Source organism: Vagococcus sp. AM17-17 (genome assembly GCF_003471765.1).
GTDB lineage: Bacteria > Bacillota > Bacilli > Lactobacillales > Vagococcaceae > Vagococcus > Vagococcus teuberi.
In genome coordinates this window covers 1-57,671 of the sequence record NZ_QRJY01000004.1, presented here as the reverse complement: position 1 = coordinate 57,671, position 57,671 = coordinate 1, and the positions used below count along the sequence as shown (strand labels likewise).

Genomic DNA, 57,671 nt, shown 5'->3' with positions numbered 1-57,671 from the left:
AATTTTTGTTTTCTATTTCGTCTTCTTGTTTAATAGTTGATTGTTCTGCTAATAATTGACGAATATCTTTTAGAACATCTTCAGTTGTTTCAGCTGTTTCTTCCTCTTCTTCTTCAACCTTATCTTTTGTCATTAAGTTTTCTGCTTTATTAACAGATTTTACGATAATGAATAAAACAAATGCTGTAATTAAGAATGTGATAATTGCTGAAATCAATTTACCATAATCAAACGTGACACCATTTAATGCAAACGTCATGCCTTTTGTTGCATCTTCCACTGTTTCAGCTCCAGGAAATAGTAAACTGATAATCACTCCTATAATTGGTGTAATCAAACCATCTACCATAGCACTCACAACGCTCGTAAATGCACCACCTATAATAATACCAACAGCCATATCTATTACACTACCACGTGCAATAAACTCCTTAAATTCCTTTATCATTTTCATATCCCCCAATCATTTCCATATTATAGCAAATTTTTTTATAAAAATCATTTATAATAAATTGACATGTAACACTGTTGTAATATATGATAATATATCGTAATGATGTATATTTATTGTGAGCATTACAATTTTGTTAAGTTTTAATCAAAAAAATAAAATCCAATGTGTTTTCCTATCTTACCACCCTTTTTTTTGGTAACCTAGAGAGTGTATCGTCATACTTAAAGAACCACTTGATGACGATAATAAAGGAGTTTTTTTATGACAATTAAATTAAATAACCAAGTGAATTTACATATTATTCCAACAACAAAATATAAAACTGTTCGCATTGTCGTTCGATTTGCAACACCTCTTGATGCGACTTTTAGTAGTAAACGTTCGTTACTTGCAAGTTTAATGGAAACAAATAGTTTAAACTTTCCTGACCAAGTAGCATTAAGTAAAAAACTAGCTGATTTATACGGGGCAGGGTTTTATGTGAGTGTTAATCGGACTGGTAATGAGCATTATCTAAGTATTGGCTTAAATGTCATTAACGATAACATCGCGCCCAATGGTGTTTCTATTTTAGAAGATTCTGTCGAATTTTTAAAAGAAATTATTTTTAATCCTAATATTAAAGATGGAAAATTTGATGAGGAAACATTTAATCGTGAAAAAGAAAATCTAATCATTGATATTGAATCAATTTTTGATGATAAACAAACTTACGCTTCTATGTCTTTACAAAATCTTTTCTTTTCAGATAGTAAAAATCAAAAAACACCAAGTTTTGGTGATATTGAGCAAATCAAATCTGAAACACCAAAATCTATTGCTGACTACTACAATTATATGATTCAACACGATAAAATCGATATCCTAGTTAGTGGTGATGTTGAAGAAGGATATGTGGAAAAATGTTTTAAAAATTTCGGTTTTTCTGATAGAGAAAAATTGGATACTGAACTGTTTTACAAACAACCTTTCAAAAATATTATTCAACAAAAAAGTGAAGTTCTACCTGTTATGCAATCTAAATTAAATATTGGTTATCACTGTGATGTTTATTACCATGATGACATGTATTTTCCATTAATGGTCTTTAATGGACTGTTTGGTGGATTTCCACATTCGAAATTATTTTTAAACGTTCGTGAAAAACATAGTTTAGCTTATTATGCAAGTAGCTCAATTGATCCGTTTAGAGGATTTTTAACTGTACAAACTGGTATTGATAGCTCAAATCGTGAACGTGTCTTACGATTAGTTAATGAGCAATTAAAAGACATGACAACGGGTGAATTTCCTGATGATTTATTAGAACAAACAAAAAAAATGTTAATCAATCAATATTTGTTATCCTCTGATAATCAACGTGCAGTTGTTGAACAACAGTACCTCTTTTCTAACGTTCCTTATGCTGATTTATCTCAAGATGAGTGGATCAAAAAAATGAATGCTGTCACTCGAAAAGACGTTCAAGATGTGGCAACAACTATTAATTTACAAGCAGTTTATTTCATGGAAGGAGGAAAATAACATGAAAAAAAACTATTATCCTTCTATTAATGAAACCCTTTATACAGAAGTGTTGCCTAATGGATTAGAAGTGATGTTACTGCCTAAAGAAGATTTCCATAAAACATATGGTCTTTTTACTACAAATTACGGCTCAATTGATAGTGAATTTGTGCCGATTGGAAAAAAAGATTTTATCACGGTTCCTGATGGTATTGCTCACTTTTTAGAACATAAATTATTTGAAAAAGAAGATGAGGATGTCTTCCAAAAATTTGGTCGTCAAGGTGCCGCATCGAATGCTTTTACAAGTTTTACTCGTACAAGTTATTTATTTTCAAGTACTGATAACGTTATGCAAAATGTCGAAACATTAATTGATTTTGTTCAAAGTCCTTATTTTACAGAAGAATCTGTCCAAAAAGAAAAAGGGATTATTGGCCAAGAAATCCAAATGTATCAAGATGAACCAAACTGGCGTTTATTTTTTGGTATTTTAAATAATATGTACCCAAAACACCCATTACATATTGATATTGCTGGAACAATCGATAGTATTAAACCCATTACAGCAGATGATTTATATACTTGTTACAGTACATTTTATCATCCAAGTAATATGAACTTATTTATCGTTGGAAAAATGAATCCTGAGGAAATGATGGCCTTTATTAAAGACAATCAAGCAGCCAAAGAATTTCCAAAAGCAACTGAAATCAAACGTCATTTCCCGAAAGAAACAGCGGATGATATTGTTAAAGAAGATAGTATCACCCTATCTGTTAATCGACCAAAGGCAGTTGTTGGCTTAAAAGGACTTGATACACCACCTGAAGATGGATTTGAACGCCTTAAATATCAAACAACGATTCAATTATTATTACAATTATTATTTGGTATGAGCTCAAAAAATTATCTTACTATGTATAATAGTGGCTTAATTGATGATAGCTTCTCATTTGAATTTTCATTTGATCGTAGCTTCCACTTTGCCGATTTCAGTTCAGATACTGATGAGCCTGAGCGTTTTGCCAACCAAATAATTAATTACTTATTGAAATCAGATAATAGTCCTGAATTAACCAAACAAAACTTAGATTTGGCGAAGAAAAAAATGATTGGAAAACATTTGAAATCATTGGATTCACTAGAGTATATTGCCAACCAATTTAGCGGAATGAAATTTGGTGACACAACTTTATTTGATTTAGTCACTGTCATTAATAGCATTGAATTAAGTGACATCAAAGCCGTACAAGAATCATTTATCAGACCTGAAGCATTAAGTCGCTTCTTTATCTACCCAGAAGAAAGGTAGTTTGACATGAGATATGTGTTAGTTACAGGAGCTAGTGGAGATATTGGCTCTGCTTGTGTTTTAAAATTAGCTAAGAAAGGATACTCCGTTTATTGCCATTATTATCAACAAGAGAATAAAATCACCTCATTGATTAATGACTTACAACAATTGTATCCAAAACAGGATTTCTTTGCTATCCAAGCTGACTTAAGTCAAGAAAGTGATGTCAATCGACTAGTTGACTCCTTATTTCAACTTCATGCCATTGTATTTGCTCATGGTGGAACAGTTTATAAACTACTAACTGATACGACTGAAGCAGAGATGCAATTTTTATGGGATACTCATTTAAAACAACCCATTCGCTTGTGTCAACTATGTCAATCTTCGCTAACAAAACAATCTTCTAGTCAGATTGTTTTTATCAGTTCGGTCTATGGTCTGATTGGCAGCTCTATGGAAGTTATGTATAGTACAGTTAAGGGCGCACAAATCTCTTTTGTCAAAGCTTACGCGAAAGAAGTCGCCTCCATGAACTTAACAGTAAACAGTATTGCGCCAGGAGCTGTAGAAACACAAATGAATGCTCTATGGACTGAAAATGAAAAATATGAACTTATTTCAGAGATACCACTTAATCGTCTAGCACATCCTGAAGAAATTGCCTCACTTGTTACCTACTTATTAAGTGAAGATGCAACTTATATGACAGGTTCTGTCATTCCTATAACTGGTGGTTGGACGCTTTAATTAAAAATTAGAAAGAAAGGTGCACGCTCCCGTGGATACAATCGGTGAACAATTAAAAAAAGCCCGACTAAAAAAAGGGTTGACCATAGAAGACTTACAAAAAATTACAAAAATTCAACGTCGTTATCTATCTGCCATCGAAGCAAATGACTTCGATGCTATGCCTAGTGATTACTATACTAGAACCTTTATTAGACAATATGCTGAAGCTGTCGGACTGAATTCACGACCATTAATTCGCCGATTTGAAGGAAAACCTGATGAAATCTATGAACAATTGCCATCTGCTACACCAGTCAAAGGGTCTCGTAAAGAAAAACACCAAAAAGAAGCAAAAAAGCAGACCTCTTTTAAATCTTATTTGCCAGTCATTTTACTTTCTCTAGTTGTTATTGCTATAATAGGGACAATTATTTATGCTATGCGATTAGATATTGCCAGTGGTCCACTTGTTCCAAAACCTGAAAAAACGGTTGTCATTGGTAGTAGTAGTGATCAAAGTGAAGAAAGCAGGTCACAATCTAGTACTACTGAAACATCTAAAGAAACCAAAGAGTCTTCGTCTAAAAAAGCTGATAGTGAAAACAAGTTTAGTATCACATCTGATACCACTGAGTTAGTCACTTATGCTGGTAAAAATGTTTCTACTCCAATAAAACTTGATTTTACTGCTTTAGAAGGACCAGTTTGGATTGGTTTACAACAAAGTGGAACAAATGCTATCTACTATCAATATACGTTACAACCAGGTGAAACCATTAGCTCTGTTGTACCTGAAGAAGCCACAGGAATTGATATTATTGTCGGGGCATCAAATAATTTATCAGTAAAAGTCAATAACAAAGAACTCGCTTTTAACAAAGCTAATCCAACTACTGGTAAAAAAATTATTACTATAAATTTTGATACTACTAAGGAAAATGAATAGTAAAAAAAGGAAGGTCGTTTATAAATGAATTTACCAAACAAGTTGACGGTCATTAGAATCTGTATGATTCCACTCTTTATGATTGTTGCTTTAGCTCCACTTAACTGGGGGGAGGTTGATGTTTTTGGTACCCCCTTATTAATCACTCAACTCGTTGCAGCGATTATTTTTGCGGTAGCAAGTATTACAGATTGGTTAGATGGGAAAATTGCTAGAAAACATAATTTAGTCACAAATTTTGGAAAGTTTGCTGATCCATTAGCAGATAAAATGTTAGTTATGACTGCTTTTATTGTTTTAGTTGGACAAGGTAATGCCCCATCGTGGGTTGTTTCCATTATTGTTTGTCGTGAACTAGCCGTAACAGGTTTACGTCTATTACTTGTTGAAGATGGTGAAGTCATGGCAGCTGCATGGCCTGGTAAAGTCAAAACAGCCACTCAAATGGTTGCAATTATTTTATTATTACTTGGCAATGTTCCATTTAACGCGATTAATTTACCGTTAGATCAAATCTTTTTATATATTTGTTTAGCAGCCACAATCTATTCAGGTATAGATTATTTCGTAAAAAACAAACACGTCTTCAAAGGTTCTATGTAATAACTGGCTCTGCTTCTGTTAAAGTAATGACTCGAAGTAGAGCTTTTTATCTTTTTATTGGTTATTTTTTCGTAAGACACGTATAATAACCATGAAAGTATTATAATTAAGGAGTGATGACATGTCTTCTCTATTTCGTTCCATCCAACGCCACGCTTTTGCTCGAGGAATCATCTATTTATTAGTCGGTATCTTGATTTTTCTTAGACCAAATCAGTTATTCAATATGGCTGTCTATTTGATTGCAGGATACAATGCTATCCTTGGTTTAATTAATCTTGTCAGTTATTTAAGAAATCAACAAAATAGTCAAATTTCTGTGAGTATTTTTTATTTTATTGCCGCCCTTATGATTTGGCTCTTTGCTAGACCAATTGCTAGTATCTTACCTATCTTTTTAGGTATTATGATTATTATTGGTGGAGCAACAAAAATTTCAAGTGCGCTTAACTTTAAACAATATGTCAATATTAGTTATGTTCCAATGTTACTTTATGGTATTGCTCTACTACTTGCTGGAATCTTTATTTTATTTAGACCTTTCAGTAGTCTAATCGTTTTATTCAAGTTCTTTGGAGTGGTTCTAGCTCTATCAGGTATTTCTGAACTGGTTACAGCTATTAAAATTCGCAACTATAAAAATCCAGATGTGTTTTAATCGAAAAAACGTTGTCCTCTTAAATAAAAGAGAACAACGTTTTTTATTTTGATGAATTAATTTGCGGGATAACTGGTGTTTTTTTGTGATCCACTTTAACATCAAGTAAATCAAGAAAAAAGACGAAAGCTGGTATCCCTATAACCAGTCCCCAAACGCCGAAGAATTTTTCTGAGAACATCAAGATAACAAAGACATAAAAGATAGGTAAATCTGTTTTACTACTCATTAACTTAGGATTCAATAAGTATGATTCAATCGCATGGATAATAGCAATCATAATTAACACATAAATAACATCTTCAATACCACCTACTGTATAAGCAATCAACGATAGTGGAATACATGATATAATTACCCCTGCCACAGGAATTAAACTTAAAATAAATATCATTAAAGCTAAACTTAATAATTGATCTTGTGGAAATTTCATAAAAATCAACCCAATAATAGTTAATATTGTATTCACAATCGATATAATAAATTGGGCCTCTATCACAACCCCAAAAGTATTAACAAATTTTTTACCTAAATAAGCGACATCTTGGCTAAAGAGTCCTATCTTACTTTTGAAAAAGGCTTGACCAAACTCGGTTACCCAATCTTTTTCTATAATAAAGAAGAAACTTAAAATCAATGACATCACAAACGTAATTCCCATAGAACCAATGCTTGTAATGGTTGTGAACACTACTTTAGCTCCTGTTGTTAATTGTTGTTTGATTTCATTAAACCCGACATTTTGAGCAATCCATTCATATAATTTATTATTGGTATCTGCTTTTTGATAAAAATTAAAGACTTCTTCTATCATCTGTATCGTTTGATTAAACAGTTTTGGAACATATACTGTAATCGAAAAATATAAAAATACGATGATGAGTAGATACATTACTATCGCTATTAATTTTTTAGGGAGTTTGGTTAAATGGTGAATCCCCTCTACTCCTCGAATGATTAAATACGTTAAAATAAATGTTAGTAGAATTAAACTGATAATATTTCGAATTAAATACAGACATAAAAATATAATACATAAAACTATCGTTCGCCGAACACTACTATTTGTTTTCAAACGTTCCCACAAGCCAACCATCTTTTCACCTCACTGAATATTATATAGTTTATTTTACGATAAAAAGACTTGAAAAGATAGTATTTCACTTGTTGACCTTAACGTTACGTCAAGATGTATACTCACATTAATGAAAGGAGGAGTTTTTATTTATTCTATAACTGAATTAGCTAAACTATCAGGTGTTACTACAAGAACATTACGCTACTACGATAGCATAGATTTATTAAAACCCACACATATTAAAGAAAACGGGTATCGTTATTATAGTGAAAAAGAGCTTGATCGACTACAACAGATACTTTTTTATAAACAATTTAATTTTTCCTTAGACGAAATAAAATCTATATTATCAGATGATAGTGATTGCATCATTGAGTCTTTATCTAACCACTTTGATAAATTATTAGAACAGAAAAAACAGTTAGACAGACTTATCCTTTCATTAGATAAAACAATTAAGTACTACAAAGGAGAACTCAACATGACTAATGACGAAAAATTTGAAGCGTTCAAACAACAACAAATAAAAACGAATCAAGAAAAATACGGAGAGGAACTACTTCAAAAATACGATACAAAAGAAATAGAGACGTATGAATCTAATTGGATGAACCTATCACAGAATGATTTCAGCGACTCACAAGAGGCTGAACAACGTTTATTTAACTCATTAAATCAATTAGAACAAGAAGAAATCACAGACGTCTCCCATCCTTTAGCCGAAGAAGCCTTTCTTGCTCATAAAAAATGGTTATCGATTACGAGTCCATTTTATTCATCTGTTTATCATCAACAGATGTTGGATATGTATTTAGCTGATGAGCGTTTTACGTCTTATTATACTAAACATATTTCAAAAAACAGTTTAGTATTCTTGAAAGAAATTGTCTATTACTATACATTAAATAAATGACATTCATTTTAATATATCGTATAATAAACTCTATAAGTTATCATTTCAGTGAAATGGTAATTAGATTATAGGAGGTTTATTATGACAAAACCAACATGGATTAAAGACTTAATTTGGTATGTCGTCTTAATCATTGCATTAGTGTTATTACGAGTATTTGTATTTACGCCAGTCACAGTAAGTGGGGAATCAATGATGCCAACACTTGTTGATGGTGAAAGAAATATCGCATTAAAAATGGGCGATACTAAACGGTTTGATATTGTCTCACTGGTTGCACCAGATGACCCATCTAAAAATTATGTCAAACGTGTAATCGGTATGCCTGGTGACACGGTAGAATACAAAGATGACGTGCTTTATATTAACGGTAAAAAAATGGATGAGCCTTATTTAAATGAGAAAAAAGCTGAACTGAAAAAAACAAACCCTGATGACGTCTTAACTTATGACTTTACTTTAGAGTCATTAACTGGAGAGAAAACTGTTCCTGAAAATAGTTACTTTGTTATGGGGGACAATCGTCAAAACTCAAAAGATAGTCGATTCCCAGAAGTTGGGTTTATTCCTAAAGAAAATATTATCGGAAAATCCAAAATTGCTTTTTGGCCACCAAGTAAATGGGGTATGGTTAAATAAAGACTCGACGTGTTGATAGGTTACTATCGACACGTTTTTTTGTTGTATGATTGAATATTTTTTATGCTACACTAAAACTAAATATCAAAGGAGTTTACTCACATGGTCGAATTATTTATCCTAATGATGGAGCGTGTTGGATTAATTATCCTCTTAGCTTTCTTATTAGTAAATGTCCCCTACTTTAAAAAATTATTACTAAGCCGGAACTCCTATCAATCAAAGTTACAACTTGCTATTATTTTTAGTTTATTTGCTATTATCTCAAATTTCACCGGAATCGAAATTAAAGATAATCAAATCGTTCCAAGTAGTATCCTAACCAACCTACATGACAATGTATCCATTGCAAATACTAGAACTTTGGCTATCGGTGTTTCTGGTATTGTCGCTGGACCCTTTGTTGGTGGGATGGTCGGGATAATTGCTGGAACTCATCGTTTCATTCAAGGAAGTAATTATAGCTGGTTCTACATCCCTTCTTCTATCTTAGTTGGTATATTATCTGGCTGGCTAGGTAAAAAAATGACGAAAAAAGGAAAATTCCCTTCGCCTACTCAAGCTGCTTTGATTGGAGCATTGATGGAAAGTGTCCAGATGCTTTTTATCATGTTATTTAGTGGTGGTAGTATTCAACAAGGCCTTAACTTAGTTAGTTTCATTGCGCTACCTATGATTATTCTAAATAGTACGGGAACCTTTATATTCTTATCTATCTTAACTACTACTTTGCAACAAGAGGAACAAGCCAAAGCTGTTCAAACACATGATGTTCTAGAACTAGCTGCTGCCACTCTTCCCTATTTTAGAGAAGGTTTAAACGAGCATTCAGCTCAAAAAGTCGCAACTATTATTCAGCACTATACAAAAGTGAGTGCTATTAGTTTGACAGATAGTCACCGAATACTCGCTCATTATGGTGCGGGAAGTGATCATCATATCCCCGAATTAGAAGTTATTACAGAGTTATCTCGTGATGTTTTAAAAAATGGAAAGCTCTCCATCGTGCATCATAAAGAACATATTGGTTGCTCGAATCCAAGCTGCCCTTTAGAAGCAGCTATCGTGATTCCTTTGTTTGTTCATAAAAAAATTGTCGGCACACTTAAAATGTATTTCACTGACGCCAATCAACTCACACATGTTGAAGAACAATTAGCACAAGGTTTAGGAACTATTTTTTCTTCGCAAATTGAACTAGGTGAAGCAGAAGTTCAATCTAAGTTGCTAAAAGAAGCTGAAATCAAATCATTACAAGCACAAGTTAACCCACACTTTTTCTTTAATGCCATTAATACCATTTCAGCTCTAATGAGAAAAGACAGTGACAAAGCCAGAACATTATTATTACAACTCAGTACTTATTTTAGAGGGAACTTACAAGGTGCCAGACAAACCTTGATTCCTTTAAAACAAGAATTAGCTCAAGTTGATGCTTATCTTTCTTTGGAACAAGCACGATTTCCAAATAGATATTCTGTCACGTTTGACATCGAAGACGACATCACACATTTTGTCGTGCCACCTTACGCCGTACAGATACTAATAGAAAATACCATTAAGCATGCTTTTGGAGCTAGAAAAGAAAATAATCATGCCTATGTTTCTATTTATAAAGAACAAGAACAATTAATTATTTCTGTGGCAGATAATGGGCTAGGCATTCCTGAAGACAGGTTGCTACAATTAGGAAAAGAACCTGTTTCGTCTAAAAAAGGAACCGGTACGGCTCTAGAAAACTTATCAAAACGAATGATTAACTTGTTTGGTGGTCAAGCTAGTTTTGATGTTAAAAATAATTCAGGAGATGGCGCAACCTTCACCTTAACCATACCACTGATTGAAGCAAATGGTGTAAATACTTTAATATAAAGGAATGATTCCCTATGATACATGTTTTACTTGTTGACGATGAACCTTTAGCTCGTGACGAACTAACCTATTTAGTGACACAACACCCTGGTATCACGTCAACTGCTGAAGCTGATTCTGTCGAAGAAGCCATGGAACAAATCATGGATAAAAAGCCCGACATTATTTTTTTAGATATTCATTTAACTGATGAAAGTGGGTTTGATTTAGCGAATAAACTAAAAAAATTGAAGAAACCACCTTATCTTATTTTTGCAACAGCCTATGATGATTATGCACTAAAAGCCTTTAAGGTAAATGCCATGGACTATATTTTAAAGCCCTTTGATGAAGTGGTCGTCCACGAAGCATTAGATAAAGCAATCTCAATCATCAAACCCACAGAAGGACCTGTAAAAAAAGTGACTGATTCCATAGATGCGATTCCCATTCAGGGAGAGGATCGGATTTTTCTCGTTCACCCTAAAGATATCTATTTAGTCTCTGTCGAAGATAAAGAGTTAAGTGTTCACACTGAAAAAGAAACGTACCAAACAAGTGGGAGTTTAAGTAAAATCGAAAGACGTTTGCCGATGGATTCCTTTGTCAAAACACACCGAAGTTTCATCTTAAACACTACAAAAATCCAAGAAATACAACCTTGGTTTAACAATACACTACAAGTCACACTAGATAATGGATTAAAAGTGCCTGTCAGCAGATCCTACGTTAAACCATTCAAAGAAATGATTGGTTTATCTTAATCAAATCACTGCCATTTTGCTTCATGCATTTTGGGAGTGATTTTTTGTATTATACGCTTACATTTTTGCGTTTCACGGTAAAAGCCACACAAAATGGCTTCTTTCTCCTATACTAGGTTTATCAAATGAATCAGTGAAAAGGAGTTTTACAAATGGAAAAAAAAGTTTATTCATTCTTACACCAAGCATTTATTTTTGCAGCAATTATGCTCATCTCTAAAGGGATTGCCTATGTATTACCTATCCCTATGCCAGCTTCAGTTATTGGGTTGATTCTTTTATTTGCAGCCTTAAGCACAAACATCGTGAAACTAGAGCAAGTTGAGGGTTTAGGAACAAGTTTAACTGGTATTATCTCTTTCCTATTTGTTCCTTCTGGTATCTCTTTATACAACTCATTAGACATTTTAAAAGTTTATGGCGTGCCAATTTTAGCAGTCATTTTTATTGCAACTTTTGTTATCCTAGCAGTTACTGGATGGAGCGCATCTTACCTATTAGGAGTTAAAGAAAAATCTGGTGCTAAAGAAAGAAAACTAGCCTTTCTTAAAAAACAACAATTAGAGGAGGTACAAAGATAATGACCCCATATATTGGTATTGTTATTTCATTCGTCGCATTTGGTGTTGGGACATTTTTATTCAAAAAAACAAATGGTTTTTTCTTATTCACCCCATTATTTGTTGCTATGATTCTAGGTGTCATCATCTTAAAAGCAACTGGTATCAACTACGAACAATATAATCAAGGTGGAACAGTCATCAGTTTCTTCTTAGAGCCTGCAACCATTGCCTTTGCTATTCCTCTATACAAAAAAAGAGATTTACTACAAAAATATTGGTTAGAAATAGTTGCTGCGATTACAATAGGATCAGCAGTATCTGTCACAAGCATTGTCGCTGTTGGAAAACTAATTCGTATGCATCCTCAAATGATGGTTTCTCTATTACCACAAGCGGCAACAACAGCGATTGCAGTTCCTATCTCTGAATCAATGAATGGAATTGTTTCTTTAACTGCCTTTGCTGTCATCTTCAATGCTGTTATCATTTACGCAACTGGAAAAATGGCGTTAAAATTCTTCCACATCAATAACCCTATTGCTAAAGGTTTAGCACTTGGTTCTGCTGGTCATGCTTTAGGTGTATCAGTTGGAATTGAACTAGGTGAAACAGAAGCAGCCATGGCAAGTATTTCTATGATTCTAGTAGGAGTCATTACTGTCATCGTCGTCCCTCTTTCAGCAAGTTTATTACAATTAACTTAATACTAGACAAAAAGACACCATCTAACTTCCACATTTCCCTAAAAGTTAGATGATGTTTTTTTAATTATTTCTATCTAAAAGTACTTCTGTTACATGATACAAAATATCTTTTTCTACAATATCTGGTAATTTTTTTATGCTTGTTAAGGCTTTATTAGTGAATCGCTCTGCAATCATCTCAGCTTTTTCTATGCCTTTATATTTTTCGATTAGTTGCTGTACTTCTTTCATCTCTTGATTAGACAACTCTGTCTTTTTCTCTAGATAAGGTAAAAAAGCCTCACGATTTTCATTCATCGCTAAAATAAGCGGTAATGTATAGTACCCGTTCTTCATATCTTCAAAGACTGGTTTTTGCATGTCTTCTTGTGTCGATTTATAATCAAGGATATCATCCATAATCTGAAACGCCATCCCAATATTATAGCCGATTCGTTTTGCTTGAAGTTGTACTGTCTTTGGTGCATGCGAATAATGCGCTCCCTCATAACAAGAAAATTCAAATAACTGAGCCGTTTTTCCTTTTATATGTTGAAAATATTGTTTGACCGTAATATTTGTATTATACCGTAAATTCATTTGGTCCAGTTCTCCCACTAAAATTCGCTTCATACTTTGGGCATTTAATGAAATTGTTTTTAAATCATTTGTCGCATTTGCCAATAAATGAAAGTACACTGTAAATAAAAAATCTCCCGTATAAACTGCGATATCTTGTCCATATAGAGCTTGCACTGACGGCATTGAGCGACGTACAGGTGAATCATCGATAATATCATCGTGAACAAGCGTTGCAACGTGCAATATTTCAAGCGAGGCTGCCATACGGTAACGTTTCTTATCTGATTCTATCGTACCAAATTTTGAAAATAATAAAAAATATGCTGGACGTAATAATTTTCCACCAGCATCAAAAAATAATTGCAATGTTTCCGTGATTTCTTTATTTCGAATTTTAACTGACTTTTCCATGACACGCTTGGTTTCAATCAATTCTTTTTGGATAGTAGGATACATCTCCCACAGTGGATGAACAGTCATAGCGGCCTCCTATAAAATCATATAATCTACAATAATTAAGCAATGAACAATTTCCAATCATTCATTTTTGAAAAATACCTACTCTAACAGTATAATAAACAGTGGATAAAATGTGAAGGAGTTTACGAATGAATTTTAAAGTATTTGCCGAATTAATCGAACTTAAAGCAAAAGCTGCGAGTGTTTTCCCGTTTATTATGGGATTTTTATATTCATGGTACCATTATCAACAAATCAAACCATTATATATGCTCTTATTTTTCACCTCAATGTTATTATTTAATATGGCTGTCGATATATTAGATAACTACATGGACTATCATAATGCGACTGATGTGCACGACTATAAAGAAGAAACCAATATTATCGGGCGAGAAAATTTATCACTCACTCTTGTAAGAAATATGATGATTGGGTTGATTGTCTCTTCTGCTATTATTGGTGTATATCTTGCGTCTCAAACAAGCTGGGTCATTTTATGGTTAGGAATGTTTAGTTATTTCATTGGGATTACCTATTCAGCTGGACCAAAACCACTTTCTAGCCTTCCGGTTGGTGAAGTGACTTCTGGTGTGACAATGGGGATTGTGATTCCTTTAATCTGTGTTTACTTGAACGTATTTGATATTTTACCATTTGATGGTCAATTTATCATTCAAGTAGCGATTTTATCACTACCAACTGCTCTAGCCATTTCAAATCTTATGTTAGCTAATAATACATGCGATGTGGAAGAAGACGTTTTAAACAACAGACACACACTTGTATACTATATCGGAAAAAAACGAGCTGTGTCGCTATTTAAATTACTCGTGATTTTATCATTTGTATTTGCCACGCTTGGTGTGGTGTTAAATATCGTGCCCATCACGTTACTTGGTATTTGGTTAATTTTTCCGAAGATTTGGAAAAATACTATGATTTATTCGAAAGAACAAATCAAAACAAAAACATTTCCACTAGCCATTAAAAATTTAGGTATGATAGCCATCACACAAGTAGTTTTATTCTTTGTCGGTTTATGGTTTTAAAACTTCTTCGCTAACCAAACAAAAAACACCTACAGAAAAGGGAATAACTGTAGGTGTTTATATAGTCTATACTTCAATTAGGAGGAAGATAGGTTCATAGATAAGCACAAAATTAATAACGGCAACTTTAATTGTGTAACTCTTATCTATGAACCTAGTATAATACGGTGATAAAAAAATAAAATACCACAAATCAGCTATCAATAAACCAATTTTCAACATTTTTTATTTACTTCATTATATGAACGTTATGGTATTTGTTATAACCAAACATCATATGCTTCCCCCTATTTATTGATAATATTTTTTATATTCTACCATAAATAAGAAAATTGAGATTCATTATCAATTAAAAAATAAAAACGCCTTGAATAAATCAAGGCATTTTGACTATTTTCCACGTTTATTTCTTTTGGCTTCTTTAATAATTTTTAGTGCACGTTTTTTTGTTTTAATATTAGGACTACTTAAACGTCTATATGCACTAGATACATCTGTTTTTTCCATTGATTAGTCTCCCTCTGTTGATTTTTCTATCACTAATTGAAATACTTGATTAATGTCATCTTTATCGATATTTTTACCGATGATAACTAATTTATTGTCATTATTTTCGGTTAAACGATTAGTCAAATTAAAATTTAATAACTGATTCACACCTTGAATTTCTGTTTGAAAGTCTTGATCAGACACATTGACAAAACCTTTTATTCTATAAATAGATTCCTGATAGTTCATCATTAACCAAGAAAGCCAATTGTGTAATAAACCTTCTTTAACATAACCTGGTTCAGATATAATCATTGATTCAAATTCATGATGATGGTGATGATGGTGTTCTTCTTCATCATCGATTGATTGATTAAATAAATGATTTCCTAGTACCAAATCAGCTAACTCTGAAGATGATTGAATTAATGAAAACTCGTATATATCTGCTAACGGATTAATTTCTTTTAGTTGCTCTTTTATTTGATTGATACTGTCTTTATTCGTAACACTTTTTTGTGAAATCAATAGTCGGTCTGACATGACAAGTTGTTTTGTCGCTTCATGATGTTGGAGATTTTGTACAATATTCTCAGCATCTATAACCCCAATAACACTATCCAAATAAAAATAGGGCTGTAACTTAGGGGTCCCCACAATCATTTGAATAATTGGTTGTGGATCAGACACGCCACTTGTCTCAATAATAACTTGTTTAATTGGATAACCTTGTGTTACAAACACATCTAACACTGCTGTTAATGCATTTAACAAATCACTACGTAAACTACAACAAATACACCCACCGTTCATCTGTACAATATTTTCTTTTGAATGAATTAATAACTCATGGTCAATTCCTGCTTCACCAAATTCATTTTCTATAATAACAACCTCTTCAGGTGCTAGATCACTCCCTTTAATGACTTGATTGATTAATGTTGTCTTTCCTGAACCTAAAAATCCTGAGATAACTGTAATTGGTATCCACATATCCCTCTACCTTTCTGATAAATATTCAGTAATTTGTAGCCTATCATCATAACTCATATTTTCAGATAAAAGATGATCCTTTAACGATTCTTTAAACGAAAGTGAGATTTCCCAAAAACCATCAATCTTTTGGAAAAGATTGACGTCGTATCGTTTAAAAACAGGATACAGAGTCAAAAAGTCTTCAAAGGACATGTCTTCTTCTTCATAAAAATCTTTTACCCAACCCATATCTAATGCTTTTTCAGTTGGGAGGCCCTGTTCTGTAATAATTCCTACCTCAATCATATGCTGATACATCCTAATTTTATCTTCCATCTCAATATTCTTTTCATCAAAATGATAAGATAAACTATCTTCAACAAGTGGTGGATAAATAATATTCATCTAGATTCACCTCCTACTAAATGACTTTTCTACCTTTATAGTAACCATCACGTGATACATAGTGACTGCGTTTATATACTCCTAATACACTATCATAAGACACTGTTGATGATAGTTTTTTATGTGTTTGTCGCGCATTTTTCTTAGCTTTTGATGTTTTTCTTTTTGGAACTGCCAAATTGTTTCCTCCTCTTTTTTACCAACTTGCTTTTTTAACGCCGGGCAATTGTCCCTTATGTGCAAGTTCTCTAAATGTAATACGAGACACGCCAAACTTACGCATATAAGCTCTTGGTCTGCCATCTGTTTCATCTCTTAGCTTTAATCTATTAGGATTTGACTCTTTAGGTAGTTTACGTAACCCCTCATAGTCCTTATTTTCTTTTAATTCTTTCCTTATTTCTGCATATTCTGCCACTAATTTTTTTTGTTTTTCATATTTGGCTATCTTAGATTTTTTTGCCACTTTATTCAGCTCCTTTATTTTTTTGTCTCTTTAAATACCACATGCTGTCTAAGCTTTGGAGAATATTTTCTTAACTCCAGTCGTTCAGGTGTGTTTCGTTTATTCTTACTTGTTAAATACAATCGCTCTTTTGTTTCAGAACATTCTAATATAATGGGTGTTCTCATACATCTCTTCCTTTCTAATGAGCCATCATTTCTTGTGCGACTTCTTTTCCAGATAAGTCTTTAGGATAATAAGTTGGCCAGTTTTCAAGTTCTTTATACAGTGCTTCTTGACTATCATTGCCAAAGTACAAATGGAAATGAGCTGATTTTGTATCCGTGATTTCATGATCACTAAACTGAACATACTTAAAAGCACCTTGACTAGGATCTGTTGCCTCAAAACAATATCTCACACCACGGTTTCCTTTTTCATAAGTTAAAACTTTTTGACCAATATACTTATATTTTGAGCTCATTTTTTTACCACTATCATCAATAAAAGTCATCGTTGAATCTGTAATATCAATTTCTTTAATTGATGTTTTATACCCAGAATCATAATACTTTTTATATTCTTCAGCTGATTTATCTTTTTTCATTTTAGCTTTGTAATCAAACACTTGATCTAATGTGCCCTCTTTTAAAAGTGGGTAAACTGACTGCCAACTTCCTTTCCAATTTGATAATGGTCTATCCTGTATTTGATTATCTTCAAAGTATCCTGCTTGTACTGTTTTTTCAGGTGTTTTACTTACAATAGATTTTGTCGTTTCTTCGCCAGTAGTTTTACTCAAAGCTGTTAGATTTTCTTCCATAACTGAAACATAGTTTTCACCTTTATCAATTTCTTTTTGACTTAACCCCTCTAGCGGATTTAATACTAATAATTCCACACCAGTTTCTTTTGCCAATGTTTTAGCAATAGCATCTGTTGCATTAGATTCAAAATAAATATATTTAATATCATTCTCTTTCACATACTTATTTAGTTCAGCTAATCTAGCTGGTGATGGTTCTTCGTCTGGAGAAAGACCAGAAATTGGTACTTGTGTTAATCCATATTCCAACGCTAAATAACCAAATGCTGCATGCTGTGTCACAAAACTTTTTTGTTTAGCGTTCTTTAATGTATCTTGATACGACTTATCCAAAGTAGCTAATTTTTTTAAGTACTTATCAGCATTTGTAGTAAATATTTTTTCTTTGTCTGGATATCTTTTTATCAGTTGATTGCGAATTTCTTCGACTTCTTTAATTGCTAAACTAGGTGCTAACCAGACATGTGGATCTAGTTCATGTGAGTGCCCCTCCTTACCTTGTTCATGATGGTCATGTTCTTCTTCGCTTCCAGGTAGTAATACCATATTTTCAGTTGCTTTTATCTTTGTTACGTTCCCCTCCTTTAATACTGATTCAACGGAAGGTACCCACGTTTCCATATTTTCATTATTATAGACAAAGACATCACTATCTTGTATTTTCTTTAAATCCTTAGCTGATGGTTCAAAATCATGTGCTTCAACTCCGGCTGGAACAATCATATCCACTTCTCCAGCGTCACCTACAACTTCTTTCGTAAATTCATACATCGGATAAAATGTGGTGGCTACTTTTATTTTGTCAGTATTTGTCTGCTCAGTTTTAGCAGTTGAGCATGCTGCAAGTGACCCTCCCATCATTATCAAAGACATACCTAATATTATTTTTTTCTTCATCCAAAAACCTACCTAACTCTTTAACTTTTAAACCGTAATTATTACGCTTTATATTTTTGAATATTATCAAATATTTTTTTTATTGTCAACTAGATTCTTATTTTTTTTTAATATTCAGTAGTTGATTACATATCTACAACAAAAAGAAAATAATCTTTATTTATGATGTTAAAAAATGATTTTTTTTAAATGTGATTAACTTGTTTTTAAAAAATAGAATTTTAGCGGATTTTTCAACACCTTATTGACACTTCTTAAAAAAAGGTTATCCTTGAGATATCATCTAAAAAATGACTTTTTATAATACTGAAAGGAATGATATAAATGGCAGAAGTAGAAAGTTTTACATTAGACCATAATAAAGTTATCGCACCTTATGTTCGAGTGATTACAACAGAAAATGGAAAAAAAGGAGATTCAATCACAAATTACGATTTACGATTTGTTCAGCCTAATAAAGGAGAAATGCCTACAGGTGCTATTCATACTTTAGAGCACTTATTAGCTGATTTATTAAGAGATCGATTAGATGGAATCATCGATATTTCACCATTTGGTTGCCGAACTGGTTTTCACTTAATTGTGTGGGATAACTACCCAGCTGATGTTGTAGCAAAAGCGTTAAAAGAAACATTAACTCAAATTGTAGAAGAGATTTCTTGGGAAGATGTCCAAGGAACTGATGCTAAAAGTTGTGGAAACTATAAAGATCATTCATTGTTTTCTGCAAAAGAATGGGCTAAAACTGTATTAGATCAAGGAATCAGTACAGATGCTTTTGAACGAAAACCTATTTAAAATATTCCTCTATTAGATAACCTCTCTCACTTTGGTAAGGTTATCTAATATTTTTTTATGAATACCATAGTAATAGATTATTCATCTACAATCGAATACGATACAAGGGGTAAAATAAACAGAATGGTAATACATGACATTAGCATTGATTTATAAATATCATGTTAGAGGTTTCTATATATTTTTTATGACATAACACCATCCTTAAAGACAAAAAAACTATCACAGTCATTTACTGTGATAGTTTTTTTGTCTTTAACTAAGCAAATTTTGCTGCAAATTCACTAAATTGTTTTCCAGCATTTGCTAAAAATTGTTTTGTATCATCATTTGTTGGTTCTAAGTTTTCATCAAACAACTGATCGGAATGACCAATGTACAATTCAGGTTGTTGCATAGTTGGCATATCTAAAAATACTAATGACTGTCTTAACACATGATGTGCTAAGACACCTGAAATACCTGAAATAGATTGAGAAGCAACAAGTGCTGGTTTTTTAGCCCATACATTTTGTCCCCATGGTCTTGAAGCAACATCTAATGCATTTTTTAAAGCAGCTGGTATACTTCTGTTGTGCTCTGGTGTGACAAAAATAATGGCATCTTGTGCAGCGACTTCTTCTCTAAAACGTGTGTATTCAGCAGGTGAGTCGGCATCTAAATCTTGATTGTACAAAGGTAAATCACTGATGTTGATGAATGTTACCTCTGCGCCATTTGGTAAACCTTTTACTATTGCCTTTGCTACCGCTTCCGAATAAGAATTTTTTCTTGTTGAACCTACAATAACTCCATATTTTTTCATAATGATTATCTCCTTATATATACTTACATTTTGTAAGTTTTATTATATTATTATAGTAACACCGTCTTTTTATTAGTGCAATTTATTTGTCTCGGACTATTTTAAAAATTTATTATATCTTTTTATTTTTTTAGTGTATTATATTATCTAAAGAAATAACTACTAAACATTTTTAAGAAAGGAAATCTTATGACCAAACAAGCACATATCCAACTAGAAAAAATGAAACAAGTTTCAAAAGCAATTATTGTCGGTGATCCAAAACGGGTCGAACGTGTCGCTTCATGTTTAGAAAACGTAGAGAAACTTAGTGATAATCGTGGCTACATTTCTATTAAAGGTGACTACCAAGGCGCTTCTATTTTAGTCATTGCTACCGGCATCGGTGCTCCTTCCACAGCAATTGTTGTAGAAGAATTAGCTAACATTGGGATTGATACTATTATTCGGGTAGGAAGTTGTGGAGCCATGCAACACAATATTCCACTCGGTGCATTAATTATTCCGACAGGGGTTGTTCGCGATGAAGGATTGACAAAAAAATATGTTCCTATTGATTTTCCTGCTGTTGCAAACAATGAGTTACTATCTAGCGCAAAAAAATTTTTACCAAATGGTTATTATGGTATTACGCGTTCGCATGATGGATTTTATATGGAAAATAATGCCGAAACGGAAAAATATTGGTCTCATTTTGGTATTTTAGGTGCCGATATGGAAAGTAGCGCTCTTTATGTTTTAGGTAGCTTAAAGGGTATTCGTGCCCTTTCTATCTTAAATAATGTAGTTCTTTACGAAGCCGACTTAAGCGAAGGTGTCAACAGTTTAGTAAATGAAGAAGATGCTGTTGCAAAAGGTGAAATGGATTCCATAAAACTTGCTTTAACGATTTTAAATGAGTTGGGAAATTAAAATGACTGATACAAAATATTCATGGATTTATAATCAATTATTTGTTGGTTGGAAGCCATTTGAAGTAAAATACGTTTCTGTTTTATTATCTCTTCAACTGATTGTTTTTATGATTTCTCCAGACTCAGTTATCGGAATGATTAGTGGAGTTGCTGGTGTTATCTGTCTGGTTTATGGGATGAAAGGGCGAAAAATCACGTTCTTATTTGGTATTATTCAATGTCTTGCAATGACGTATATTGCTTGGCAGAGTCATGCTTATGGCTCATTTGTCATGAATATTATTTATGTTATCTCACAACCAATTGGCTGGTTTTTATGGGGCAATGATGGAGCTGTGCATGAATTCAAACCTAAAACAAAACAGTTCCTATTTTTAGGAAGTGTGATTGCTTGGGTCATTGGTTGGATTGTCATTGGGAATTTTGGTGGGCAACTACCATATATTGATAGCGCAAACCTTGTCATATCTTTAATTGCACAAACTCTTTATATTTTCAAATACAAAGAAAACTGGTCATTATGGATTTTTGTCAATATCGCCAATCTATTATACTGGTCACTACTTGCCTTTAATTCATGGACAGGAAAATCAGATATTGGCTCGTTAGGGATTTACCTTTCTCAAATTGCTCTACAAGCTGCACTTTTATTTAACAGTATTTATGCTAATAAAGTTTGGAAAGATTATGAAACTAATTAATAACAACGAAAGACTCAATTTAGAGTCTTTTTTTAACGTGCATTTATTTAGTCTTTTTCTTATTAATAGTGTACTCTTAAATAAATCGTGATTTTCAACATCATTAAAGGAGAGATAATATGACTTATTGGTTAACAAACGTGCGTATAGAAACTGGATTTATCAGAGAAAATGATTGGATTAAAGCAACTGAAACACAATTAGTGGCCATCCACATCCACAATGGAAAGATTACAACCATTATTCCTACAGAATATTTTTCTTCTAATGATGAAAAATTTATAGATTGTAATGAACAGTTACTACTACCAGGTATCGTAGAAAAACACTGCCACTTAGACAAAAGTAAATTAGGAACACAATATACTCCAATCACTCCTGTTAAAAGTTTAGTGGAACGTTTTGAAACAGAAATTCCTATATTGGATAGTCTAGATGAACCCATCGAGGTGCGTGCTAAAGCACTGTATGACTTAGAAGTTTCCCATGGCGTGACTGCGTTTAGGTCTCATATAGATATCGAACCAGCAACGGGCCTTAGATACCTAAACGCCATGACATCACTGCGAAAAAATGTGTGTACACCTATTGAACTAGTTGCTTTTCCACAACATGGATTATTACGTTCAAAAAGCAGTCAATTAATGGAAAAAGCTTTACAAAATGGTGCTAATTTTGTTGGCGGTGTGGATCCTTACTCGCTAGATGGCGACTATAAAGCATCTCTTCGTGAAACATTTCGACTAGCGACAACTTATAATGTGGGGATTGATATCCATGTTCATGATAGAAAAGAAGCTGGAACAACAACCATAAAAGAAATCATTCATTTAACTAAAAAACATGGATGGCAAGATAAAGTGTTTATCAGTCATGCATTTGGCTTAAATGATTTTGTTGGTGACGAAAGAAAACAAGTGTTTTCCGATTTAGCTAAACAGGGTATCCATATTGTAACGAGTGTTCCTATTACACCAAATACAATCCCTCCGATTATGGAGCTTATCGATTACGGTGTCTCTGTTCATCTAGGTTGTGATAATATTTACGACTGTTGGTCTCCTTATGGTGATGGCTCACTTCAAGAAAAATTGGTGCGTTTAGGTGAATTATTTAACGTAAAAGACCAAAGTGATTTGACTCAGCTTTTAGGATTAATGACTGATGGCGTGACTACTTTAGATAAAGACGGAAACCATATATGGCCTAGTGTTGGTGATGAAGCTACTTATTTACTTACTTCGGCAATGTCATCAGCTGAATTTGTTGCTAGAAAATCACCTATTACATCAAGCTATTATCAAGGAAAACAAGTAAAATAAATAAGCTGACTAGAAAGTCTTAAAATAGATGTATTGGTCATGTCCCAAAATAGGTCATGATTTCCGCGACTTCTAGCCAAATAACTCATGTATTTTCTCGCATCATTTATACTGTTAATATTAGTCATCTTTTAATCTTTGTCGATATCTATCAACAATCACGCCAGAATTATAATAATCGTGAACTGTATTAAGTCTTATATTGTTAATACCTGAACTGATTTTTGTAACACCTTTATAAGTCGAGGCTGCTAATAAACTTCCTTGTAAATTAATTCATCATAATCCTTCTAACCAATTTAGTACTAAGATATCTGGATCAAGGTAAAGTACACGTTTTATTGTTTTAAGTAGAATATCCCCACAAAGTAAACGATAATACATCTCTTTTGGGGAGGAGATTTACCGACAACTTTAAGTCGATTGTAAGTTGACTTATTTTTATTACAGTATGTTTCGCAAACAAACCGTATAAGATACAAAATCCACATGTCATCACTTTTAGACATGTGGATTTTAGTTAAATTGTAAATAAATAGAGTATAGAAATCACTGTGATAAAATGCATCACATTTGGAATTTCTTTTAATCGTCCGGCAAACATCATGCATAACTCATAAGATAAGAATCCTAATACAAGTCCTAAAGCAATTGAACCGGTTAACGGCATCATGACAATCGTTAGAAAAGCTGGAATAACTTCTTCAAATCCACCATCCCAATCAATCCCTGTGATGTTTTGCATCATAAAAATACCAATTACCACCATCGCTGGCGTGGTCACAGCTGTTGTGACAAGAGATAACACTGGATAAAAGAAGGCTGATAATAAAAATAATCCCGCCACAATGACACTCATCAAACCAGTTCTAGCACCAGCAATAATTCCTGATACAGATTCAATATAAGTTGATAAACTTGATGTTCCTAAGATTGAACCAAAAAATGTTCCCAAAGCATCGGCACTGTAAATACGTTTGTTATCTTCAAAGCTTTCTTGTTTAATATCGGATACTTGTGTTGCAGCTGCAGACAATGTCGTCGCTGTTCCAAAGAAATCTAAAAATAAAAATGTCAAAATAATAACAATAGAATCTAACGATAACATCTTATCTAAATTTTTCACCGCAACCATAAATGTATCGTTCATCATGGCATTCATTGGCGCAGTCGGAATGACAACTGGCGAGCCTTTTGGTAATTGTGGTAATGTCGCGATAACATCCGCACTAAGGTTAAACCAATTCATTGATGCACCAAATCGAATAAACAATCCACATACGGCAGCACCAATCATTCCTAAAAACACGGCATATTGATTTTTTCTCACTAAGAAAAATGCGGCTGTGATGATACCAAAGAATGCGATAATCACATTAGGGTTAGAAAAACCGCCAAATGTAATAAACATTCCCTCATCTGGTACGATGATTCCTGAATTTTTAAAACTAACAAAAGCGATAAAAATCCCCAAACCTACTGTTCCTGCTTGTTTCACATTCGTTGGTATAGCTTTAATTATTTTAGAGCGAGCACCTGAAAAAGCAAGCATTAAAAACAACACTGAGGCAACTAAAACGGATGCCAATGCTTCTTGCCAAGATTTTCCCATTTGCAAAACAACTGAATAAGCAAAAAAAGCATTCATTGACATACATGGTGCAAGACCTAGTGGAAATTTTGCCCATAACCCCATAATGAGCATGGCGATGGCTGAAGACAAAATAGTCGACATAAAGACGGCATCTTGTGGCATCCCTGCTTGCCCTAAAATAATCGGATTAACAAAAATAACATAAGACATCGCAAAAAATGCCGTTAACCCTCCTGTAAACTCTCGTTTAAAAGTAGAACCTGAAGCGGTGATACCAAAATACTGATCAATCTTTTCCTTCATTACTATTCCTCCTATTGATTTAAAAAAACACATCATGGCAGAATAATAAGATTCATATGCCAAAGTAAGTTACTTTACGGGTAACTTGTAGAAACTTCTAGACCGTATTACTAGAATTATATGGTTTTTTATTACCTCGATATCATAACAACTTTCTTTTACTTTTTCAACAGTAAAACGAACAAATATAATTAAAAATATAATAATAGTTAATTTTTATTGCTTTTTTACTATCTATTTTAACTTAATCACGATTAATCCCATAAAAAGGCAGACGCTTTTTAAACAACTGTCTTTGATTAATTATAATGATGTTGATATCTATTTTACTGAGCCTGGAACCCCATCCCAAAGAGGTTTAAACGAACAGTCTAATGCGTTGCTACGTCAAGATAAATTGCCCAAGAAAATGGATTTCAATGACGTGGAGAACTCGTTTATCCATTCTATCACATCTAAAAGAAATAATATTCCTAGAAAATCATTAAACTATAAAACACCATTAGAAGTATTTTTGAGATTTGTAGACAACATAGATTTTTTCTAGCTTAATTTGACAAATGAAAAATATAAAATAAAAAGCAACCCTTGGCTGCTTATAAAATACAAAAATATTTATTTGACATACATCACATGATAGTGACCATATTTTTCTAACATCTCTTTATTTAATGTCACACCTAACCCAGTTTCCCTAGGTACACTTAGCCTTCCATTTTCTAGTTCAAACGTTTCATTAATGATATCTTCTTTAAAATATCGAGTTGAAGCGGAAATATCACCTGGAAAATCAAACCCTTCTTGAGAAGCAAAAGCCAAGTTAAGTGCTCGTCCAACACCTGACTCAAACATGCCACCACACCATAGTCCTAAGCCATTATTTTTACAATACTCAACAATTTTTTGTGCTTGTGTCACACCACCTACACGCGAAATTTTTAGATTAACAGCTCCCAAGCTACCTAAACGATGACCTAACATCACGTCTTCTACACTACGAATATTTTCATCTAGACAAATCGGTGTTTCAATATTCTTTTGAAGTTCAGCATGTTCTAAAAAATCTGAATAGCCAAAAGGTTGCTCAATCATCGATAGTTGATACGTGTCTAGTTCTTTAAAAATAGTTAGACTGTCTAAATCATAAGCAGAATTTGCATCCACCATTAAAAGCATCTCTGGAAAATGATATCTTACGGCTTTTACAAAATCCACATCCTGATTGGGGGCTATTTTTAATTTTATCCGGGTATATCCTTCAGCCACATAACGTGATACCACTTCAATCAAATCCTGTACGCTTTTTTGAATGCCAATACTCACCCCAACAGATAATTTGTCAGTCTGACTATTAAATAGTTCTGCCAAACTTTTTTTATGCCTTTTTGCATACAAATCCCAAACTGCTGTTTCTAAAGAAGATTTAGCCATCCAGTTTCCACGTATTACAGAAAATAATCGTGTGACATCATCAGGATGAGTAATCTGTGACTGAACTAACAACGGAATTAAATGATTAGCTAGAATCAACCGAGCTGTTTCTAATGTTTCTTCTGTATAATCAGGTTGTTCAAACGCTACTAATTCCCCGTATCCTTGGTTACCAAGTTCATCTGTCACAACAAGAATATCCATTGCTTTATGCGATAAAAAGCCATAACTTGTTTTAAATGGTGCCACTAAAGGTAGTCTCACATGATAACTCTCTATTTTTGTTATATTCATAACCTATCCCTCACTCTAAAAGTTGTGTCACTGTTGCTAAAAACGCTGCTGGTTTTTCAACATGAATGCAATGACCACTATCTTCAAACTCAATCACCGTTGATTCTGTCATAATCTGATTCATTTGCTTAGCCAGGGATACAAACTTAACGTCTTTCTGTCCAACCAAAAAATAAGGATGAAAAGGATACTCTTTTTCTAATTTCCCCCATAGTGATGGTTGAGTCCCTGTACCAAAATAGTGCAAGCTCATAGCAAGTCCGATTGCTTGTTGCGACAGTCGTTCCTGTCTGATAGTCTCGCGAACTGTTTGTGGCAACGTCTTTTGTGTATCAAACAAAGGGATAGTCTCCCAGTAATCAACAAATTTTCCAATCCCCTTATCTAGTAATAAACAAGCTAAACGATTATCTGATTGGCGACGATTCCCCCTTGAATCAGTATCATCTAATCCTGGGGAAGAACTTTCCAAAATCAGTGAATTGACTCGTGTCGGATATTCAAATGCGTAAGCCAATGCAAGACGTCCTCCCATTGAGTAACCCAACAGATCTATTTTATCTAGATTTAAAAACTCACGTATCTCTTCCAAATCTTTTACCTGTTGTTCACTTGTATAGCGATAAGGGTGAACAAAGACACTTGTCTTTCCGTGCCCTATCAAATCAATCGCGATAACATTATGGGTTTTGATAGCATGTAAAAAACGAAACGTTTGTGATGTTCCAGTAAACCCATGCAAACACAGTAATGTTGGTTTCATACAGTCGAACTCTGTCACATAATTGATATAATAGTCTAAATCTCTGACGCTTATTAGCATGTCATATCACGTTCTATTGTCTGACGTACTTGTTGTTGGAACGCTCTTCTTAACTCTGCGTTTTCTTCTCGATTAGTACGAACTTCAATCAATCTTGGATAATTCGGACGGTCGTTAAGTAAGCTTTCTAACTCATTTAAGGATTCAGCAGATGAATAATCTAGCAATACCGTGTTAGCCATAGCTTCAAAATTAACATTAGTTGAGGTAGCGAATAAATCATCAAACAAAGATGTCGGTAAGTCTTTTTGAGATAGCATTGAAAATATTCCACCACCATTGTTGTTGATTACAATAATCGTAATAGGTAATTGATATTTTGTCGCCATCGCCAAACCTGTCGTGTCATGAAAACAAGATAAATCCCCAATCAATAATCGTGTGTGACGTGTTGTATCATTTGCTGCTACACCTAAAGCAGTTGAGGTTACCCCGTCTATTCCATTTACCCCACGATTACCATAAATAGTAACTCTTTCTTTCGTGACAGGAAGATATGTATCTAAATCTCTAATAGGCATACTATTTGAGACAAACAACTGATCATTTTCTTGCATCGTTTGATAAACGACTTGGGTGATATTACCGTCACTAAACAATGTTATATCTTGGCTTTTTATGCCGTTTACAACGATTTGGTCTAATTTATTAAATGATTCTAGCCAACTTTCATCAGCCCTTTTTAACTGAGTTTCTAACATATTGGATAAAAAGTCGACTTCATCTGACACGATTAATGTTGTCATCATTTTTGATGCATCTAACCATTCTGTTGCAGATTCTACTAAATAATAATCACCTGTAAATGTCGCGAGCCATTGATTTAACGGTTTTGACACAGGCAGTTTTCCAAATCGCACAATGATATCAGGCGTCATATCTTCTTTAACATAACGTAAATACGTATCATAGTATGGTGAAATTGTTGGACTATCTATGCCAAAAGTTCGAATATTCGCTAACGGATCAGCTAGAATAACCCAACCTAATTGTTCTGCCAAGTCAACTAATTGTCTCACTGCTTCCTCATCAAATGATGGCCCTACAACAAAAATACCTTTTTTCCCTGACCAGTTTTGGCTTATCGTTTCAATCTCAGCTTTTGATAGACAACTTTTTCCAGTCATTGTATTAACTGACTTAACTTTTGGAACAGCTAAGTCTAAATCAGGTAATAGTGGCTCTCTTAACGGTAAATTTAGATGAACAGGTCCTTGTGGCAATGAACAAGCCAGATTTGATAATTTTGCTCCTTGAACGTAAGCATATTGATACATCTCTTCTGTTCCTTCAGGTAACGCCATTTCAACAAACTGTTTAACTTGTGAACCATACATATTAAGTTGATTCATCGTTTGTGGTGCACCGTTATCTCTTAATTCATGTGGGCGATCTGTTGTCACCACAACAAGCGGTACATTCGATTGCTTCGCCTCAGACACGGCAGGTAAATAATTTGCCGCCGCTGTTCCTGATGTACACACTAAAGCCACTGGTTTTTGACTTGCTTTACTCAACCCCAAAGCAAAAAATCCCGCTGAACGTTCATCGACATCGATATAGGTTTTTATTTCTGAACGTTGGTGCAATAAAATGGACACGGGCGTAGACCTAGACCCTGGACTAATCACTGCTTGAGTTACTCCACCATCAATCAACCCTTGGATGAATGAATTGATATAGTTTGTCATACTACTTTGATGTGACATTTTCTTCTCCTCCTATCGCACGTAACATTGGCTGAAATTTCACACGTGTTTCTTTTAATTCTTCTTGAGGAATAGAGTCCGCTACAACCCCACAGCCTGCATATAACGTTGCTGATTTTCCTGATAAAAGTGCCGAACGAATGCCTACCGCAAATTCACCTTCCTCAAGTATCACCGAACTCCAACCAATTGGGGCTCCGTACAAGCCACGATTGATTGGTTCATGTTCTCTAATCCATTTTGTTGTCAACTCTTTGGGTTGTCCACCTAATGCTGGCGTTGGATGTAACTGCTCGATAGCTGAAAAAAATGATATATCAGCTTTTTTTTCGCCACTAAATGGGTAAAATAAATGTTGTATGTCGCGGTTTTTTAATAATGATGGCTGACCTTTTTCCGATAAAATTTCAGTAATCTGGCTCATATCACGCTCGATTGCATCTACAACGATTTGGTGCTCCACTTGATTTTTCATGTCATTTAATAATTGACTCCCAAGTTGATTGTCTTCTTCTACTGTTTTTCCACGTGGTATAGACCCTGCTACACACGCTGTCGAGATAGTATTTTCTTGTAGTAACAACAATCTTTCTGGTGTGGCACCTACAAAAGCATTCTCGTTATGTTCTAAAACAAAAACATATGTATTCTCTTGTTGCTCTAGACAATTTTTTAAAACATCATTCACTGAAAATGGTTCTGTTGCCTTTATATACAACTCGCGTGCTAAAACAATTTTTCTAATGTCGCTATCAGAGGTTATCTCATCCATCGCCAATTCAACCGTCGCTAACCACTCTGGAACATGAATTTCATTAGCTTCTAGCTGTTGACGAGTTGGTGAATCAGATTGTTTATTTTGACAAACAATCTCCCACAATGTCACGATATTTTCCCACTGTGTATTTAAGTCATCATTTGATTCTACAATCATATTGAACGTTAAAAAGCGATTATCATTTGTTTGGGTTAACATGATTTTAGGTATAAAAAGATACCCATTGCCTAACTCTTGCCACGTTTTTTGACTATCAACAGTTTTATCAAAAGGAAATCCACCTAAAAAAACAGGTCCAGTTCCACTATGTTTAGCATTCGTTATCGTGTTTTTCGACAATTTTTCACGACTAATCGCCATATTACTGTAATCTTGTGCCACATACTCTTTACATGAGCCTAAGCCCACAATAGAAAACGACGCATCTGGTGTTTGCCAAAAATAACGAGTGGTAAATACTTTTTTTGCTTGATAAAAATAATGCACAACAGTCTCTGAAATTTCGGATAAATTGACTACCCAACTAACCAACGTTGGCTGTTTTATCTCTAATTTTCTAACATCATTTGATATATTAAACATGAATTAAAACTCCTTTAATACAATGAAAAGAAGCCAACCATACTTATAAAAATGGCTGGCACTTCTTTCACTCATTTACTAATAATCGTTTTGCCACTTTACCACTAGCTGTACGTGGTAAGGCATCAACGACATAATATTTTTTGGGGCATTTATATTTTGCTAAAGAGTTAAGACAAGTTTCACTTATCTTCTCTATATCTATCGTGTCGTCCATCACAATATACGCTACAGGAACTTCACCCCACGTATCGTCATGCTCTCCTACAACAGCGACTTCCTTTATACCGAATAAACTTGCTATGCATTGTTCAACTTCAGCCGGGTAGATATTTTCCCCACCTGAAATAATGAGTTCACTCAAACGACTGACAACATATAAGTATCCGTCCTCGTCAAGATAACCTAAATCACCGGTTTTAAAGTAACCATCTGTTGTCCATGACGACGATTTATTTAGATAACCTGGTGAAATATTGGGACCAGATAATAGTATTTCACCAATTTCCATTGGTTCACAGGTTTCATCATCTTTTCTAATGACAAGACTTATCCCATCTAATGGTAAGCCAGATGACCCTATTTTTTGAAGGGCATCATCATATCCTAATGCTACTACCTGTGAACACGTTTCAGTCATACCAAAGGACTGAATCACTGGAATGTCTTTGCTAAAACAATCTTGTAGCATCTCTTTAGAAACAGGTCCGCCACCAACAAGTAAACATTTAAACTTATCAGAATAGCCTTGCTTTGGATAGACTGGTAATAATTGTTTGAGCATCACATTAACAACTGATGAAACGGTTATGTCTCCTGTTTTAAACAAACGAGACATAAGAGGTGCATCAAATTTTTCAAAGAGATACACTCCACACCCTATCACTAACTGACGAACAACAATGGATAAACCACTAATATGAAACATTGGAACAGCACATCCCCAAACATCTTGAGCCGTGATGTTCATATTTTTTTGTGTCCCCATGCTACTTGCTAAATGATTACGAAACGTTTGGATCACACCTTTAGGCTTACCAGTTGTGCCTGAAGTATACATAATAGAAGCCGTTGCATCGACTGAAAACGTTGGATAACTAATTGAATCAAGCAGTGGTTGACAATGGATATCCGAAAAAGAAATCAACTGAACGTGATTGAAATTTTTTTCTTTTAAATTATCTGCGACAAATATCGTTTTCACCCCAGAATCTTCCAGTTGATATGACAATTCTTGAGTGGTTAGATGTGTATTTAAAAAGACAATTTCTTTTCCTAATGACCACAAAGCTAAAATTAAAAAATACATGTCACTTGAATTGTGACTCAAAATAGCGACGCGTTTATCATTTTGTGATAAAAACACCATCACTCTTTTGGCTCTTTCATCGACTTCACTGGCAATCTCTGCTATTGTCCAATACTGATTAATAGTATATAACCCAATTTTTTCTGGATGTGTTTCTAGTTGTGCTGTTAACCATGGTAACATTGTCTTCACTCTTTTATGGGAATTTTGGAAATTGATCAAAGTCAGGATCACGTTTTTCCTTAAACGAATCGCGGCCTTCTTTGGCTTCGTCCATTGTGTAATATAAAAGGGTCGCATCTCCTGCTAATTGCTGGATACCAGCTAAGCCATCTGTATCTGCATTCATTGCCGCTTTAATCATACGTAGCGCAATTGGACTTTTAGTTAGTAATTCTTCAGCCCATTCCATCGTCACTTCTTCGACTTTATCTAAAGGTGCAACTGTGTTAATCCAACCCATTTCAAGAGCTTCTTCAGCTGTGTATTGTTTTGTCATAAACCAAACTTCTTTGGCTTTCTTATGACCAACCACACGTGCTAAATAACCTGACCCATAACCACCATCAAAACTTCCGACGTTAGGTCCTGTTTGACCAAACATGGCATTATCAGCAGCGATTGTTAAATCACACACTAATTGCAACACATTTCCACCACCAATCGACCAACCTTTAACCATTGCAATAACTGGTTTTGGTATGACACGAATTAATCGTTGTAAATCTAAAACATTTAAACGAGGGATTTGGTCTTCTCCAACATATCCACCATGTCCACGTACTTTTTGATCACCACCAGAACAAAAGGCTAACTCACCTTCTCCCGTTAAAATAATCACCCCAATATCTGTCATATCACGGCTAATCGTAAACGCATCTATTAATTCAAATACTGTTTTAGGTGTAAAGGCATTATGTACATGCGGACGGTTAATACTAATTTTAGCTATTTTCCCATGTTGTGTGAATAAAATTTCATCATATTCTTTAATTGTTTTCCAATCATACATTTTATAAAGTTCCCCCTTAATTTTCTACTCACCAATTATACACAATCTTATCTGAAATAGTAGAATTGATGCTTATTACTAATAAACTTTTATAAAATACTTCGCAATGTTATAATCTATCTACTAAATCAAAGGACTGATAATAAGTGAATGCTTTAGATTATTTAGACATTAAAATCGAAGACGTTTCAAAAGAAAAGGTCATCTTAACTATGGTAGTTGATGGGGAACACTTACAACCTTTTGGCTTAATGCACGGTGGGATGAATGCTGTTTTGATTGAAACAGCAACAAGTATTGGAGCAAATGAGTCAATAGATACAACCAAGCAAGTTGCTGTGGGACTTGATATTCAAGTCAATCATCTTAAGAGTGCCGTCAAAGGTGATACGCTAACGGTTGTAGCCATCCCTGATCATATCGGAAAAACAACACAAGTTTGGCAAGCTAAAATCACCAATCAAATACAACAAAAAATCAGCGTAGGCAGATGCACGCTGATGGTAAAAAATAAGTAACAATGTTATTACACACTATTTATATATATATATTAATTAATATAGATTTAATAGGTTATGGTCATTTTATCTTTACTTTATACTTAAATAATAATATTTGTATGGTATGATAAAATAACTAAAAGTATGTATAGCCTCTAGATGGATTGGCAAAAAATAGAGTTATTTTAATTACAATAATTTTATTATAAATAGAGTAAAAAAAATAGTTTTTTCATAACAAATAAAAAAATCGACGGACAAATAGAAACAATACTTTTTGTAAAAAAACAAAATTAAAAATGTAAAGCTAATATACACTGTTCAATATAATAATAAAAATAACTTTTCTTTTTATCAAGATAGAACTGAGAGAATTTCTTATATGTGTCATCAAGAAGGTATTGATTCTAGTTTAAAAACTAATGATAAAGAATCTATATTAACTTCAAATGACTTATCAAATGAGCAAATTATTGATATGTTTGGTACTACAGATTATAAAACAGCAGAATCTATTTTATTTAGTCAAGGTTACACAAATTAAATGAACGATAGCCTGTTTTCCTTATAGGAAAAACAGGCTATCTAACTAATCAATATTTAATTTGTAAAGTTGTGAGATACTATTTACTACATTTAGATTTACTTCTCATTTAAACGACGCAATCCCGAACCTCTATTGCATCCTTGTAGCCCTATAGCTACGCCAGTTTGAATAAATTTCTTTAAAATACTCCAAATTTCGCTTAATAAATATTTTTCATATTACATACATTATAACATACTTTTATAATAAAATACAATTCTCTTTACGGATATACTTGACTGAAGTCATGCATTCCTGCTCGTTGGTAAATACGTCCATCTGTATACACTCTAAATTGTTTTCCTCCACCAGTAGTACTACCATCATTATCATCTGTTTGAATAACTAATGTGTAAAAATTTCCATTCCCATCTTGATGCTGCTCTTTATTATTTTCATTCACGCTAATCACTTCAATATTTGATGCATTTTTTTCTTGTGTAGCATAATTCCAAGAAGCTTTATTATCCAAAAGATAATTCTTAGCATCATCAAAATTAGTTATTCCAGTAGATGTATCTGTGTTACTTGAAATTTGTTTATCTCCTACAATCTGACTAAACCCAGCCTTAATATCAGGGTTTTGTGTTTCACTAAAATGTAAATAATTTTCATTGTTACCTTGATTTTGTTGTGTTACATATACTTTTGGCTGACCGTTTTCTATGATAAAGAAGTATACATGTTTTTGTAAATAAGGTTGTGTATCAGCATCTGAATAAACAGCTACTAGCTGATAAGGTGCACTGCCCTCACCTGTTTCTGACCACTCTACTTGTACTGGTTGATTGTTGATTGCCATTGTCCATGTTCCGTTGAAAATATCACCAGGAACCTTTAAACCATATAAGTCAACACTATTTGATTGGTTATATTCTTTGTAGTTTTGCCCCATTTATTATTAAATTGCGACATAAATCCTCGCAGACTATCTTTTTTGGCATTATTCCATAAAGAATTTGTAGTTTCATCTTTCTTATTAGAACTTTCTTCTGTTTTATCTGTTTCTTTTGATTCAGATGTCTTTGTTGCTTCTAATTTTTCTTTCTCTTTTTTAGCATACTCAACTAGTTTATCTGACCCTTTTTTAATTTTAATAACTGAGTCTAATTCAGATAGTGCTTTTTCCTTATCTTTTGCTTCCTTGTATTCTAAAGCTTTATTGTAGTGCTTTAGCTGTGTTTGATAATTTTTAGCTTCATCATCTTTTGGTTTACTTTCTAAAGCCATCTCAACAAACCCTTCAGCTTGTTCAAATTTTTTCTCTATAATAGCTTCTTTGGTTTTTTGCATTGATTGATCAAACGTATCACTATTCCCACATGCTGTCATCACGATCAAAGCTAAACCTAATACTATAAAACTTCTTAATCGTTTAGTCATCTCTGTCTCCTTTTTGTTTTTATTTATGATATTAATTATACACTATAAACTCTCTATATCTAATTAAAATATACCTTATTTTTTATCATTATGTTGTTCATAAATCGTTAGCATATCTTGTAACAATTCCTTTAAATATCGTTGTTGATTTTTACTCATCGTTTCTTTTGTAGCATCGTGATCATCCAACGTTCCCACATGATACTGCGTAAATCCGTCATCACTAATAAAAATAATCATAGGTACAACCACTCCATCATATGACGTGTTATCAACGATATATTGCTTTAAATCACCTTTGTTTTTATCAGTAAAATTTTTTCCATGTGTGTCTACTTGCCAAGCTTCTTGTTTCTTATTTTTCAAAACATCATCTAAAACAGGATACAACTCCTGACACCAGGGACATGTATCAAACCCAAAGACATAGATACCCGTTTTTTTCGTGAGAAGTGATTCCATTACCGTTTCAGGTTGTTTTCGAATCAAGTGGGTTGTATTATCTGATTTTTTAGGGATAAGTAGCATCCCTATCACCACTAGGATTAGGATTATTCCAACTAACCATATTGCTTTCTTTTTCATTTATCTAACCCAACCACCATGTCCATAACAACTATTTGCTTTCCCTCTGGCACTAGGATTACCTGATGCTGGGGTTCCATCTTTACAATAACCTGTTATACCATTTGATACATTAGATTGTGTATTAACTTTCTGTTGTACTTGTCTTTCCTGTTCCTCGGCTTGTGCAATCCTTACTCTTTCTTCAGCTTCTGATCTTTCTTTAGCCTCTTGCTCTGCCCTAGCTTTTTCCTCGGCTTCAGCTTTCTCTTTCGCTTCTTGCTCTAATCTAGCTTTTTCCTCGGCTTCAGCTTTCTCTTTCGCTTCTTGCTCTAATCTAGCTTTTTCCTCGGCTTCAGCTTTCTCTTTCGCTTCTTGCTCTAATCTAGCTTTTTCCTCGGCTTCAGCTTTCTCTTTCGTTTCTTGCTCTAATCTAGCTTTTTCCTCGGCTTCGGCTTTCTCTTTCGCTTCTTGCTCTAATCTAACTTTTTCTTCGGCTTTCTCTTTCGCTTCTTGCTCTACCCTAGCTTTTTCCTCAGTTTCTTTTTCTTTATGACTTTTTTCTTTTAACTTTTCTTGCTTAGGTTTAGCGTTTTCATTTGATGCCCCGGTATCGGGAGCAGTCACTCCAATGACTACAAAAGATACAAGAAACGTAATAACTGACCCTAATAAATATTTTTTCCTTCTATATTTTGGATTAATAATAAAAAATATAAAACTAATGATTGCTCCTAAAAAAACTAATACAAATAAATTCAACATATACTTTTCTACTTTTTAACTAAATAGTAACATATACATAATAAACTATTTATAAAACACTTAAAACTATAAATAGTTTTATATTTCGTTTTTTATTTGTTGGATTAACCTTTAATTTTGGAAATTAATACGGATTAGGTGTATAATAAGCTCTAGGAGGGTGATATTTATGACATTAGAAGAAACAAAACGTACATTGAATCAGTTAGTGGCAGATTTAAGTCAGTTTTCAGTTGTTATCCACCAGACACATTGGTACATGAGAGGTCCTGAATTTTTATCTTTGCATCCTTTAATGGATGAGTTTATGGATGAAATCAACGATCAATTAGATGTAATTTCCGAGCGTCTCATCACTTTAGGTGGTTCTCCATACTCTACATTACAAGAATTTATTGATAACACTGGTATCAAAGATGAAAAAGGAACTTATGAAAAACCTATTCCAGAAAGACTTAAAACACTAGTTGCAGGATACAACTATTTAATTGGTGTTTACGAAAAAGGTATTGAAGTAAGTGAAAAAGAAGGCGATTTAGGAACACAAGATATTTTCATTTCTTTCAAAACAGACCTTGAGAAAAAAGTTTGGATGCTACAAGCTACACTTAATAAAGCTCCCGGACTTTAATAGTTGAAACTAAGACAGACCATACATCGTTTGGTCTGTCTTTTTTTGCTATAAATTTTTAAAGCTGAAGTAATGTTAGCTCTACTCGCTTTCGAAAAATTAAAATTATCTTTTTTTTGACTCTTTTTGATTCTTTTTATATCTTGTATTGATGTCTGATGAATACTTGGTGAACCATTCATTTTTAATATTTGCGTTAACTCTTGACTAAAAAAACAATAATAAAAGATATTAAAAACATCAATCTCTTTTTTTGTTTAGTTTTTGTTCATTCCTTCTTGTTTCAGTTATTTTTTCATTTTTTATACTTTATTCATTTTTTGTGTTGTTATAATAATGTATTATTGCAGGTTTTATAATTGAAAAACAATGTTTATATTGGACTATTTTCAGCAATGTTGTTGGTAGGTGGAACGGCTGTCATAACTGTTTCAGAAGATAGATGTTAAAACAGAAAAAGTTGTTCCAGAACAAACAAATGATGTGAAACCTGATTTAGGGAAAGTGACATTGATTGATTATAATTCGAATCATTATGATGATTTATTTGGAGATTATCATTTTTCAGTTGCTAAACCGGCAGAACTACAAGGTTTTAAACTAGGTGAACTAACACTAAAAAGTTATCATTACGATGCATCAAATTCTACTTATATTGCTTGGGTTTCTTTAGACCATACAGTGAAAGATGAAAAATATGATTCAGAAGTATATTTTGAAGTACATGATGAACGTGACTAGAGAAAATTCCCCTGGAGAATACGGTCCTTCACCTTTCTTAGGTAGAGTAATTAATGATAAAGTTCCATTCTTCGAAACACCAAATGGTACTTACTCTGCTTTTATTCGTTTAATTTTCACTAACGTTGCTCAATCAGGAGAAAATGGTCAAGAACACATTAACAATGATACTGTTGATGAATCAAGTAATCAACAAGACACTCCTGAAAACCCAACTGAACTTCTTGGATCTGAAAACAATCCTACTGGCAATAAAGTAGACAAACAAAACGAAAAAGAATTTGTTGAAAACATCAAAAAAGATTGTGATACAAGTGATAATTATGCTGACAACAAAAAATTACCTCAAACAAGTCAATCAAATACTGCATTGTCAGGATTAATGTTACTTCTTATTGGTAGTGCTACTGCTGTCTTTGCTAAATTCAAATTCTCTACAAAATAACTACTAAAAAAACTTCCAACTTAATTGCTGGAAGTTTTTCTTTTTGTTAATCTATTGCCTTGTATTCTGCTGCCATTCCTTTTTTCACACCAGGTCGTTGTGCAATTCGATGAGTCCATTCAACCAAATGTTTATAGCTTTGAATATCTAAAAATTTAGCGGATCCTTCATATAAATCACCTAACACAAGTTGACCATACCAAGACCAAATAGCTATGTCTGCAATACTATATGTGTCTCCGGCAATAAATTCACGAGTTGCCAATACTTTATCTAGTAAATCAAGTTGTCTTTTAGTTTCCATTGTATATCTGTCGATTGGGTATTTCAATTTCTCTGGTGCATAATGGAAAAAGTGACCAAATCCACCACCGACAAATGGACCAGAGCCAACTTGCCAAAATAACCAATTTAATACTTCTGTCTTACCTTGAATATCTTTTGGTAAAAACTCACCAAACTTTTCAGCTAAGTAAACTAAGATTGAACCTGATTCAAACACATCAATGTTAGGGGTTTGACTTTGATCAACCATTGCTGGAATTTTAGAATTTGGATTGATAGAAACAAAATCTGAACCAAATTGATCGCCTTCACCTATATTAATTTTATATAAATCATACTCTGCATCTTTTATTCCTAATTCTTTTAATTCTTCTAACAGAATCGTTACTTTAACACCATTTGGAGTTCCTAGTGAATAGACTTGAAATGGTGCACTCCCCACAGGAAGTTTTTGTTCAAAACGACTGCCGGCTGTTGGGCGGTTCCCACCTTTATTGTTATTTTCATCTTCCCATGTCCATACATCTGGTAATTTATAATCTGTCATATTATCACTCCTTACTTTTATACTACGTTAATGATAGCACTCATTAAAAATATCTGTCCAACATAACGGGTTCTACTTAGGTGAGCAAACTGACAATCCCCATCGCATTTTTATCAAATATGGTTGTTGGTAATGATTGCTTAATTCTTTTAAAAAAGATTCTAACTCACTACTTTTTAATGGCGACGTTTCAATTAGTTCGTTATAAATTTCTTTTTCTTTAGGTGTTGCAATTTTTTTAAAATAACCCCAAATATGTTGGAATGCTACTCGTAGTGTTTTATCAGTAGGGGATACTTGTTCTAAATCTGATATCATATGCTCGTAAATTCTTTGCTTTTCTTCTGTCCACTGATTTCCTTTAGCCATCAAGCGAATGTCATTGTATGCTTGCTGTGACCGAGACATTACCCAGTATTTATTCTTAGCCCATGATGACTGAAACTGGCTTAATAGCTGTTTGTTGTTTTTTTCCATTTAGTTCACCTCACATTTGCATTGGTTTTACACTCGTATTAAGGTATATTATATAAGCAAAGGTCAATTAATTAAAGAGGTGAATACTGTGGGAAAATATCAATTAGACAAAAAAGGTAAAGAAGCTGTCTCAAAATATCATGAAAAACAAACACCAAATAAAATCGACAAAAAAGCTCATCTTGCCAAATTATGTGAGAGTCATATGAAAAAGAAGAAATAAGAAAATCAAAAAGCTACTCGACTATTGAGTGGCTTTTTAAGTTATTCTATTTTTCCAGTTAAAAATTCATACATATCAGGTTCTACACGATGTTTAAGTATAAAGTCCATTTCAACTACATTCTTTAATTTATTATCAGATGTTGGCTTTTCCTTTTGTTCAATGGTATCAATAATTGGCTCCATTTCTCCTAAATAGTAGAAATCTGTTTCTTTATCATTTTGATTATATTTTCGCTTGATAAATAAATGAATAGTCCAATTTTTAAAGTCTTTCAATATTTGGACTTCAGGAGATTTAATAGTTCTAGGTGATTTAGTAAACCAACGAAACGTTTCTTCATCGATAAATTCATCTTCATAAGCCATTAGAGAGGCTTTAAAATCTTTCCCTTTGTCTAAAGTAACAAAAATAGCAAATTGGTTATTACTGTATGTGTAGCCCCCAATTCCTTGTTCATTTTGTTTGAACTCCATATTTAATACTCGTAAAACATCTTTTCGACGATACTTAGAATAAAGACATAAAGTAGATGGCATACCTTGTTTTTCTAATTTTTTCAAACCTGTCGTCACAACATCCATCACATACTTCATAAATAATGTATTTTTACGTGAGCTGTTGAAAAAATCAGTCATCGCGATTCCGTTGTTCTTTTGGTCAAACAACTGTGCTGGGCGATAATTTCTTTGTAACCCTGCTTCATAAAAAGATAAATCCAAAACTGATAAGACAGATACTAGTATGTCCTTATCATAATCAATCGATTCTTCATCCCACAATTTGTAAATATCTTCTGACGATAAATAAGTCTTGTTTTCCATAACCATTTTCTTTATCACAAGTAACTCATGTGGTCGTCCACCGAATAATAACTCAACAGATAAAAACTTAAGCGCTAATCGCTCTTGCTCAGTAAGTAATGGGCAATCTTCTTTCATTTTCAGTAAAAATTGATCATATGTTTTTTCTCTTTGAATAATTACTAATGGATCTAACTCACCCATCTCTTCAAAATCATATAACATTGGTATTCTATTCAACCTATTTTTTAAACGTTGATAACTTTTCCTTAGCTCGGCAAAAGAGTTTAATTTAGCCGCATCAATTGATTTAAATATTCTCTCTTTTGCAACTCGCTCAAAGTTAATCGCTGAAAGACCTGTCATATAATTAACATCTATCGTATCTCGTCTTAAATTATTCTTGTTACGTGACGAATCTCCTGATAACGCCATAGGAATCATGTAGTTATTTTGATAATTTCCAATAAAATCAATCACCGTTACAAATTCTTTTGACTCATCTTTTCTTAAGCCACGTCCTAATTGTTGAATAAAAATAATATTAGATTCTGTATTTCTAAGCATAATCACTTGATTTATTTTTGGAATATCTATTCCCTCATTAAAAATATCGACTGTAAAAATATAATGAATCTTGCCCGATTCAAGTTCTTCAATCACCTGTTCTCTTTCTTCAATTGAGTTTTCACCAGATAAGTAGCTACTCGCTATTCCTCTTTGATTGAATAGACGTGATAACTCTTTTGCCTCATCTTTTCGACTACAAAAAACTAACCCTTTAGGATTATTACCAGAACAGCCGTAATAATTAATCTTATCTATTAAAAAATCGACTCTCTCAAAATAAGTTAAATAGGTTAAATCACTTGTCTCACTGATAACTTGACCGTCTCTTTCATAATCTGTGACACCAAAATAGTGAAATGGACACAATAAGTTTTCTTCAAGTGCATCTTTCAAACGAATTTCATAAGCAATATTATAATCAAATAGTTCAAAAATATTAAATCCATCAGTTCTCTCAGGTGTCGCTGTCATACCTAACAGAAAATTTGGTTTAAAATAGTTTAGTGTTTTAATATAAGATGAGGCTCCTGCCTTATGAACTTCATCTATTAATATATAGTCAAACGCATCCGGACCTAATAATTCTTGATAGCCATCCTTTGATATGGTTTGAATTGTCGAAAATAAATATTTCGCATCTAAATCTTTTTTCTGTCCTGATAAAACACCATAGTCAGTATCTTGTCCACCCATAACTTTTTTAAATGATTCTATTGCTTTATGTAATATTTGCTCTCTGTGAACGATGAATAGAAATCGTTTTGGTTGATAAGAAGCAACATCAAAAGCTGCTAGATAAGTTTTTCCTGTTCCTGTTGCAGATACAACCAACCCTTTTCTTTCTCCAGAACGCCTTAGCTCTTTCAACCTATTTAGGGCTTCTTTTTGCATTCTGTTAGGGACGATATATTCACTTACTTCTTCAGTGATGATATCTTCACTTCGAGTCATTCTTTTAGGCAATGGTTGATATGTTTTCGAAAACTCAGCAATCCATTCTCGACTTAATATTGTGGCACTTTCCCATTCTTTTTCTAAATGGTCATGTATCGTTGAAATCATCTCACCATTATCATAAGAGGTAAGCTTTACGTTCCACTCATAATTCAGTTTTAAAGCTGACACCGTCAAATTAGAACTACCTATTATAAACGTTTGATGTGTCTGATGTGTAAATAAATAGCCTTTAGAATGGAAACCAGATTTATTTGATATTCTAACCTCAACATTCGGAATATTTAGTAATGAGTGAAAGACATCTGGATGATTAAAACCTAAGTATGTTGAGGTCAGTATTCTTCCTTTAATACCTTTATCAGCTAAATCTGATAATTGGGTTTTAATAGTATTTAATCCATCTTGCGTGATAAACGCAACAGATAGAATAAACGACTGACAAGATAATAATTCCTGCTGTAACACCGAGAGTAAGAATTCTTTTTTGTCTGTATCATTAATGATGAATTTAGGATTTAAGTATTGGCTTTCAACATTTTTATCAATAAATGCTTTTTTTAACGCTTTATTTAGTAATAAATCACTCATCCACACCAACCTCCATTAGTTTTTCGACAATTGGTATATCAGCTGGTGCCCAATCTAGTTGGTTTAACTTATCGAAAGATACCCACTTAGATTGCAGATGCTCTGTCAATTGTGGCTCTCCAGATTCCAAATGACAAATAAACGTACTTAAATTCACTCTACCAAAATCATAATCAAACGAAACACTTGCGAATTCCTTTTCTTCTAGTTGAACTGAAATTAATAGTTCTTCTTTTATCTCTCGTACCAATGCTTGTTCTTTAGTCTCTTCGGATTCAATTTTCCCACCTGGAAATTCCCACTTTCCAGGTAGACTTTTTTCTAACCCTCTTTGACAGCAAAATACTTTTCCCTCTTTTATAATAATTGCTCCAACAACATTTATATTCTTTTTCATTATTTCATTCCCCATTTACATCATTTATATACTCACAGGATCGCACAAAACAAATAAAGACGCAATCCTTTACTAATTATTAGACTTACTAGTTACCATCAATTCATAATACGTGGTATCATTATTTAAAAGGAATGGAGAGGTTTTTATGTCAGATAAAAAACTTTTAAAGTCAGAAAAAATCCGATTGAAGAACGATCAATTACGTGCACAAGGAGTTAACTTAGAGAAAAAATGGGGTAAAAAACTAGTAAATAATGGGTTGAATTCAAGTGCAATGGTAGGCTCTCCAGGAACAAATCCCGCAAATTTAGAAATAAAAGGATCAAAATCTTTAGAAAATGAGCATGAAAAATAAATAAAAAAATAGACTACTTAAAGCAAATTGCTTTAAGTAGTCTATTTTTTTATGATTATACTCATCTAACTCTTTGAGCTTTTGAACAAACTCTTGATACAAAGAAGTCGTCCATTCTGTTTCAAAATCATCAATGTAGCATTTTATCCACTTCACTGGTGTAATAGGTAATTAACCCTTTAATATCCATGATATGCCATCCCCAATAGTCATTGCTCTCATTGTAGGTTATCTTATTTTAAACTAAAAAAACAGACCAATTTTTGGATAATCAAGATGACTTTTTTGATCTATTACTATTTTTCTATTAGAAAATAAATTGGTATCTGCTACACCAAATAGTTTCGATTGGGAATGACGTAACACTATTTTTTTCAATTTTTCTCTGATACGTTCATTTTCAACTGGTACTTGTTGTTGTGTCAATTTCGTAAGTCGTGACAAACGAGCTTTAACACGTGAGACTAGTCCGATTGGCAAAGAACAGTTGTAAAAGGTGCGAAAGGAAATGATTTAACAAAATAAAATGCAGAATTCATTGGACTAGCTAAATATGATGGCAAAACAGGTTATTACGAGTTCTTCGACATTGAAACCGGTAAAACACGCGGCGATGAAGGAACATTTTTTGTGACTAATGATGGTATCAAACGTATTTTAATTACCACAACTCAAAACTATCAAGCTGTGGTAGAGGTAACGAAGTAACGGTTTTTGTATAGCATGAGCCTTATTCAGGTGATCATTCACCAGCGTTTACGTTTTAGTAAAAAAACTTAGAAGTGGATCTAAAAATAATTTTTTAAAATGATAATTGCTAAACTAAACAAACAACAAACCCATGAAATCAGTTTTTAATGAACTGATTTCATGGGTTCTTCTATTTTAAGACGTTAGGCTTAGCCTTTTTAATTTTTACCACAATTTATCAAATAAACTCTTTTTCAATAAAATCAGATAATATTCGTCAAATTTAGTTAGCTCATTAAAATACTTAACATAGATTAACAACCGATTATCACTTTTACAAGAAATCACCTATTAACAGACCTTGCAAAACGTGAAACAGTATGACGCTCCCCACGAATAGTATCAGATAACTCTTTTATATTCTTTATACCCACTAGTCCCATATTAGCATCCCCAATATGTTGGATATCAATACCTAATATTTTATTTCTCAAACCAATTTCTCTGATAGTTTGCGGATTAGCACTCTCTTGAGAAGTACCAATAGCACTCATCACTAAACGATTATTCTTATGAGCCGTATCAACTGCTTCTTTGACCATTTCTTCTGTAATTCCCCAAACTGTTCCCACAGCTGGAACAAGAATAATATCCGCACCTGCATCAATAAACTCTTGTGTGGAATCCTTACTTACTACAGGCTCATCTACCCCCGCACTATGCATTTTACCAGCAATTATAACACCATTAAAATAGTTTTTTGCCAGTTTAATATTTTGTGCAATCAACTCATTTGTTACACCTGTCCCTGGATTTCCTGTTAACAATATAAAATCAAAGCCTAATTGATTAGCTAATTCAAAAGTATCTTTAGAAGCCTGTCTCCCCAAAGAAATATTTAATTTATTAGAAAACATTTTTGCGGAAGGATCTACAGGTTCAAGATTAACACCGATTGGTAGCCCTATCAGTTTCTTTAAATCGTGAATTATATCTGACGGTTGATGATTTTCTGTATGATGATACAACCCTTTAATTTCTGGAGACAACAAATCAAAACAATTCAATAAAATCATATCTGCTCCATAAGATCTTGCAATTTCACTAGTTGTGATATCTTTAATCAAAGGCTCTTCTATAACCACATTTTCACTTAAAATAACTCGACCTTCACTTGCTTTGATACTTTGAATTAAATCTTCTTTACTAAATGCTTTAATATCACTTGCATTAGCACTTATTAGTCTTTTAACCATCATCTACCTCCAATTACTTAGTCTCTGCGTAACAAACACTATAAAGGTCAATTATTTCTTTTGCTAAATCAATAAATGATATGCTTGTCATTAAATGATCTTGTGCATGAACAAGTAATAATGTTACTTCCACATTATTCCCTGAGGCCTCTTGTGTTAATAAAGCGGTTTGTGTTCCATGAGCATCTACAATATTTTTTTCTGCCGATTCAATTTTTTGTCTTGCCTCATCAAAATGTTTCTGTTTAGCTTCTTGTATTGCCTCCATTGCATCACTTTTTGCATTACCTGATTTAACAATCAAACTCATAATTGTTGTTAATAATTCTTCTTTAGTTTCTCCCAAAATATCCCATCCTTCTCTTATAATTTACAGAGCATCAAAATCGAAATCTTCAAAGTTAATGTCATCTTCTAATTCTTCCGCATAATTTTTTTCTTCCTCAAGGTATTGGCGGTCCATCATTTTAACAAATGGATAATAAATGACCATGCCTAGGAATAATAGTAAAACTTGTAATACTGCTCCTTGCCAACCACTTACTAAGAAACCTGAAAACACTATTGGTGTTGTCCAAGGTAATTGAATGCCATTAGTAAAAGGAACTAATCCCCAGCTCATCGCAAAGTAAGCAATAATTATATTAATTGTTGGAACTAACACAAATGGAACCAAAATAATAGGATTTAATACAATAGGTAAACCAAAAATAATCGGCTCATTAATTCCGAAGAAACTTGGAACTATTGATAATTGTGATAATTTTTTGATACGTTGACTCTTACAAAATAAAACCATGACAATAACTAGAGATAATGTGGATCCAGCTCCACCAAATGTCGCAAACATATCTTGAAATTGCCCTGTGATAATATTTGGAATTTCCGTATGTGCCTTATAAGCTTCTAAATTTTCCATTGATAACGCTCTTAATACTGGGTTAAAAACCGCTCCAACTACACTACTTCCATTAATCCCAAAGAACCAAAAGAAATGTAAGAAAATATACGCAACTATCATTGCACCTAGTGTATTTCCTAAAGATAATAATGGCATTTGTAATAGATTAAAAATGATATCTTGTAAACTTCCATAAGATGTTAACGTTGCTAACCAATCAATGACAAAAAACACAAAAATAATCACAAAGCTTGGTATCAATGCTTCAAATGATTTAGACACGGTTGGTGGTACACTATCTGGCATTTTAATTTTCCAACCTTTTCTAACGACCCAAACAAATAACCTAGTTGCAACTAATGCTGTAATCATTCCTAAGAATAAACCACTGGAACCCATCCATTTTAGTGGTAAGCTAGTAACTTCATACACAGTTTCTGTGTTTTCAGGAGTAAAAAATGTGGTATAAGGCGTCACTATAAAGAATGCTACTAATGAAATAATTGCCGCTTGCATCGCATCCTCATCAAACTGTCTAGCTAAACTATACGCAATCCCCGCTACTGCTAAAATAGTCATAATATCAAAACTAGCACTAGCAGGGACCATCATATGACTTGCCCATTCTTTCCCTAGTAGCGCACTCATCCATGTATCCCATTGATTCAGTGGAAAATTAGCAATTAATAAAAAGAACGACCCTACAATTAATACAGGAGTAGATAATAAAAAACCATCTCGTATAGCAATTAAATATTTATTCTCACCAATTTTTTTTGCCATTGGTGACAATACTCTCTCTAGACTATTTAGAAACTTTTTCATCCCTCTCACCTACTTCTTTTTATTATTTTTTGCTAATTTTAACGCTTCTTTTAAAGCTTTTTCTCCGTCCATTGCTCCATATATCTCTGAATCAATTACCATAACTGGAATACCTTGTGGCTCATATTCTTCTTTTGTTTTATTAAATAAAAAACGTACTTGTGGTCCTAAAAGAACTGCAATTGGTCTTTCTTTTTCGACAATTTCTTTAATTCTAGCAACTGGATAAGCCGTAATATCTAAAGGTAGATTATGCTTCTTCACTACTTCCATCATTTTATTAACCATAATACTAGTAGACATCCCTGCATCACAAAATAAATATATTTTTTTTGTACTCATTGTTTATTCTCCATTCTTTATTTAGTCTATTGGTGCCTTAATCCTTTTTTCATATGCATCTAGCCATTCTTGCGTAATTGGCTCGATAATTGTTGTATGGTTTTCACCCATATTTGCTATGTATATAGCTGCTTTATTTTGATCATTCCCAACCGAAAAAGTAAACTCAACATTAGTAGCAACTCCCCAATCGCCTTTATTGTTCATTGCAACTAAAGACATCGCTCCACATTTTCCGTATTTTTTGGTTAATTTATCATGAAATGAATACACTGCTTCATCACATGCTTCTTGTGGTGTCATTCCTCCATCCATTTTACGAACAATTTCGTATGAAAGAATTCCTTTCATTAAATCTTCACCTAGTCCTGTTGCAGCAGCTCCACCAATATCACTGTCCACATAAAATCCTGAACCAGATAGTGGGGAATCTCCGACCCGTCCAGGTTTTTTCATAAAAAGTCCAGAGCTTGATGTACCAGCACTCATGCTACCTTTTTTATCTAAGCTGATAGCACCAATCGTATCATGACCATCATAGGGACTAAGCGAGTGTTTCGCCATATCATCTAAGCGTTTTTTCCATAGTTTTCTCGCCCGTTCAGTCAACATATTTTTTCGTTCAAATCCATTTGTCATGGCGTACTTTGTTGCACCTTGACCAACTAAGAAGCTATTAAATTTTTCATGACTTAATTTTCTTGCCACAGAAATCGGATGACACACATCTGTAATCCCTGCTACAGCTCCAATTTGGAACGTATCGCCATCCATAAAGGCTGCATCCATTTCTAGAATCCCTTCAATATTTGGTAAGCCTCCATAACCAACGGACTTGTAATAAGGATAGTCCTCAACATGTTTAATAATCATCTCAATTGCATCATTCGATGTACCTTCATTTTTCAGTAACTCTAAAGAAGACTCAATACCATCATGAGACATTCGCCATGTTGCAATACTACCAAAATTCATTTAATCACCTCTTTATAATATTATAACGCTTTCATTATACAATAGTATATACCATAATGTCTATACTGATTGCGACGTTATTTTTAATCGCATGCTAAAGCTAAAATTGCTTCCATATATATTTCCATGTTCAATAATAAATCTTTTTCGTCCATATATTCATCACTATTATGAGCTATCCCTTTTTGACCTGGAAATGAAGGCCCAAAAGCAACAGTATTCGGGAAAAAACGTGCATATGTTGCACCAGTTGTTGTCACTGGAGTGCCGTCTAAACCGGTTATTTTTTCATAGACTGCACTTAATTTTTTTACATTTGTATCATCTTTTGGGAAACTTGTACTCTTTAATTGTCGAATAATTTTAATTTCACTTTCTTTAGGCACAACTTTATGCAATTGTTCTGTTACCTCTTCTTCTTTCGTTGAAACTGGATATCGAATAGCAATACTCAACTGAATTGTATTTTGCTCAACCTTCAACTCATAGGGTGTCAAAATTAATTTCCCACTATCCTCGTCCTCAAAATCTAAACCAATTCCTTCACCATAATGTTTCTTTGAAAAACTCTCTTCGACCCATAAAAAATAACGGCGCAATTGATCTGACATTTCTTTGTTACTAGACAGTTTTGTAGCTAGTATTGTAATGGCATTTTCACCTAATTCTGGTGCATTTGATGGCGAACGTTTACCTAAAACGTGATATGACTCTCCTTGAAATATTGCTGTTAATTCATCCGGCACATGCACACTAGACTGATCTCCCTGAATCGTTAAATTTTGTAGTTCACTTGCATCAAAATGCGTAGAGATAGTATAATTTACAATTCCTCTTTCTCCATAAACAACTGGGTATTTACAATCTGGTGTAAATGCAAAGATAGGAGCTATTTCTTCTGCTAAATACAAAGGCAAATCTGAACTGCCACTTTCCTCATCTGTTCCAAAAATTATTCTAATGGGTTTGATTGGCTTAATCCCCATATCTTTCAATAATTTCAATCCAAACAAACATGACATAATCGGTCCCTTATTATCTAAGACTCCTCTTCCATAGAACTTTTCATCTTTTTTACTCAATTTAAACGGCGGAAATGACCATCCATCACCTGCTGGAACAACATCTAGATGTCCCACTATCCCAATATGATCATCACCTTCTCCAAATTGAGCATAGCCTACAGCATCATTCACAATATTTGTTTTAAAGCCATAGTCTGAAGCTATCTTCATCACTTGTTCCAACGCTTGTTTTGGACCTATTCCAAAAGGGGCATTACCCAAAGGGGCTCCCTTTACACTCTCAATTTGCATCACTTTATCTAAATCTTTGTAAAATTCTTCTTTATTTTTCTCTATTAAATGTTTTATATTTACTGTCATCAGTCTTCTCCTTAATTATTTCCTCTTACTAAAGTATTTTTGAAAGTATATCTATCCGCTCTATAATATGAAATATCGTATAATATCGGAGTCGCATTAATAGCAAACGTTATTGAATTTACTAAAAGTAATGGATCTCCCACTGGAACATTTAACAACTCGGACATCTCTTCATTAACCAAAATCGCTTCTACTTCTTGATGAGAATAGGCAATTTCTACTTTCGATTCAATCAATTTAAACAATGATTGATTAAAGTCTTCTTTTGATAACCCATCTACATATTTTTCACTTAAATAAATTTTTTCAACCGTCATCGGTTCATTATCTAAGCTCCTACATCTTACTAATTCATACACTGTATCAGATTCGCTTAACTCCAATTGAGTCATTATTTTATCATCTAACTGTTTAAGTTTTTCAAAAGAAATAACTTTAGTATCACTCGTTTTTCCATACGCTTTTGCAGCTTCAGTAAATCCTTGCAACCCATCACGACCGCTTTGGATTTTTTGTTGTGACATGACATAGCTACCTTTACCACGTTTTTTTACGATAATATTTTTTTTAATCAACAAATCGATCGCTTTTCGAATTGTTAATCTACTACACTCAAATTCTGTTGATAAATCATACTCAGATGGCAATTTTTGAGAGCTTACATAGATACCTTCTTTAATCCGTCTTTCTATTTCTTGTGCAACACTAACGTATACTGTCTCCGTATTTTTTTTCTCTTTCACAAAAATCAAACCCCTACTTTTTTATTTTTTTCCCATTCTTTTTTTATTTCTTCTGACAAACGTATAATTCGCTTACCAACTTCTTCATATGACTCAGTTTCCAAATTGGCCAATGAAATTCTAACAGACCATTCATCACTACCAAAGTCATCTGTCTTTAATAACAACAACTTTTCTTTTTCGGCTAATCTTGTTAAAACTTTGGTAATTGTCCATTCAGATTGTAAATATCTCGAAAAATCTAGACCATATCTTGATTCTACCCAATCTTTAAAATTAAACTCAAAATAATACGCTGTATTTAAAGGCTCTACCTCTTCTTTGATACCTAAAGAATGAAATAATCGTTCTTCTCTTTCATGACATAAATTCATTACAGATGTCTTATAATCATCTTTAGTATCTAATAAAGAGTATAAGCTAAATAGAGTCATCATAACTTGTTGAACAGAAGATAATCCTGCGGCGTGATTTAAAGCAATATCTCGACTATCCGCTACCATCCGATCGATAAAACGAATACTGTCACCTTTTTGATTGAGTGATTGATATCTTAATTTTAATTGTAGTTCTTGCTCTAATGGTAAATCGCTAATTAATTTATCAAATATATTGTCTTGTGCTACAGCAACCGTTCCCACACGCCAACCTGTCGCACCAAAATATTTCGAATATGAATAAATACAAGCTGAATTATACGGTAATTCTACGAATAATGAATTAAAATCTGATACAAATGTACCATAAACATCATCCGTTAGAATCATCAAATTTGGATTATCTGTTTCTACAATCTCTTTTATTTGATGAATGGTTGATTGACTCATGGAATTAGCTGTAGGATTGCTAGGATTAACTATAAACACGGCTTTGACATCTTTATCTTTTAATTTATCAATTTCATGAGTTGGGTATTGATAAATTAAATTTCCATCACAAATAGATTGTTCCGCATTAATTTTTAGTACATTAAAATTATATTGTGGTAATTCAGGTATTTCCAAATATGGGGCAAAGCTAGGGACTAATAAAGCAATTTTATCTCCCTTCTTTAAAATAAAATTGTTAACTAAAGTATCAAATAAGTAACAAATTCCTGCAGTACCTCCTTCTACTGTAAATATATCAAATGACGTATCAGATCCAGAAAATAATTCATATTTTAGATAATTTTTTATTGGAGATTCACACGCATCTAAGCATCGAACCGGATTAGGATAATTATCACCTATGGTATAGTCTAACATTTTATCTAACCACTCATGTTGATTCATACCGAAATAAACTACGCCATCTGTTAAAACTTGCTGTAAAAAGAATGATCCTCTACCTGAATTTTTTTCCAAAAACATTTGAAATCTTTTATATCTAGTTGAATCCTCTTCCATCATTCCGCGTATCAAAGAGTGGTGCATATCTGTTGTTTCCATTAAAGCAAATTGACTCAGTAGTATGAACGCTTCTCTTGGAATAGGTGCTGTCCAATTAGGATTGCCTCGACCAGCATTTAATGATTTTCTTTCTGTCTGTATTTTTTTCTCCAATAATAAATTTAACTCAAACGAACTCAAATCCTCTAACATTTTTGTTTCCTCTTCTCTATATAGTATATACTATATAGAATATACTATTATTGATAACGTTTTACAAATGTTTTATTTTATAGCTTTTTTCTAAAAACTCTTGGCAAAAGACCATAAAAAAATCGCATCAATAGAATTCAATCTATCAACACGATTTAGTGTACAGCCCTAATTATCTAGTCCTTGTAGGTTTGATCTAATATATCTTTAGTCTTTAAATATTTTTCTTCCAATGAATTATAATCATCTATATCCTTTTCATCAAGTTTCTTATTTTTTATATTTACATCATCCAGATCTTTGTTAGATAGAATATCGATTTTTGGCATAAGTGGATTAGATTCTTTATCCCCTATAAACACTGCATTTCCAAACGTAAACGATTTTGCTTCTCTGCCACTCATCATGACCTTAAAGGCACTATTCATTAAGTATACTCTCCCTTGATTTGCTGTTTGGTGTGGAAAGGTCGTTGGTGCATACGTTGCATCAACATAAGTTGGGCTACCTAACCAAGTAGCAATAGAAATCTCAGGCGAAGCCATCACAAGAAGTGAATCTGGTGACTTATTTTGACTATTTGGTACAGAACTCTCAAAATTACTTGATCCTGACTTCATGACATAGGTATCTTGACTAAAGCCTGTGTATTTAGGTCCTGCATAGGGTTCTGATCCATTTGCCCCAGTTGCTTCTTTTAACATATTCACCACGGTTTTTGCCGTACTGGAACTCATCGTTCGTTTGCTTTCAGCATCAGAAAGATTAATTTTGACAGAGTCTGTTTCAATACTTTCAATAGTTGTTGGTTCAACTCGAACCCCATCGTTACCAAATACACTAAATGCTGAAGATAGTGCCAAAACATTTGTAGGGTAATTAATTGCTTGCTCAGCTGTGTAATTTGAGCCATTTGGGTTATATGATGCTAGGCCGAGTGGTTCCATCATAGTATTTTTTTGCTGATCATTGGTCATCTGAAATGCCTCAACAGCAGCTGTATTTAACGACAACCCTAAGGCAAACGATGCACTAACTTTACCAAAATTCTGATTGCCATAATTATTAATTTTCCAATCTCCTACTGTAAAAGAACTTCCATTTTGAATCGTATTTGGTGTCAATCCTGCATACTCAACAGCTGGAGCATAATCAAGAAGTGGTTTAATTGTAGAGCCTGAAGATCGTGTTGCTGTATATGGAATCATCGGATTATCTGAATTAGTCGCAAGACCAATAATATGTCCTGTTTTCGTATCCACAACGGAAATAGCAGTCAAACTTTGTTTATGTTCAATATACCCATTAGGTAATCGATCATCCTGAGGATAAGTTCCTTCTACTATATTATGTAACTCCTTCAATTGATTACTATCTGCATAAGTTTTAACAGTAATCGTGGCATTTTGCGGTAAATTTAAACTACTCAATTCATCTTTTACTTTTGAAACATAAGGTTGGTATTCCTTCGGTGTCCCTTCCTGTTTATATCTTTTTAATGCAAACTCTTCCTTTTCACTTTGGACTAGTTCAACGGTTTGTTTATATATTTTATCACCAATCAGCTCATTTTCTTTCATAATTGCTAATACAGTAAGCGTCCGTTGCTTACCACTTTTTTCAAAGTCTTGAACATAAACTGATGGTGATTGACCTAACCCAGCCATGTAAGCAATCTGAGCTACCTGTTTAGGGTCATTTGTATTCATATCTGACATATCATTACCAAATAACTCAAGTGAAGCTGCTCTAACTCCCACAGTATTGGGTGTTAGACGTAGTTCATTTAGATAGGCTTTTAAAATATCATCACGATTATATTTTTGTGATAGCTTTCTAGCATCAATTAATTGAATAACTTTATCTGACAATGTATTTTTATTGTTTGTTCCAAAAACCATAATCTTAACCAACTGCTGCTCAATTGTTGATGCACCTCTTGTAACAACTTTTTGACCTAGTTTTTTTCTGACTTGAGACACCACTGCCCCCATTGTATCTTTAATGGAGAAACCTTTTGTTTTTCTCGTATAAAAAGACGCATCCTCTACAGCAAGAAGTGTGTCTCTATATAATTTATCTACATTCCAATTGGGCTGATATTTAACGGGATCAAATTTAACGACGACATTATTTTTATCTAACGGTTCATCATTTTTATCTAAAATAATGAAAGACTGTGTGATCTTCTCATCAATGTTTTGAATTTCAAGTAAGGAGCTGTAAGGACTGTAACGTTTACTTATTGTATAAGCTCCTATCGACATAAATAGTATGACAATCATAGCAATCATAGCAATCATACCGAGAATTATGGCTGTTAAGTGACGACGGCTAAGAAATCTAAAGCGTTTCTTTTTATTGTTTTTTGAAAACATCTATTGCCTCCCTTCCTTGTTTGTTCAATCTAGTATTCTTAAAACAAAAAATTTTAATCATCTGAACTTGTTGTTTCTTCTGTGCTTGATGAAGTCGTCTCACTTGTTATTGAAGAGTTAGAATTAGAGTTAGACGTAGATGAGCTACTTGATTCTGAAGATTGCGTTCTTTTTTCAACTGATTGATTTTCAACCACTATTGTAACAGTAGAGCCTTTAACGATATATTTATAATTTTGAGATGAAGGATCCTGTTTTAAAATGAGATCTTTTTCATTCCTATCCCAACTCTCCGTACCGCGGATGTTCTCAAGAACTGATTCTCCACTTTTATACATCGTATTTGTATATCCTTGTATATTCAAATTTAAATCCAATTGATCTATCTCTTCTTTAGCTTCTTTAACAGTCATACCAACTAAATCCGGCATATTCACTGACCGTTTAATTAATCGTTCATTAGTTTCTAAATCAGATTGAAGTTCGCTATACTTTTTTTTAAACTCTTCTACCATATTTTTCGACTGAATATAGTTATTTGTTCTATCTATATAATCACCTAGCTCCATACCAAACTTAGTATTTGGTTCAGGAATAGTTTCTATGAGACTGGCATAGGAAAAAACTTGATCTGTTATTTTATTTGCTTCAATTATATTATTATTTATGTCATCCAATAAGCTAACAGATTTTTTAAAGCTCTGTTCATTTGTAACTGTCAACATGCCTTCTTGATTATATATTTTATGCAATAAGTCAAGCAAATCTTGCGCCTCTTTGCTTATTTTTTCGGCGTCCGAAATCGTTGCATTTTGAAAAACAACCATTAATTCATCATATTTTTTAGGTAATATGCTTTTATAGTACAACACATATAATTCTTCAATATCTATATCTTCTACAATATCAATACGTCTCTTTATTTCCGACATAGCATTATCAATATCTGAAACGTCTGTTTTACCTTCCATTACTTCTAATAATAACTCTTTATTTTTAGCTAATGTCTTAACCTTTTCATCATTTGCTTCATACAACCAAGACTCAAAGGCATCATTTTTTAAAGATCTTATTAACCTAGTATCTGTTTCTTCAATCCTAGTTAGACGATATATTTCTTCTTGTGTTATATTTTGTGCTTCAGGAATATCGTTAATATAATGATATGCTTTAAAAAATAAATAAGCACTGACTAAACTGACCATTACAAAAAATGAATAAAAAAATATTTTCCAAGATTTACTTATTTTTCTATATTTTTTATTTTTGGTTTTTGATAACCTCACACGTTTTTTCTTTTTCATTTCATATAACCTCATGTGTTTCTTATTATTAATATAGTTAGGTGATTTTTAATAAATCTATATTTTATTATACACTAAAAAGAATAAAAAAGTTCTGACATAAAGTTTTCAATTGTCTATATAGGAAACGATGCCTTATCATATAATACTGATATTCTCTAACAAACATCTCTTATTTTTTTATGTACGCAAAAAGCCCTCAATCTAAATAGAATCATAGAGCCCATAGTTATATTATCTTTTTAAAAATTAAGGTACTAAAATAGAGAGTGATTATTATCATTATGAACAAAACGATGTGCATCTTTATATATTAATTTGGTCTTTTTATCCGGATCGCTTTCCAAAGTTAGCTTACTATCAACTATTAAAACATTAGGATTTCTAACTGAATATTGTTTTCAAAAAAAGAGTCTTACCATTTGGATTCCCTGTTTTATCAAAGTTACCAATATATTGGTGCATATAATAACCTAATCTTTTAGCTTTTAGTATATTTCCAGAATATAAATACATCCCTATATCAAATTGAAAAAGTAAGAAACCAACTTATATAATCTTCTACCAGGTAAGATATCGAGTATTTTTTAGATGTAGCATCAGCACAAATAAAGTTCATTCCAGTATGACAATCAGAAGTAGAGCTAAGCTCATCTACACAAAGAGCCGCAGGCAAGAAAAGAAGTTAAGATTCGGTTGCTGATTATTGGTAAATGATCATAACACACGTTTAACTGTATTTTCAGAGACATTGTGGCTTGCTGCGATTGCTTTACGTGATCGATTCTCTTTTAAGTCAAAAGTAATTTGGTGTTTAAGTTATCTAGACATGTGACAATAGTCATCTACTAGAGAATTAGAAGCACTTGAAGTTGATCAACATCTTCTATAAAGGATGCGTTTTCTATGAAGTGTCAGATAAGTTGTACGATACTCAACTTTTGGCAATTGACTAATGGTTGGATACATTCCGTTTTTAACGAACTGATAACATCCACATTTCTGGCATTGCTTATCTTTATTCACTAATCTTCCTGTCATCATGTTAAATGAGCTGTTGTTTCTCGATTCGTGAGACGATTAATCCTCATTAAAAATAAGAGATTCACCTGTTAAATTGAGTAGTTTTCTTGTATTATTATCCATAGGGAGATTCTCCTTTGTAACGTTAGTTATAGACGACTTAATTTTACCAATAAGAATGTCCCCTTTTTTTAGGATCTGTAATTTCTACTGTTGGTAACGAAAGTTACCAGCAGTTTTTAGTACACAAAAAC

General features: G+C 33.2%; 61 protein-coding genes, 2 pseudogenes and 1 riboswitch (1 of these 64 running past the window's edge). Of the genes and pseudogenes, 26 read left to right on the top strand and 37 right to left on the bottom strand.

Annotated features, from left to right (window positions below; all coding sequences use genetic code 11):
• On the bottom strand, positions 1-448 hold the 5' portion of the coding sequence (mscL, locus tag DW196_RS07080; protein WP_118250768.1) for a large conductance mechanosensitive channel protein MscL. It extends 2 nt beyond the left edge of the window; only the first 448 of its 450 coding nucleotides appear in the window; the start codon lies at positions 446-448; the stop codon is cut by the window's left edge — 1 of its three bases falls inside, at position 1.
• Positions 449-715: 267 nt separating this feature from the next.
• Between mscL and yfmF the strand changes: the two genes are divergently transcribed.
• The 6 genes from yfmF (at position 716) to DW196_RS07050 (ending at position 6,196) form a co-directional block, all read left to right on the top strand.
• The gene (gene yfmF / locus DW196_RS07075; RefSeq protein WP_118250767.1) at positions 716-1,978 is read left to right on the top strand and encodes an EF-P 5-aminopentanol modification-associated protein YfmF; all 1,263 of its coding nucleotides are present in this window, start codon (positions 716-718) and stop codon (positions 1,976-1,978) included.
• 1 nt (position 1,979) lies between these two features.
• The gene (yfmH, locus tag DW196_RS07070; RefSeq protein WP_118250766.1) at positions 1,980-3,275 is read left to right on the top strand and encodes an EF-P 5-aminopentanol modification-associated protein YfmH; all 1,296 of its coding nucleotides are present in this window, start codon (positions 1,980-1,982) and stop codon (positions 3,273-3,275) included.
• Between the two features lie 6 nt (positions 3,276-3,281).
• Positions 3,282-4,007 (top strand): elongation factor P 5-aminopentanone reductase, encoded by a 726-nt coding sequence (gene ymfI / locus DW196_RS07065; protein ID WP_071456286.1) that lies wholly within the window; start codon positions 3,282-3,284, stop codon positions 4,005-4,007.
• A gap of 31 nt (positions 4,008-4,038) precedes the next feature.
• Positions 4,039-4,935 (top strand): helix-turn-helix domain-containing protein, encoded by an 897-nt coding sequence (locus tag DW196_RS07060; protein ID WP_071456285.1) that lies wholly within the window; start codon positions 4,039-4,041, stop codon positions 4,933-4,935.
• Between the two features lie 24 nt (positions 4,936-4,959).
• Entirely contained in the window at positions 4,960-5,538 is a 579-nt protein-coding gene (pgsA, locus tag DW196_RS07055; RefSeq protein ID WP_071456284.1) for a CDP-diacylglycerol--glycerol-3-phosphate 3-phosphatidyltransferase, read from the top strand.
• 121 nt (positions 5,539-5,659) lie between these two features.
• Positions 5,660-6,196: an HdeD family acid-resistance protein gene (locus DW196_RS07050; RefSeq protein WP_118250765.1), complete on the top strand. Its 537-nt coding sequence runs from the start codon at positions 5,660-5,662 to the stop codon at positions 6,194-6,196.
• 43 nt (positions 6,197-6,239) lie between these two features.
• Here the strand turns inward: DW196_RS07050 and DW196_RS07045 are convergent, their stop codons facing one another.
• Positions 6,240-7,292 (bottom strand): AI-2E family transporter, encoded by a 1,053-nt coding sequence (locus DW196_RS07045; protein ID WP_071456282.1) that lies wholly within the window; start codon positions 7,290-7,292, stop codon positions 6,240-6,242.
• Between the two features lie 109 nt (positions 7,293-7,401).
• Between DW196_RS07045 and DW196_RS07040 the strand changes: the two genes are divergently transcribed.
• The 6 genes from DW196_RS07040 (at position 7,402) to lrgB (ending at position 12,708) form a co-directional block, all read left to right on the top strand.
• Positions 7,402-8,187, top strand: a complete 786-nt coding sequence (locus tag DW196_RS07040) for a MerR family transcriptional regulator (RefSeq protein ID WP_118250764.1) — start codon at positions 7,402-7,404, stop codon at positions 8,185-8,187.
• Positions 8,188-8,268: 81 nt separating this feature from the next.
• Positions 8,269-8,826 (top strand): signal peptidase I, encoded by a 558-nt coding sequence (gene lepB / locus DW196_RS07035; RefSeq protein WP_118250763.1) that lies wholly within the window; start codon positions 8,269-8,271, stop codon positions 8,824-8,826.
• A 102-nt stretch (positions 8,827-8,928) separates the two neighbouring features.
• Positions 8,929-10,698 (top strand): sensor histidine kinase, encoded by a 1,770-nt coding sequence (locus tag DW196_RS07030; RefSeq protein ID WP_118250762.1) that lies wholly within the window; start codon positions 8,929-8,931, stop codon positions 10,696-10,698.
• Between the two features lie 17 nt (positions 10,699-10,715).
• On the top strand, positions 10,716-11,441 hold the full coding sequence (locus DW196_RS07025) for a LytTR family DNA-binding domain-containing protein (protein WP_118250825.1): 726 nt from the start codon (positions 10,716-10,718) through the stop codon (positions 11,439-11,441).
• 152 nt (positions 11,442-11,593) lie between these two features.
• Positions 11,594-12,022 (top strand): antiholin-like murein hydrolase modulator LrgA, encoded by a 429-nt coding sequence (gene lrgA / locus DW196_RS07020; RefSeq protein WP_118250761.1) that lies wholly within the window; start codon positions 11,594-11,596, stop codon positions 12,020-12,022.
• Positions 12,022-12,708 (top strand): antiholin-like protein LrgB, encoded by a 687-nt coding sequence (lrgB, locus tag DW196_RS07015; protein ID WP_079345950.1) that lies wholly within the window; start codon positions 12,022-12,024, stop codon positions 12,706-12,708. Before lrgA ends, lrgB begins: the two co-directional genes overlap by 1 nt.
• A gap of 60 nt (positions 12,709-12,768) precedes the next feature.
• Here lrgB and DW196_RS07010 read toward each other — a convergent pair whose 3' ends face one another.
• Positions 12,769-13,749, bottom strand: coding sequence for a polyprenyl synthetase family protein (locus DW196_RS07010; protein ID WP_118250760.1), 981 nt, complete (start codon positions 13,747-13,749; stop codon positions 12,769-12,771).
• Positions 13,750-13,877: 128 nt separating this feature from the next.
• Between DW196_RS07010 and DW196_RS07005 the strand changes: the two genes are divergently transcribed.
• Entirely contained in the window at positions 13,878-14,780 is a 903-nt protein-coding gene (locus DW196_RS07005; protein ID WP_118250759.1) for a prenyltransferase, read from the top strand.
• 390 nt (positions 14,781-15,170) lie between these two features.
• Here DW196_RS07005 and DW196_RS07000 read toward each other — a convergent pair whose 3' ends face one another.
• From DW196_RS07000 to DW196_RS06970, 7 genes are read right to left on the bottom strand one after another with little or no spacing between them, the layout of a single operon-like run.
• Entirely contained in the window at positions 15,171-15,287 is a 117-nt protein-coding gene (locus tag DW196_RS07000; protein ID WP_117972397.1) for a putative metal homeostasis protein, read from the bottom strand.
• A gap of 3 nt (positions 15,288-15,290) precedes the next feature.
• On the bottom strand, positions 15,291-16,262 hold the full coding sequence (locus DW196_RS06995) for a GTP-binding protein (RefSeq protein WP_118250758.1): 972 nt from the start codon (positions 16,260-16,262) through the stop codon (positions 15,291-15,293).
• Positions 16,263-16,268: 6 nt separating this feature from the next.
• Entirely contained in the window at positions 16,269-16,649 is a 381-nt protein-coding gene (locus DW196_RS06990) for a hypothetical protein (protein WP_118250757.1), read from the bottom strand.
• A 16-nt stretch (positions 16,650-16,665) separates the two neighbouring features.
• On the bottom strand, positions 16,666-16,827 hold the full coding sequence (gene rpmF / locus DW196_RS06985; protein ID WP_118250756.1) for a 50S ribosomal protein L32: 162 nt from the start codon (positions 16,825-16,827) through the stop codon (positions 16,666-16,668).
• An 18-nt stretch (positions 16,828-16,845) separates the two neighbouring features.
• Positions 16,846-17,115 carry a 30S ribosomal protein S14 gene (rpsN, locus tag DW196_RS06980; RefSeq protein ID WP_071456270.1) on the bottom strand — a complete coding sequence of 90 codons (270 nt, stop codon included), beginning with the start codon at positions 17,113-17,115 and terminating at the stop codon, positions 16,846-16,848.
• Between the two features lie 14 nt (positions 17,116-17,129).
• A complete protein-coding gene (gene rpmG, locus DW196_RS06975; protein ID WP_118250755.1) occupies positions 17,130-17,282 on the bottom strand; it encodes a 50S ribosomal protein L33 in 153 nt (50 codons plus the stop codon).
• A gap of 14 nt (positions 17,283-17,296) precedes the next feature.
• Positions 17,297-18,817, bottom strand: coding sequence for a zinc ABC transporter substrate-binding protein AdcA (locus tag DW196_RS06970; protein ID WP_118250754.1), 1,521 nt, complete (start codon positions 18,815-18,817; stop codon positions 17,297-17,299).
• Positions 18,818-19,141: 324 nt separating this feature from the next.
• Between DW196_RS06970 and DW196_RS06965 the strand changes: the two genes are divergently transcribed.
• Positions 19,142-19,615, top strand: coding sequence for an S-ribosylhomocysteine lyase (locus DW196_RS06965; RefSeq protein ID WP_071456268.1), 474 nt, complete (start codon positions 19,142-19,144; stop codon positions 19,613-19,615).
• Between the two features lie 259 nt (positions 19,616-19,874).
• On the opposite strand, the gene DW196_RS06960 is transcribed toward DW196_RS06965, so the two are convergent.
• On the bottom strand, positions 19,875-20,420 hold the full coding sequence (locus DW196_RS06960; RefSeq protein ID WP_118250753.1) for an NADPH-dependent FMN reductase: 546 nt from the start codon (positions 20,418-20,420) through the stop codon (positions 19,875-19,877).
• 189 nt (positions 20,421-20,609) lie between these two features.
• On the opposite strand from DW196_RS06960, the gene DW196_RS06955 reads away from it, so the two are divergent.
• The 3 genes from DW196_RS06955 (at position 20,610) to DW196_RS06945 (ending at position 23,357) form a co-directional block, all read left to right on the top strand.
• Positions 20,610-21,332, top strand: coding sequence for a nucleoside phosphorylase (locus DW196_RS06955; RefSeq protein WP_118250752.1), 723 nt, complete (start codon positions 20,610-20,612; stop codon positions 21,330-21,332).
• Position 21,333: 1 nt separating this feature from the next.
• Positions 21,334-22,035 carry a nicotinamide riboside transporter PnuC gene (pnuC, locus tag DW196_RS06950; RefSeq protein ID WP_118250751.1) on the top strand — a complete coding sequence of 234 codons (702 nt, stop codon included), beginning with the start codon at positions 21,334-21,336 and terminating at the stop codon, positions 22,033-22,035.
• A 119-nt stretch (positions 22,036-22,154) separates the two neighbouring features.
• Positions 22,155-23,357, top strand: coding sequence for an amidohydrolase family protein (locus tag DW196_RS06945; protein ID WP_118250750.1), 1,203 nt, complete (start codon positions 22,155-22,157; stop codon positions 23,355-23,357).
• A gap of 520 nt (positions 23,358-23,877) precedes the next feature.
• Here the strand turns inward: DW196_RS06945 and DW196_RS06940 are convergent.
• On the bottom strand, positions 23,878-25,254 hold the full coding sequence (locus DW196_RS06940) for an NCS2 family permease (RefSeq protein WP_118250749.1): 1,377 nt from the start codon (positions 25,252-25,254) through the stop codon (positions 23,878-23,880).
• 42 nt (positions 25,255-25,296) lie between these two features.
• Positions 25,297-25,398, bottom strand: a riboswitch (purine riboswitch).
• 148 nt (positions 25,399-25,546) lie between these two features.
• Here DW196_RS06940 and DW196_RS06935 point away from each other — a divergent pair.
• Positions 25,547-25,801, top strand: a pseudogene (locus DW196_RS06935) (transposase); the annotation flags it as partial.
• Between the two features lie 68 nt (positions 25,802-25,869).
• On the opposite strand, the gene menC reads toward DW196_RS06935, so the two are convergent.
• The 6 genes from menC to menB all read right to left on the bottom strand — a co-directional run bounded on the left by menC (position 25,870) and on the right by menB (position 33,192).
• The gene (gene menC, locus DW196_RS06930; protein ID WP_118250748.1) at positions 25,870-26,979 is read right to left on the bottom strand and encodes an o-succinylbenzoate synthase; all 1,110 of its coding nucleotides are present in this window, start codon (positions 26,977-26,979) and stop codon (positions 25,870-25,872) included.
• Positions 26,980-26,989: 10 nt separating this feature from the next.
• Positions 26,990-27,742 (bottom strand): 2-succinyl-6-hydroxy-2,4-cyclohexadiene-1-carboxylate synthase, encoded by a 753-nt coding sequence (menH, locus tag DW196_RS06925; protein ID WP_158563543.1) that lies wholly within the window; start codon positions 27,740-27,742, stop codon positions 26,990-26,992.
• 53 nt (positions 27,743-27,795) lie between these two features.
• A complete protein-coding gene (gene menD, locus DW196_RS06920; RefSeq protein ID WP_118250746.1) occupies positions 27,796-29,511 on the bottom strand; it encodes a 2-succinyl-5-enolpyruvyl-6-hydroxy-3-cyclohexene-1-carboxylic-acid synthase in 1,716 nt (571 codons plus the stop codon).
• Positions 29,495-30,871, bottom strand: coding sequence for an isochorismate synthase MenF (locus tag DW196_RS06915; protein ID WP_118250745.1), 1,377 nt, complete (start codon positions 30,869-30,871; stop codon positions 29,495-29,497). The genes menD and DW196_RS06915 overlap by 17 nt, the downstream gene beginning before the upstream one ends.
• A 67-nt stretch (positions 30,872-30,938) precedes the next feature.
• A complete protein-coding gene (locus tag DW196_RS06910; RefSeq protein WP_158563542.1) occupies positions 30,939-32,363 on the bottom strand; it encodes an o-succinylbenzoate--CoA ligase in 1,425 nt (474 codons plus the stop codon).
• A gap of 13 nt (positions 32,364-32,376) precedes the next feature.
• Positions 32,377-33,192 carry a 1,4-dihydroxy-2-naphthoyl-CoA synthase gene (gene menB, locus DW196_RS06905; RefSeq protein ID WP_071456257.1) on the bottom strand — a complete coding sequence of 272 codons (816 nt, stop codon included), beginning with the start codon at positions 33,190-33,192 and terminating at the stop codon, positions 32,377-32,379.
• A 146-nt stretch (positions 33,193-33,338) separates the two neighbouring features.
• Between menB and DW196_RS06900 the strand changes: the two genes are divergently transcribed.
• Together DW196_RS06900 and DW196_RS11370 are read left to right on the top strand one after the other, a co-directional pair.
• Positions 33,339-33,710, top strand: a complete 372-nt coding sequence (locus tag DW196_RS06900) for a PaaI family thioesterase (RefSeq protein WP_118250743.1) — start codon at positions 33,339-33,341, stop codon at positions 33,708-33,710.
• Between the two features lie 364 nt (positions 33,711-34,074).
• Positions 34,075-34,236 carry a hypothetical protein gene (locus DW196_RS11370; protein ID WP_158563541.1) on the top strand — a complete coding sequence of 54 codons (162 nt, stop codon included), beginning with the start codon at positions 34,075-34,077 and terminating at the stop codon, positions 34,234-34,236.
• A 265-nt stretch (positions 34,237-34,501) separates the two neighbouring features.
• Here DW196_RS11370 and DW196_RS06895 read toward each other — a convergent pair whose 3' ends face one another.
• The 4 genes from DW196_RS06895 to DW196_RS06885 all read right to left on the bottom strand — a co-directional run bounded on the left by DW196_RS06895 (position 34,502) and on the right by DW196_RS06885 (position 36,990).
• Positions 34,502-35,173: a DUF4767 domain-containing protein gene (locus tag DW196_RS06895; protein WP_118250742.1), complete on the bottom strand. Its 672-nt coding sequence runs from the start codon at positions 35,171-35,173 to the stop codon at positions 34,502-34,504.
• Positions 35,116-35,661, bottom strand: coding sequence for a hypothetical protein (locus DW196_RS11260; protein ID WP_147408676.1), 546 nt, complete (start codon positions 35,659-35,661; stop codon positions 35,116-35,118). The genes DW196_RS06895 and DW196_RS11260 overlap by 58 nt, the downstream gene beginning before the upstream one ends.
• Positions 35,662-35,736: 75 nt before the next feature.
• Positions 35,737-36,246 carry a hypothetical protein gene (locus DW196_RS06890; protein ID WP_118250741.1) on the bottom strand — a complete coding sequence of 170 codons (510 nt, stop codon included), beginning with the start codon at positions 36,244-36,246 and terminating at the stop codon, positions 35,737-35,739.
• Positions 36,247-36,990 carry a hypothetical protein gene (locus DW196_RS06885; protein WP_118250740.1) on the bottom strand — a complete coding sequence of 248 codons (744 nt, stop codon included), beginning with the start codon at positions 36,988-36,990 and terminating at the stop codon, positions 36,247-36,249.
• Positions 36,991-37,159: 169 nt separating this feature from the next.
• Between DW196_RS06885 and DW196_RS06880 the strand changes: the two genes are divergently transcribed.
• From DW196_RS06880 to DW196_RS06870, 3 genes are all read left to right on the top strand, one after another.
• Positions 37,160-37,621 (top strand): DNA starvation/stationary phase protection protein, encoded by a 462-nt coding sequence (locus DW196_RS06880; protein WP_118250739.1) that lies wholly within the window; start codon positions 37,160-37,162, stop codon positions 37,619-37,621.
• A gap of 510 nt (positions 37,622-38,131) precedes the next feature.
• The gene (locus tag DW196_RS06875; protein ID WP_147408675.1) at positions 38,132-38,362 is read left to right on the top strand and encodes a hypothetical protein; all 231 of its coding nucleotides are present in this window, start codon (positions 38,132-38,134) and stop codon (positions 38,360-38,362) included.
• Positions 38,319-38,807 carry an LPXTG cell wall anchor domain-containing protein gene (locus DW196_RS06870; RefSeq protein ID WP_158563540.1) on the top strand — a complete coding sequence of 163 codons (489 nt, stop codon included), beginning with the start codon at positions 38,319-38,321 and terminating at the stop codon, positions 38,805-38,807. Before DW196_RS06875 ends, DW196_RS06870 begins: the two co-directional genes overlap by 44 nt.
• Before the next feature lie 46 nt (positions 38,808-38,853).
• Here DW196_RS06870 and yghU read toward each other — a convergent pair whose 3' ends face one another.
• Both yghU and DW196_RS06860 read right to left on the bottom strand, forming a co-directional pair.
• Positions 38,854-39,639 (bottom strand): glutathione-dependent disulfide-bond oxidoreductase, encoded by a 786-nt coding sequence (gene yghU / locus DW196_RS06865; protein WP_118250736.1) that lies wholly within the window; start codon positions 39,637-39,639, stop codon positions 38,854-38,856.
• 72 nt (positions 39,640-39,711) lie between these two features.
• Entirely contained in the window at positions 39,712-40,116 is a 405-nt protein-coding gene (locus tag DW196_RS06860) for a DUF1722 domain-containing protein (RefSeq protein WP_118250735.1), read from the bottom strand.
• A gap of 88 nt (positions 40,117-40,204) precedes the next feature.
• Here DW196_RS06860 and DW196_RS11710 point away from each other — a divergent pair, with 88 nt between their 5' ends.
• Entirely contained in the window at positions 40,205-40,339 is a 135-nt protein-coding gene (locus tag DW196_RS11710; protein ID WP_255415110.1) for a hypothetical protein, read from the top strand.
• Positions 40,340-40,380: 41 nt separating this feature from the next.
• Here DW196_RS11710 and DW196_RS06855 read toward each other — a convergent pair whose 3' ends face one another.
• Positions 40,381-43,257 (bottom strand): DEAD/DEAH box helicase, encoded by a 2,877-nt coding sequence (locus DW196_RS06855; RefSeq protein WP_118250734.1) that lies wholly within the window; start codon positions 43,255-43,257, stop codon positions 40,381-40,383.
• Positions 43,250-43,654: a (deoxy)nucleoside triphosphate pyrophosphohydrolase gene (locus DW196_RS06850; protein ID WP_118250733.1), complete on the bottom strand. Its 405-nt coding sequence runs from the start codon at positions 43,652-43,654 to the stop codon at positions 43,250-43,252. Before DW196_RS06850 ends, DW196_RS06855 begins: the two co-directional genes overlap by 8 nt.
• Before the next feature lie 148 nt (positions 43,655-43,802).
• Here DW196_RS06850 and DW196_RS06845 point away from each other — a divergent pair, with 148 nt between their 5' ends.
• On the top strand, positions 43,803-44,012 hold the full coding sequence (locus tag DW196_RS06845; protein ID WP_118250732.1) for a hypothetical protein: 210 nt from the start codon (positions 43,803-43,805) through the stop codon (positions 44,010-44,012).
• Positions 44,013-44,255: 243 nt separating this feature from the next.
• Here DW196_RS06845 and DW196_RS11255 read toward each other — a convergent pair whose 3' ends face one another.
• Complete coding sequence (locus DW196_RS11255; RefSeq protein ID WP_147408674.1) at positions 44,256-44,438, bottom strand: hypothetical protein; 183 nt, start codon at positions 44,436-44,438, stop codon at positions 44,256-44,258.
• A 42-nt stretch (positions 44,439-44,480) separates the two neighbouring features.
• On the opposite strand from DW196_RS11255, the pseudogene DW196_RS06840 reads away from it, so the two are divergent.
• Positions 44,481-44,717: pseudogene (locus DW196_RS06840) on the top strand (DUF4822 domain-containing protein); the annotation flags it as partial.
• A gap of 329 nt (positions 44,718-45,046) precedes the next feature.
• On the opposite strand, the gene DW196_RS06835 reads toward DW196_RS06840, so the two are convergent.
• The 10 genes from DW196_RS06835 to DW196_RS06790 form a co-directional block, all read right to left on the bottom strand.
• On the bottom strand, positions 45,047-45,958 hold the full coding sequence (locus DW196_RS06835; RefSeq protein ID WP_071456228.1) for a PEP phosphonomutase: 912 nt from the start codon (positions 45,956-45,958) through the stop codon (positions 45,047-45,049).
• Between the two features lie 13 nt (positions 45,959-45,971).
• Positions 45,972-46,268, bottom strand: coding sequence for a PTS lactose/cellobiose transporter subunit IIA (locus DW196_RS06830; protein ID WP_118250824.1), 297 nt, complete (start codon positions 46,266-46,268; stop codon positions 45,972-45,974).
• A 60-nt stretch (positions 46,269-46,328) separates the two neighbouring features.
• Positions 46,329-47,684, bottom strand: coding sequence for a PTS cellobiose transporter subunit IIC (celB, locus tag DW196_RS06825; RefSeq protein ID WP_118250731.1), 1,356 nt, complete (start codon positions 47,682-47,684; stop codon positions 46,329-46,331).
• A 9-nt stretch (positions 47,685-47,693) separates the two neighbouring features.
• Entirely contained in the window at positions 47,694-48,026 is a 333-nt protein-coding gene (locus DW196_RS06820; RefSeq protein WP_071456226.1) for a PTS sugar transporter subunit IIB, read from the bottom strand.
• A gap of 21 nt (positions 48,027-48,047) precedes the next feature.
• Positions 48,048-49,001, bottom strand: coding sequence for a N(4)-(beta-N-acetylglucosaminyl)-L-asparaginase (locus DW196_RS06815; RefSeq protein ID WP_071456225.1), 954 nt, complete (start codon positions 48,999-49,001; stop codon positions 48,048-48,050).
• Positions 49,002-49,084: 83 nt separating this feature from the next.
• Positions 49,085-50,386, bottom strand: a complete 1,302-nt coding sequence (locus DW196_RS06810) for a Sapep family Mn(2+)-dependent dipeptidase (RefSeq protein WP_118250730.1) — start codon at positions 50,384-50,386, stop codon at positions 49,085-49,087.
• A gap of 11 nt (positions 50,387-50,397) precedes the next feature.
• On the bottom strand, positions 50,398-51,129 hold the full coding sequence (locus DW196_RS06805) for a GntR family transcriptional regulator, LSA1692 subfamily (RefSeq protein WP_118250729.1): 732 nt from the start codon (positions 51,127-51,129) through the stop codon (positions 50,398-50,400).
• Positions 51,130-51,134: 5 nt separating this feature from the next.
• Positions 51,135-52,712, bottom strand: a complete 1,578-nt coding sequence (aspD, locus tag DW196_RS06800) for an aspartate 4-decarboxylase (RefSeq protein WP_118250728.1) — start codon at positions 52,710-52,712, stop codon at positions 51,135-51,137.
• Between the two features lie 176 nt (positions 52,713-52,888).
• Positions 52,889-55,090 carry a transglycosylase domain-containing protein gene (locus DW196_RS06795; RefSeq protein ID WP_118250727.1) on the bottom strand — a complete coding sequence of 734 codons (2,202 nt, stop codon included), beginning with the start codon at positions 55,088-55,090 and terminating at the stop codon, positions 52,889-52,891.
• Positions 55,091-55,143: 53 nt separating this feature from the next.
• Positions 55,144-56,394: a PASTA domain-containing protein gene (locus tag DW196_RS06790; RefSeq protein WP_118250726.1), complete on the bottom strand. Its 1,251-nt coding sequence runs from the start codon at positions 56,392-56,394 to the stop codon at positions 55,144-55,146.
• Positions 56,395-57,671: the final 1,277 nt, after the last annotated feature.

Coding starts and splice junctions, on each gene's coding strand:
- DW196_RS06895 (WP_118250742.1), bottom strand. CDS start 35,173: ATGGGGCAAAACTACAAAGAATATAACCAATCAAATAGTGTTGACTTA.
- DW196_RS07045 (WP_071456282.1), bottom strand. CDS start 7,292: ATGGTTGGCTTGTGGGAACGTTTGAAAACAAATAGTAGTGTTCGGCGA.
- DW196_RS06880 (WP_118250739.1), top strand. CDS start 37,160: ATGACATTAGAAGAAACAAAACGTACATTGAATCAGTTAGTGGCAGAT.
- DW196_RS06955 (WP_118250752.1), top strand. CDS start 20,610: ATGACCAAACAAGCACATATCCAACTAGAAAAAATGAAACAAGTTTCA.
- lrgA (WP_118250761.1), top strand. CDS start 11,594: ATGGAAAAAAAAGTTTATTCATTCTTACACCAAGCATTTATTTTTGCA.
- DW196_RS06940 (WP_118250749.1), bottom strand. CDS start 25,254: ATGAAGGAAAAGATTGATCAGTATTTTGGTATCACCGCTTCAGGTTCT.
- menC (WP_118250748.1), bottom strand. CDS start 26,979: ATGAATATAACAAAAATAGAGAGTTATCATGTGAGACTACCTTTAGTG.
- menH (WP_158563543.1), bottom strand. CDS start 27,742: ATGAAACCAACATTACTGTGTTTGCATGGGTTTACTGGAACATCACAA.
- celB (WP_118250731.1), bottom strand. CDS start 47,684: ATGAAAAAGTTTCTAAATAGTCTAGAGAGAGTATTGTCACCAATGGCA.
- DW196_RS06795 (WP_118250727.1), bottom strand. CDS start 55,090: ATGTTTTCAAAAAACAATAAAAAGAAACGCTTTAGATTTCTTAGCCGT.
- DW196_RS06995 (WP_118250758.1), bottom strand. CDS start 16,262: ATGTGGATACCAATTACAGTTATCTCAGGATTTTTAGGTTCAGGAAAG.
- DW196_RS06890 (WP_118250741.1), bottom strand. CDS start 36,246: ATGAAAAAGAAAGCAATATGGTTAGTTGGAATAATCCTAATCCTAGTG.
- DW196_RS06810 (WP_118250730.1), bottom strand. CDS start 50,386: ATGACAGTAAATATAAAACATTTAATAGAGAAAAATAAAGAAGAATTT.
- DW196_RS07030 (WP_118250762.1), top strand. CDS start 8,929: ATGGTCGAATTATTTATCCTAATGATGGAGCGTGTTGGATTAATTATC.
- DW196_RS06945 (WP_118250750.1), top strand. CDS start 22,155: ATGACTTATTGGTTAACAAACGTGCGTATAGAAACTGGATTTATCAGA.
- yghU (WP_118250736.1), bottom strand. CDS start 39,639: ATGACAGATTATAAATTACCAGATGTATGGACATGGGAAGATGAAAAT.
- DW196_RS06790 (WP_118250726.1), bottom strand. CDS start 56,394: ATGAAAAAGAAAAAACGTGTGAGGTTATCAAAAACCAAAAATAAAAAA.
- DW196_RS06855 (WP_118250734.1), bottom strand. CDS start 43,257: ATGAGTGATTTATTACTAAATAAAGCGTTAAAAAAAGCATTTATTGAT.
- DW196_RS06960 (WP_118250753.1), bottom strand. CDS start 20,420: ATGAAAAAATATGGAGTTATTGTAGGTTCAACAAGAAAAAATTCTTAT.
- ymfI (WP_071456286.1), top strand. CDS start 3,282: ATGAGATATGTGTTAGTTACAGGAGCTAGTGGAGATATTGGCTCTGCT.
- DW196_RS06965 (WP_071456268.1), top strand. CDS start 19,142: ATGGCAGAAGTAGAAAGTTTTACATTAGACCATAATAAAGTTATCGCA.
- DW196_RS07040 (WP_118250764.1), top strand. CDS start 7,402: ATGAAAGGAGGAGTTTTTATTTATTCTATAACTGAATTAGCTAAACTA.
- menD (WP_118250746.1), bottom strand. CDS start 29,511: ATGTCACATCAAAGTAGTATGACAAACTATATCAATTCATTCATCCAA.
- DW196_RS11260 (WP_147408676.1), bottom strand. CDS start 35,661: ATGACTAAACGATTAAGAAGTTTTATAGTATTAGGTTTAGCTTTGATC.
- menB (WP_071456257.1), bottom strand. CDS start 33,192: ATGTATGATTGGAAAACAATTAAAGAATATGATGAAATTTTATTCACA.
- DW196_RS06815 (WP_071456225.1), bottom strand. CDS start 49,001: ATGAATTTTGGTAGTATTGCAACATGGCGAATGTCTCATGATGGTATT.
- aspD (WP_118250728.1), bottom strand. CDS start 52,712: ATGTTAGAGGATTTGAGTTCGTTTGAGTTAAATTTATTATTGGAGAAA.
- pgsA (WP_071456284.1), top strand. CDS start 4,960: ATGAATTTACCAAACAAGTTGACGGTCATTAGAATCTGTATGATTCCA.
- DW196_RS07000 (WP_117972397.1), bottom strand. CDS start 15,287: ATGGAAAAAACAGATGTATCTAGTGCATATAGACGTTTAAGTAGTCCT.
- DW196_RS06835 (WP_071456228.1), bottom strand. CDS start 45,958: ATGGTTAAAAGACTAATAAGTGCTAATGCAAGTGATATTAAAGCATTT.
- DW196_RS06990 (WP_118250757.1), bottom strand. CDS start 16,649: ATGAATATTATTTATCCACCACTTGTTGAAGATAGTTTATCTTATCAT.
- DW196_RS06885 (WP_118250740.1), bottom strand. CDS start 36,990: ATGTTGAATTTATTTGTATTAGTTTTTTTAGGAGCAATCATTAGTTTT.
- DW196_RS07050 (WP_118250765.1), top strand. CDS start 5,660: ATGTCTTCTCTATTTCGTTCCATCCAACGCCACGCTTTTGCTCGAGGA.
- yfmF (WP_118250767.1), top strand. CDS start 716: ATGACAATTAAATTAAATAACCAAGTGAATTTACATATTATTCCAACA.
- DW196_RS07010 (WP_118250760.1), bottom strand. CDS start 13,749: ATGACTGTTCATCCACTGTGGGAGATGTATCCTACTATCCAAAAAGAA.
- DW196_RS06860 (WP_118250735.1), bottom strand. CDS start 40,116: ATGGAAAAAAACAACAAACAGCTATTAAGCCAGTTTCAGTCATCATGG.
- DW196_RS06870 (WP_158563540.1), top strand. CDS start 38,319: ATGATTCAGAAGTATATTTTGAAGTACATGATGAACGTGACTAGAGAA.
- DW196_RS06830 (WP_118250824.1), bottom strand. CDS start 46,268: ATGAGTTTGATTGTTAAATCAGGTAATGCAAAAAGTGATGCAATGGAG.
- pnuC (WP_118250751.1), top strand. CDS start 21,334: ATGACTGATACAAAATATTCATGGATTTATAATCAATTATTTGTTGGT.
- DW196_RS06970 (WP_118250754.1), bottom strand. CDS start 18,817: ATGAAGAAAAAAATAATATTAGGTATGTCTTTGATAATGATGGGAGGG.
- DW196_RS11370 (WP_158563541.1), top strand. CDS start 34,075: ATGTGTCATCAAGAAGGTATTGATTCTAGTTTAAAAACTAATGATAAA.
- rpmG (WP_118250755.1), bottom strand. CDS start 17,282: ATGAGAACACCCATTATATTAGAATGTTCTGAAACAAAAGAGCGATTG.
- yfmH (WP_118250766.1), top strand. CDS start 1,980: ATGAAAAAAAACTATTATCCTTCTATTAATGAAACCCTTTATACAGAA.
- DW196_RS06850 (WP_118250733.1), bottom strand. CDS start 43,654: ATGAAAAAGAATATAAATGTTGTTGGAGCAATTATTATAAAAGAGGGA.
- lepB (WP_118250763.1), top strand. CDS start 8,269: ATGACAAAACCAACATGGATTAAAGACTTAATTTGGTATGTCGTCTTA.
- lrgB (WP_079345950.1), top strand. CDS start 12,022: ATGACCCCATATATTGGTATTGTTATTTCATTCGTCGCATTTGGTGTT.
- DW196_RS06915 (WP_118250745.1), bottom strand. CDS start 30,871: ATGTTTAATATATCAAATGATGTTAGAAAATTAGAGATAAAACAGCCA.
- DW196_RS06910 (WP_158563542.1), bottom strand. CDS start 32,363: ATGTTACCATGGTTAACAGCACAACTAGAAACACATCCAGAAAAAATT.
- DW196_RS07005 (WP_118250759.1), top strand. CDS start 13,878: ATGAATTTTAAAGTATTTGCCGAATTAATCGAACTTAAAGCAAAAGCT.
- DW196_RS06820 (WP_071456226.1), bottom strand. CDS start 48,026: ATGAGTACAAAAAAAATATATTTATTTTGTGATGCAGGGATGTCTACT.
- DW196_RS06845 (WP_118250732.1), top strand. CDS start 43,803: ATGTCAGATAAAAAACTTTTAAAGTCAGAAAAAATCCGATTGAAGAAC.